The 57,671-nt window shown below is 64.8% G+C and carries 38 protein-coding genes (2 of these 38 only partly in view); 18 read left to right on the top strand and 20 right to left on the bottom strand.

What is annotated here, in order from left to right; translation table 11 throughout:
• The 5 genes from BUA05_RS07260 to gdhA form a co-directional block, all read left to right on the top strand.
• A protein-coding gene (locus tag BUA05_RS07260; protein ID WP_084662518.1) for a heavy metal translocating P-type ATPase crosses the window boundary here: on the top strand, positions 1-1,656 show its 3' portion. 474 nt of this gene lie to the left of the window's left edge; only the last 1,656 of its 2,130 coding nucleotides appear in the window; its start codon lies beyond the left edge, outside the window; the stop codon is at positions 1,654-1,656.
• Positions 1,653-1,805 carry a cbb3-type cytochrome oxidase assembly protein CcoS gene (gene ccoS / locus BUA05_RS07255; protein ID WP_072673995.1) on the top strand — a complete coding sequence of 51 codons (153 nt, stop codon included), beginning with the start codon at positions 1,653-1,655 and terminating at the stop codon, positions 1,803-1,805. Before BUA05_RS07260 ends, ccoS begins: the two co-directional genes overlap by 4 nt.
• The gene (locus BUA05_RS07250; protein ID WP_072673994.1) at positions 1,802-2,032 is read left to right on the top strand and encodes a hypothetical protein; all 231 of its coding nucleotides are present in this window, start codon (positions 1,802-1,804) and stop codon (positions 2,030-2,032) included. Before ccoS ends, BUA05_RS07250 begins: the two co-directional genes overlap by 4 nt.
• A 44-nt stretch (positions 2,033-2,076) precedes the next feature.
• Positions 2,077-3,387: an oxygen-independent coproporphyrinogen III oxidase gene (gene hemN / locus BUA05_RS07245; RefSeq protein WP_072673993.1), complete on the top strand. Its 1,311-nt coding sequence runs from the start codon at positions 2,077-2,079 to the stop codon at positions 3,385-3,387.
• Positions 3,388-3,506: 119 nt separating this feature from the next.
• A complete protein-coding gene (gdhA, locus tag BUA05_RS07240) occupies positions 3,507-4,862 on the top strand; it encodes an NADP-specific glutamate dehydrogenase (protein ID WP_072673992.1) in 1,356 nt (451 codons plus the stop codon).
• A gap of 413 nt (positions 4,863-5,275) precedes the next feature.
• Here gdhA and BUA05_RS14740 read toward each other — a convergent pair whose 3' ends face one another.
• The 4 genes from BUA05_RS14740 to BUA05_RS07225 form a co-directional block, all read right to left on the bottom strand.
• Positions 5,276-5,413, bottom strand: coding sequence for a hypothetical protein (locus BUA05_RS14740; protein ID WP_158093668.1), 138 nt, complete (start codon positions 5,411-5,413; stop codon positions 5,276-5,278).
• A gap of 68 nt (positions 5,414-5,481) precedes the next feature.
• Entirely contained in the window at positions 5,482-5,955 is a 474-nt protein-coding gene (locus BUA05_RS07235; RefSeq protein ID WP_072673991.1) for a DUF4188 domain-containing protein, read from the bottom strand.
• Positions 5,952-6,602: a TetR/AcrR family transcriptional regulator gene (locus tag BUA05_RS07230; protein ID WP_086616467.1), complete on the bottom strand. Its 651-nt coding sequence runs from the start codon at positions 6,600-6,602 to the stop codon at positions 5,952-5,954. Before BUA05_RS07230 ends, BUA05_RS07235 begins: the two co-directional genes overlap by 4 nt.
• On the bottom strand, positions 6,599-6,997 hold the full coding sequence (locus tag BUA05_RS07225; protein WP_072673990.1) for a DUF2141 domain-containing protein: 399 nt from the start codon (positions 6,995-6,997) through the stop codon (positions 6,599-6,601). Before BUA05_RS07225 ends, BUA05_RS07230 begins: the two co-directional genes overlap by 4 nt.
• Positions 6,998-7,145: 148 nt before the next feature.
• Here BUA05_RS07225 and BUA05_RS07220 point away from each other — a divergent pair, with 148 nt between their 5' ends.
• Positions 7,146-7,754: a GNAT family N-acetyltransferase gene (locus BUA05_RS07220; RefSeq protein WP_143150274.1), complete on the top strand. Its 609-nt coding sequence runs from the start codon at positions 7,146-7,148 to the stop codon at positions 7,752-7,754.
• A gap of 4 nt (positions 7,755-7,758) precedes the next feature.
• On the opposite strand, the gene BUA05_RS07215 is transcribed toward BUA05_RS07220, so the two are convergent.
• Positions 7,759-9,024 carry a GGDEF domain-containing protein gene (locus BUA05_RS07215; protein WP_072673989.1) on the bottom strand — a complete coding sequence of 422 codons (1,266 nt, stop codon included), beginning with the start codon at positions 9,022-9,024 and terminating at the stop codon, positions 7,759-7,761.
• Between the two features lie 210 nt (positions 9,025-9,234).
• Entirely contained in the window at positions 9,235-10,188 is a 954-nt protein-coding gene (locus BUA05_RS07210; protein ID WP_084662515.1) for a tetratricopeptide repeat protein, read from the bottom strand.
• 113 nt (positions 10,189-10,301) lie between these two features.
• Here BUA05_RS07210 and BUA05_RS07205 point away from each other — a divergent pair, with 113 nt between their 5' ends.
• Genes BUA05_RS07205 through BUA05_RS07190 form a run of 4 tightly spaced genes read left to right on the top strand, consistent with a single transcriptional unit; the run spans position 10,302 to position 16,393 of the window.
• Positions 10,302-12,839: a cyclic nucleotide-binding domain-containing protein gene (locus BUA05_RS07205; RefSeq protein ID WP_072673988.1), complete on the top strand. Its 2,538-nt coding sequence runs from the start codon at positions 10,302-10,304 to the stop codon at positions 12,837-12,839.
• Complete coding sequence (locus BUA05_RS07200; RefSeq protein WP_072673987.1) at positions 12,839-13,705, top strand: hypothetical protein; 867 nt, start codon at positions 12,839-12,841, stop codon at positions 13,703-13,705. The genes BUA05_RS07205 and BUA05_RS07200 overlap by 1 nt, the downstream gene beginning before the upstream one ends.
• A gap of 10 nt (positions 13,706-13,715) precedes the next feature.
• Positions 13,716-15,509: a cytochrome c3 family protein gene (locus BUA05_RS07195; RefSeq protein ID WP_072673986.1), complete on the top strand. Its 1,794-nt coding sequence runs from the start codon at positions 13,716-13,718 to the stop codon at positions 15,507-15,509.
• Between the two features lie 2 nt (positions 15,510-15,511).
• Entirely contained in the window at positions 15,512-16,393 is an 882-nt protein-coding gene (locus tag BUA05_RS07190; RefSeq protein WP_084662514.1) for a metallophosphoesterase, read from the top strand.
• A 147-nt stretch (positions 16,394-16,540) separates the two neighbouring features.
• Here the strand turns inward: BUA05_RS07190 and BUA05_RS07185 are convergent, their stop codons facing one another.
• The 10 genes from BUA05_RS07185 to BUA05_RS07140 form a co-directional block, all read right to left on the bottom strand.
• Complete coding sequence (locus BUA05_RS07185; RefSeq protein WP_072673985.1) at positions 16,541-20,668, bottom strand: hypothetical protein; 4,128 nt, start codon at positions 20,666-20,668, stop codon at positions 16,541-16,543.
• Positions 20,668-22,506 (bottom strand): hypothetical protein, encoded by a 1,839-nt coding sequence (locus tag BUA05_RS07180; protein ID WP_425429516.1) that lies wholly within the window; start codon positions 22,504-22,506, stop codon positions 20,668-20,670. Before BUA05_RS07180 ends, BUA05_RS07185 begins: the two co-directional genes overlap by 1 nt.
• A 33-nt stretch (positions 22,507-22,539) precedes the next feature.
• Entirely contained in the window at positions 22,540-24,489 is a 1,950-nt protein-coding gene (locus tag BUA05_RS07175) for a heme-binding protein (RefSeq protein ID WP_072673984.1), read from the bottom strand.
• Between the two features lie 2 nt (positions 24,490-24,491).
• A complete protein-coding gene (locus BUA05_RS07170) occupies positions 24,492-25,877 on the bottom strand; it encodes a multiheme c-type cytochrome (RefSeq protein ID WP_072673983.1) in 1,386 nt (461 codons plus the stop codon).
• A gap of 335 nt (positions 25,878-26,212) precedes the next feature.
• The gene (locus BUA05_RS07165; RefSeq protein ID WP_072673982.1) at positions 26,213-26,959 is read right to left on the bottom strand and encodes a hypothetical protein; all 747 of its coding nucleotides are present in this window, start codon (positions 26,957-26,959) and stop codon (positions 26,213-26,215) included.
• Entirely contained in the window at positions 26,946-29,003 is a 2,058-nt protein-coding gene (locus tag BUA05_RS07160) for an adenylate/guanylate cyclase domain-containing protein (protein ID WP_072673981.1), read from the bottom strand. Before BUA05_RS07160 ends, BUA05_RS07165 begins: the two co-directional genes overlap by 14 nt.
• Before the next feature lie 20 nt (positions 29,004-29,023).
• Positions 29,024-32,107, bottom strand: a complete 3,084-nt coding sequence (locus BUA05_RS07155; RefSeq protein WP_084662512.1) for a CHAT domain-containing protein — start codon at positions 32,105-32,107, stop codon at positions 29,024-29,026.
• Position 32,108: 1 nt separating this feature from the next.
• On the bottom strand, positions 32,109-38,444 hold the full coding sequence (locus BUA05_RS07150; protein ID WP_072673980.1) for a beta strand repeat-containing protein: 6,336 nt from the start codon (positions 38,442-38,444) through the stop codon (positions 32,109-32,111).
• Position 38,445: 1 nt separating this feature from the next.
• The gene (locus BUA05_RS07145) at positions 38,446-40,188 is read right to left on the bottom strand and encodes a ShlB/FhaC/HecB family hemolysin secretion/activation protein (protein ID WP_072673979.1); all 1,743 of its coding nucleotides are present in this window, start codon (positions 40,186-40,188) and stop codon (positions 38,446-38,448) included.
• A gap of 395 nt (positions 40,189-40,583) precedes the next feature.
• Positions 40,584-41,471: a hypothetical protein gene (locus tag BUA05_RS07140; RefSeq protein ID WP_072673978.1), complete on the bottom strand. Its 888-nt coding sequence runs from the start codon at positions 41,469-41,471 to the stop codon at positions 40,584-40,586.
• 193 nt (positions 41,472-41,664) lie between these two features.
• Between BUA05_RS07140 and BUA05_RS07135 the strand changes: the two genes are divergently transcribed.
• The 4 genes from BUA05_RS07135 to BUA05_RS07120 all read left to right on the top strand — a co-directional run bounded on the left by BUA05_RS07135 (position 41,665) and on the right by BUA05_RS07120 (position 48,410).
• Positions 41,665-42,297: a DUF1826 domain-containing protein gene (locus BUA05_RS07135; RefSeq protein ID WP_143150273.1), complete on the top strand. Its 633-nt coding sequence runs from the start codon at positions 41,665-41,667 to the stop codon at positions 42,295-42,297.
• 108 nt (positions 42,298-42,405) lie between these two features.
• Entirely contained in the window at positions 42,406-44,544 is a 2,139-nt protein-coding gene (locus BUA05_RS07130; RefSeq protein WP_072673976.1) for a S46 family peptidase, read from the top strand.
• Positions 44,545-44,631: 87 nt separating this feature from the next.
• Positions 44,632-45,648, top strand: a complete 1,017-nt coding sequence (locus BUA05_RS07125; protein ID WP_425429515.1) for a glucokinase — start codon at positions 44,632-44,634, stop codon at positions 45,646-45,648.
• Complete coding sequence (locus tag BUA05_RS07120; RefSeq protein ID WP_072673975.1) at positions 45,645-48,410, top strand: phosphoenolpyruvate carboxylase; 2,766 nt, start codon at positions 45,645-45,647, stop codon at positions 48,408-48,410. Before BUA05_RS07125 ends, BUA05_RS07120 begins: the two co-directional genes overlap by 4 nt.
• A 178-nt stretch (positions 48,411-48,588) precedes the next feature.
• On the opposite strand, the gene BUA05_RS07115 is transcribed toward BUA05_RS07120, so the two are convergent.
• Positions 48,589-49,611: a LacI family DNA-binding transcriptional regulator gene (locus tag BUA05_RS07115; RefSeq protein WP_084662511.1), complete on the bottom strand. Its 1,023-nt coding sequence runs from the start codon at positions 49,609-49,611 to the stop codon at positions 48,589-48,591.
• Positions 49,612-49,759: 148 nt separating this feature from the next.
• On the opposite strand from BUA05_RS07115, the gene BUA05_RS07110 reads away from it, so the two are divergent.
• From BUA05_RS07110 to eda, 4 genes are all read left to right on the top strand, one after another.
• On the top strand, positions 49,760-51,049 hold the full coding sequence (locus BUA05_RS07110; RefSeq protein ID WP_072673974.1) for a sugar MFS transporter: 1,290 nt from the start codon (positions 49,760-49,762) through the stop codon (positions 51,047-51,049).
• Positions 51,050-51,137: 88 nt separating this feature from the next.
• On the top strand, positions 51,138-52,577 hold the full coding sequence (zwf, locus tag BUA05_RS07105; RefSeq protein ID WP_072673973.1) for a glucose-6-phosphate dehydrogenase: 1,440 nt from the start codon (positions 51,138-51,140) through the stop codon (positions 52,575-52,577).
• Positions 52,570-54,384 carry a phosphogluconate dehydratase gene (edd, locus tag BUA05_RS07100; RefSeq protein ID WP_072673972.1) on the top strand — a complete coding sequence of 605 codons (1,815 nt, stop codon included), beginning with the start codon at positions 52,570-52,572 and terminating at the stop codon, positions 54,382-54,384. Before zwf ends, edd begins: the two co-directional genes overlap by 8 nt.
• Before the next feature lie 2 nt (positions 54,385-54,386).
• Positions 54,387-54,995 (top strand): bifunctional 4-hydroxy-2-oxoglutarate aldolase/2-dehydro-3-deoxy-phosphogluconate aldolase, encoded by a 609-nt coding sequence (eda, locus tag BUA05_RS07095; RefSeq protein WP_072673971.1) that lies wholly within the window; start codon positions 54,387-54,389, stop codon positions 54,993-54,995.
• 248 nt (positions 54,996-55,243) lie between these two features.
• Here the strand turns inward: eda and BUA05_RS07090 are convergent, their stop codons facing one another.
• The 3 genes in view from BUA05_RS07090 to BUA05_RS07080 are tightly spaced (each overlapping or abutting the next) and all read right to left on the bottom strand, a layout consistent with a single transcriptional unit that may run on beyond the window.
• Complete coding sequence (locus BUA05_RS07090) at positions 55,244-56,233, bottom strand: DUF2891 domain-containing protein (protein ID WP_245790123.1); 990 nt, start codon at positions 56,231-56,233, stop codon at positions 55,244-55,246.
• Positions 56,224-57,174, bottom strand: a complete 951-nt coding sequence (locus tag BUA05_RS07085) for a DUF979 domain-containing protein (protein ID WP_072673969.1) — start codon at positions 57,172-57,174, stop codon at positions 56,224-56,226. Before BUA05_RS07085 ends, BUA05_RS07090 begins: the two co-directional genes overlap by 10 nt.
• A protein-coding gene (locus tag BUA05_RS07080) for a DUF969 domain-containing protein (RefSeq protein ID WP_072673968.1) crosses the window boundary here: on the bottom strand, positions 57,171-57,671 show its 3' portion. It continues 183 nt past the right edge of the window; the window shows 501 of its 684 coding nt (coding positions 184-684); the start codon falls outside the window, past its right edge; it ends in the stop codon at positions 57,171-57,173. Before BUA05_RS07080 ends, BUA05_RS07085 begins: the two co-directional genes overlap by 4 nt.

Raw genomic sequence — 57,671 nt, 5'->3', positions numbered from 1 at the left:
CTGAGCCACAGGCGCACCAACATGGATGTGCCGATTTCGATCGGCGTGATTCTGGCCACCGCGCTCAGCCTGTATGAGACCATCACCGGCGGCGGGCACGCCTATTTCGAAAGCGCGGTGATGCTGTTGTTCTTCCTGCTGGCCGGGCGCGCGCTCGATGCCGAAATGCGCACCCGCACCCGCGCCGGGATCGGCGCGCTGCTGGGGCGGATGGGCAAGGCCGCCAGCGTGATCGGCGCCGATGGCACCACCCGCCGCGTGCCTGCTGGCAATCTGGAACCCGGCATGCTGGTGCTGGTCGCCGCCGGGGAAGCGCTTGCCGCCGATGGCGCGGTGGAGGATGGCACCAGCGCCATCGACAATGCCATGCTGACCGGGGAAAGCGCGCCGGAACCGGTCGGGCCGGGCAGCGCAGTTCACGCGGGCGCAATCAACCTCAGCGCCCCGATCCGGGTGCGCCTGACCCATGTTGCCGATGACACTGCGATTGCCGAAATTGCCCGGTTGATGGACGAAGCGGGGCAATCGCGCAGCCATTATGTCCGCATCGCCGACCGCGCCAGCCGTCTTTATGCCCCGGTGGTGCACAGCTTGGCCGCGCTGGCCTTTATCGGCTGGATGATTGCGGGCGCGGGCTGGCACCAGTCGCTGGTGATCGCGATTGCGGTGCTGATCATCACCTGCCCCTGCGCGATGGGGCTGGCTGTTCCCGCCGCGCAGGTTGTGGCGAGCGGCGCGCTGCTGCGCCGGGGCCTGCTGGTGAAGGACGGCAGCGCGCTGGAACGCCTCGCCGAATGCGACGTGGCCCTGTTCGACAAGACCGGCACCCTGACGCTGGGAGAGCCGTGCGCGGATGTTGCCGCGCTCGACCCGCAGGCGCGCAGCGTGGCGCTGGGACTGGCACAGGCGAGCCGCCATCCCTTGAGCCGCGGGCTTGCTGCGGCGTGCTTGCGCGCAGGGGTTGAACCTGCCGCGGTCGAAGACATCCGCGAAGTCAGCGGCGCGGGGCTGATCGGGCGCTGGCAGGGCATGAATGTGGCTCTCGAACGGCCGGAGGGAGAGCAACAGGCTCTCGCCACCCGGCTGCGGATCGGGGACACCGCGCAAACCATCACTTTCGCCGATCCGCTGCGCAGCGATGCTGCCGCCACGCTCGCCGCCTTGCGCGGGCAGGGGATTGCCGCCAGCATCCTTTCGGGCGACCGCGCCGCGCCGGTCGCGGCGATGGCCCGCGAATTGGGCCTTGCCGCCGAGGCCGAAGCCAGCCCGCAGGCCAAGCTCGCCGCATTGGAAGCCCTGAAAGCCGACGGTCGCCGCCCCTTGATGGTGGGCGATGGGTTGAATGATGGCCCCGCGCTTGCCGCCGCCCACGCCTCGATCGCGCCGGGCACCGCGTCGGACGCCAGCCAGCAGGCCGCTGATGCGGTGTTCATCGGCGAGAAGCTGATGCCGGTCGCGCTGGCGGTGCAGGTGGCGCGGCGCACCATGAAAATCGTGCGCGAGAATTTCGCCTTCTCGATTGCCTATAACGTGTTCGCCGTGCCGCTGGCGCTGTTCGGCCTCGTCACCCCGCTGATCGCCGCCATCGCCATGTCGGTGAGTTCGCTGGTGGTGGTCGCCAATTCGCTGCGCCTTGCCCGCAGTACCCGGCCATGACCGGCCTTGCGTTCCTTATCCCGATCGCGCTCGGCATGGGGCTGCTGGGCCTCGTCGCCTTCCTGTGGTCGATGCGCGACGGACAGTATGACGATATGGACGGCGCGGCGAGCCGCATCCTGATCGAGGATGAGGATGACGAGGAATGACTGGCGCTCTGCCTATGGCCATGGCCGCACTGGTCCCGGTGCTGATCGGCCCCCTGCCCGCCGAGACCGCCGCAATCACCGCGCAATTGTGCAATGGCGGCACCATCGCCATTCCGCTGGGCAAGGACAAGGTTCCCGCCAGTGAGGGCCAATGCCACCCCAAGGCTTGCCACGCCGGTGCCTGCCGTGCCCAGCACAACCACAAGCGCACAAAACACGGTATTTGATCTCGCGCAAAGACGGGTGACGCCGGAAACGCTCTAAGCACCTCATGTGGACCTATCACCCAGAACTCCTCGCCACGCCGGTGCCGCGTTACACCAGCTATCCCACCGCCGCCGATTTCGGGGCAATCGAAGAGGGCGTGATCGAACGCGCCATTGCCGGAGCGGACGGCGATGTGTCGCTCTATCTCCACATCCCGTTCTGCGAGAAAATCTGCTATTACTGCGGCTGCAACACAGGGGCATCGGGCAAACGCGCGCGGGTGGAAACCTATCTTGCAGCCCTGCATCAGGAACTCGCGACGGTTGCCAGCCTGCTGCCTGCCTCGGCGCGCGTTCGCCGCATCGCCTTTGGCGGAGGCAGCCCCAATGCGATCGCTCCGCACGAATTCATGGCGTTGGTCGATGCCCTGCACGCCCACTTCCCGCTGTTCGACCCCGAATGGTCAATCGAACTCGACCCGCGCAGCCTGACCGCCGAATGGGGCCACCTGATCCGCGAGGTCGGCATCACCCGCGCCAGCATGGGCGTGCAGACCTTTGCCCCCCATTGCCAGACAGCGATCGGACGCGAGCAACCGGTTGCGATGATCTGCCGCAGCATCGACTGGCTGCGTTCGGGCGGCGTGACATCGCTCAATTTCGATCTGATGTATGGCCTGCCGCACCAGACCGACATCGACCTTGCCGACAGTCTCGAACATACCCGGATGCTGGGGGCAGAGCGGGTCGCAGTGTTCGGTTATGCCCACGTGCCGCATCTGGTGCCGCGCCAGACCATGATCCCGGAAAGCACCCTGCCCGGCGGCGAGGCGCGCTTTGCCATGGCCGCGCAGGCGCATGAATTCCTCGACCGCGCTGGCTACGAGGCGATCGGCTTCGATCATTTCGCCCTGCCGCATGACCCGATGGCGCAGGCCACCCGCGCGGGCACGCTGAGACGCAATTTCCAAGGCTTTACCGACGATCCTTCCGAAGTGCTGATCGGCATGGGATCAAGCGCGATCAGCGGCTTTCCCGGCCTCATCGCCCAGAACGAAAAACACAATGGCCGCTATCGCGCGCTCTCGGCTGCGGGACGGCTCTCGGCCAGCCATGGCATTGCCCGCTCACCCGAAGACCGCCTGCGCGGCGGCGTGATCGAGGCGCTGCTGTGCCGGGGCGAAGCGCAATTGTCGCCTTGCCTGATCGCGGAGGTGCGCGAACGCCTCGCGCCCTTCACGCAGGCCGGGCTGGCCACGCTTTCCGGCAACATCCTGCGCATCCTGCCGGACGGGCTGCCCTATGCCCGGGTCATCGCCGCAATGTTCGATTCCTACCGTGCGGTAACCCAGCGGCGCTTCAGTTCAGCCATCTGAACACCTCTTCCCCCCTTTATCCGCCTTGCATGCGCGGTGCTTTGCGCGGATAGTGCGCCGCAAACAAAAGCCGGAGTCTCTATCGGGCGCACCGATCAATCCTTTGGGGGGAAAATTTCATGGCCGTTACCGATCACGTCGACCTTAACCAGTTCATGGAAGGGGTCAAAAAACGCAATCCTTATCAACCCGAATTCGTCCAGGCGGTCCAGGAAGTGGCCGAGGACATCTTTGAATTCATGGAGGATAAGGAAGAATATCACGCGCAGCAGATCCTGCGCCGCATTGCCGAGCCTGACCGCGTGGTTTCCTTCCGCGTCTGCTGGGAAGACGATAATGGCAATATCCGCGTCCAGCGCGGCTGGCGGGTGCAGAACAACAACGCCATCGGCCCCTACAAGGGCGGCATCCGCTTCCACCCTTCGGTGACCGAATCGGTGCTGAAGTTCCTCGCCTTCGAACAGACCTTCAAGAACGCGCTCACCGGCCTTCCCATGGGCGGCGGCAAGGGCGGTTCCAACTTCAATCCCAAGGGCAAGAGCGTGCGCGAGATCATGCGTTTCTGCCAGTCCTTCATGACCGAACTGTACCGCCACATCGGCGCAGATGTTGACGTGCCGGCGGGCGATATCGGCGTCGGCGGGCGCGAGATCGGCTATATGTTCGGCCAGTACAAGCGCATCACCAACCACTTTACCGGCGTGCTCACCGGCAAGGGGCTGGAATGGGGCGGCAGCCTGATCCGCACTGAGGCAACCGGATATGGTGCGGTCTATTTCCTTGAAAACATGCTGGCAACCAAGGGTGAAGATCTGGTCGGCAAGACCGCGGTCATCTCCGGTTCGGGCAATGTTGCGACCCATGCGGCGGAAAAGATCGTGCAACTGGGCGGCAAGGTGCTGACCTTGTCGGATTCGGGCGGGTTTATCCATGATCCCGACGGCATTGATCAGGAAAAGATCAACTGGGTAAAGACCCACAAGACCCATCGCCGCGGCCGGATCGAGGAATATGTCGAGGCCTTTCCCAAGGCCAGTTTCCATGCGGGCAAGACCCCGTGGGGCGTGCCCTGCGACATGGCCCTGCCCTGCGCCACCCAGAACGAACTGCTCGGCGAAGATGCGAAGATGCTGGTCGCCAATGGTTGCCGCGCGGTGTCGGAAGGTGCCAACATGCCGACCGATCTTGATGGCGTGCACACCTTCAAGCACGCCAAGCTGCTCTACGCGCCGGGCAAGGCGTCCAACGCGGGCGGGGTTGCGGTGTCGGGTCTGGAAATGAGCCAGAATTCCGAACGTCGTTCGTGGAAGGAAGAAGAGCTCCAGCAGATGCTCAAGGACATCATGGCCGGGATCCACGAACGCTGCCTGACCTATGGCGATCAGGGCGATGGCCATATTGATTACGTCAAGGGCGCGAATATCGCAGGCTTCAAGAAAGTCGCCGACGCGATGCTGGCTTTCGGGGTGGTGTGACCCCCTGACCCCGCCGACAAGGCCTCCGCCCGCGTGCGGAGGCCTTGTTGCATTTCCGATTGCCAGACCAAAGCGGGCCCAGACCAAAGCGGACCCAGAACAAAGCGGGCAAGGCGGCTTTGGAGCATTGGCGAGCCGGAAACCCAGGCCACCGGAAACCCGAAGCGGTTGATCCGGCACAACCGGATGCACACCGCCCTCGCACCGAGAAAGAATTGAACACGGTGGAAACGCAGCCTCGCCGCTGCGGGAACAGCGCCGCCCCCGGCAACGCGCCACCACGCAAATGCCGCACCGAACCCCATCCCCCAGACGGCAACATGTCGGGATATTGGGACAACAGCGAAAAATTCGGCGAGCGACCCCGAAGCGGTCAGGTCTGCTATCTTGAGCCAAAGGGCGGCTTGCGCAGATCAGCCCACGAACTGCGAAAGCTTCACCCCGTAATCGCGCCCGATCATTTCGGGGCCCTTCTCTCCGATCATGATGCAGGCCGCATTGGTGATAGATCGAGAGCGTGTGGTGAAGCGCGACGCTTTCCAGAAAGGCATCGGCTGCCCCGGCTGCCCCGCCAATCCCTGCCCCGCCAATCCCTGTATTGCCAATCCCAGTCTTGCGATCAGGAACGCCCCATCCGTCCACGCGCCGATGCGTGATCGCTTTTCGCCTCGGTCAGATTCGCGCTATTGCCCAGCAAGGTGGGAGGCATGTTGACGAACACATTCTCATACTGCCCCGGCCCGATCAGATAGGTTTCGTGATAGATGCCCACCGTTCCATCATTCCCGATCCTGCGATTGAAATCAGCCCAGGCCGGAACATGGCTGAGATCCCGCGCCTTGGCGTAGCTTTCAAGATCATCAAAGGATTTCCAGTACTGGATCAGCACGATCGTGCGCCCGAACCACGTCTTTCCGCCAAGGAAGCCCAATTCCGGCCGCGCCGACAATTCACGGATCATGCCGCCCATTGCTCTGATCAGCGGCAGCCAGCGATGCACCATCCACCACTGGTTGATCCGCATTCCGATAATGAAAACCACGAATTCCCCATCGGGTCGCGCCGTCCAGCGGCCTTGCATTATCCTGTTCATGACGATCCCCTGTGCGGTTCCTGGCCGCTTGTGTTTATGCCCAGCGCCGTGCCGACCTGCCTTAAGGCGTGGGCCACAAAATCGGCGCGGGCCGATGGCGCAAGATCCAGCGTTCCGATCGCATCGGTGCGCATCAGGCTGACAACCCCGTGCAGGCTTGACCAGGCAAACAGGGCCTCACGATCAATCGTCTCGCGGTCCGGCTGCTGCCCGCGCGCCGAATAGAGCCGGATCAGCGAATTGCGCAGCACGTCAAAGGCATCGCGGGCACCCTGCATCATGTCGGGATGATCGACCGGATCAGGCAACGTGCCGCCGAACATCAGGCGGTATTTCAACGGCTCGGCAAAGGCGAACTGGACATAGGCAAAGCCCATGGCAAGCGCATCGGCAGCCGGATCATCGGTGGGTGCCGGGCCGCGCAGCGCCTGCGCAAAATCGGCAAAGGCACGCCGGACGATCTCTGCCAGCAGGTGATTGCGGCTGGCGAAATGCCGATACGGGGCCTGATGCGAAACCCCGATCCGGCGCGCAACTTCGCGGATGCTGAGTTTTTCGACCCCCGCATTGCTGATGATGACCAGCGCCTCGGCAAGGCAGGCCTCGCGCAGATCAGGGCCTGCCTTATGTTCCGCCCGCGCCATCATTTCGCAAGGGTGATCGCAAGACGCGTGGTCTTGCCACGCTCAACCGTGAAGATCGCCTCGTCATGACGGGGCGCACGCAGGGCATGGCGGATGTTGTTCGACACCCCCCATGGCTGACGCGGGCGGCCCAGAAAATCACGGGTCACATCATCCTGTCCCTTGGGAAGAATGGCCGCCACCAGGGCATATTGGCCCGGCGCAAGATCGCGGAAGACGCAGGCGGTGCCATCGGCGCCGCGCCGGCTGCGAACCTCGCCCTCAGCGCCCTTGCCGAAGGGAAAGTTTCGGGGGCTGTCGTACAATCGGCAGGCAACCTCGCCCGGAACGTCTGCCGCACCGGCGACCACCACGATGACATCTTCCGCAAGTGCCGGAAAGGCCGCGAGCGCCGCCACGCAAGGCACGGCACACAAAGACAGAAATCGGTGCGACATCAGACCTGCTTTCGTGTTGACAGTGTCAACAAGTTACGCAATCAGTTGACACTGTCAACCACCATTGCGCATCGTCCCGATCGCAACCCTGCCGCCCTGGGAGAGCCCGATGCCAAACCCGCCCAATGCCGCGATCCCTTGCCGCGCCCCCTCCCGCGCTGACAGGGGCGCGGCGGTCGCGACGCTGGCAGAGGCCTTCCAGCACGAACCGGCTTTCTCCTATATCCTGCCCGATCCCCTGGCGCGTCGCCGTGCGCTGATCCGGGCCTTCCGGATCATTTTTGACGAGGATGTCCGCGCGGGCGCGATCATGATGACGTCGCAGGCTGAGGCCGTCACCGCCTGGCGCAGCCCGGCACAAATGCACGAAGGCCGGTGGGAGGCAATCCGGACGCGGCTGCCCTACCTTCTCGCTTTCGGCCCGGCGATTGGCCGCGCGGCCAAGGTTGCCGGGTTGATCAAGGCCCACCTGCCTAACGAAGGATGCTGGTATCTGCACTATGCCGGGTGCCATTCCGATCACCGGGGCAAGGGCTTCGGCGGTGCCGCGATCCGGGCCGGGCTGGCGCGCGCGGATGCGGAGCGGGCGAAATGCTGGCTGGAAACCGCAGACGCGGCCAATCTTCCAATCTATCGCGCACTTGGATTTGAGGTTTCCTGCACCTGGCAGGTCCCGGGCGGGCCGCAGTTCTGGGGCATGTTGCGCCCCTCCCGCTGAGTGATCAATCCTGTGCGTCGGCCCGGTTCAGCCGGCGCTGGCGATCCGGCTTATGCGGCGTCGCAGCACGATCGCCTGCCTGACAGACTTCGACCCGGTTGCGTCCAGCCTGTTTGGCGCGATACATCGCCTGATCGGCATCGCTGATACATTGGTGCAGCGCCGCCTCCGGTGCCCAGCATGCCACGCCGAACGAACCGGACACGACAAGATCCGCCGACCACGCAGGATCAGTCAACTCGCCCAGCCTGACCCGCAACCGTTCGGCAATCTGCACCGCCAGCGGCAGCGCGCAATTGGGCAGCATAAGCAGGAATTCTTCACCGCCCCAGCGCGCAACGGCCCCATCGCCGCGCCCCAGAATATCGTTCGGCCTCATGCTTTCGACAATCACACGGGCGGCGCTTTGCAGCACTGAATCGCCGGTTGCATGGCCGTATCGATCATTGATCGATTTGAAATGATCCAGATCGATCAGCACAAGGCAGATCGGCGCGCTGTCCGGCGCTGATCTGAGCGTACTGGCCACCGTTTCGAAGGCCCGCCGGTTGTACAGGCCCGTCAAGCTATCGCGATTGGCGAGAAATTCCGCCTTCTCCAACGCGCGCGACAATTCCTGCGCCAGATGGTCCTTTTCCAGCTGCACCCGGATAAGCGACCGGTCCTGCCGATAGACGGCAGCGGCAAGACCCCACAGCGCAGGGCCAAGCGCAATTGTCGCAATCAGCGGAATGGGGCCGATCAGATCAATATAGGCAATGGTCTGCGGCACCAGGCAAAGCATCACCCCGGCGAGGAAATGAACAAACCCGCGCCATCGGGTTGCAATCACCATGCTGGTGACCGCCACCGAAACGATGATGATCACACATACAAAGGTGGAGTTGATATCCTTGCCAAGCGTCGCCGCGACAGGAAACATAAGCCCCGCCCACAACCCGCCAGACAAGAATGCCAAACCATTGTAAAATTGCCATAACCTTTGCTTTGATGGCGGATTGTCAGCCCGTTGCAGATATCTGGTGATGGCGAACATTGCCGCAAGACACAGCCCGTTCAGCGCGATCAGCGCAGCGGTCAACCGCCAGTCGGGTTGGTACAGGCCCAATATGCCGATCAACATCAGAGGCACGATATTGACAGACTGCCAGTTGGCAATTCCGTCAAGAAAGTGGCGTTGAGACAGCAGCTCGATCCTGTCTTCCCACGCATCGACTTCAGCCGGACTGATGCCGGCGGCAGGCGTAAGCAGGAGGGTGGCAGGCTTCATTGATCATTTCTCGCGCAAGGGATTGCCCGAAAAGCGCTACCATCAGGAGGTTAAATTCCAGTCTAAATGCGCCTTGGTGAAGGAGCCACGGGGGATCAGGTGTTCCCGCCGCTGCAAGCACGCGTCAAGGATGGGAGGCAAGGCTAGCTTTCCAGCCGAAATCCGCCAGAACGCGCGGTGCGCGAACATCCCGAAAGCCGGTCCGGCGCGCTAACTGATCCCCAGCGCCTGCGCCTGCCGCTGCAATTCGGCCGCCTCGCCCGGATTGGCCTTGATCGCGGCATCGAGCGCGGCTTTCGCCTTGGCCGGTTCACCCAGCGTCATGCGGCTGCGCATCAGCATCACCCAGCCATCGGGATTGTCCGGCTGGTCCTGAAGCCGCGCTTCGAGCTGGGCAACCATGCCTTCGGCCATTTCGCGCTGCTGGCTCGGGGTCATTGCGCCGGCTGCGGCCACCTCTGCCGCGCTTGGCCCGCGCAGCTGGGGCGAAGCCGGATCGCCCGCAGGATCGCCCGGTCCGCCGGCCGCAAGCAGCGCCGGGGTGCGGCTTTGCTGGACCTTGGCAAGGCGCGGCGCGATGGCGATTGCGTTGATCGCCCCGACCTGTTCGATGGTGCGCACCAGATCGGCTTCCCACGGCGCGCCGGGCGGCGTATCGGCGAGCAGATCGAGCCATGCCGCAATCGCGCCTTCGTGATCCTTGTCGATGTCCTTCTTCACGGCGAGGAAATAGCGCGCGCGCGGATCGGTCGGGTCGAGCGCCAATGCCTTGTTGAACGCGTCAAGCGCCTCTGGCGGCAGCGGATCGCGCGCGCTGCCCATCACCAGCGATTCTCCCAGCGCCGACCACAACACCGCTTCATCGGGCGCGATTGCGACCGCGCGGCGATAGGCTGCGGCGGCCTCGGTGAATTCGCCCTGCCGGAAATGGGCAAAGGCCAGATCGCTCCACGGCCCGGCATCATCGGCCGATGCCTCGGCCGCTGCGCGCAGGTCTGCGATCGAAGGCGCACCCGCTTCGGCAACCGCGCTTGCATCGCCCCCGCCCGAACCTTCATAGACATTATAGCCGATCGAGCCCGCCGCCAGCAGCAGCGCTGCGCCCAGCAAGATCCAGCCAGCCTTCGATGACCCGTCCGGGCCGTGTTGTTCCGTTGCTTCCATGGATCAAGCGCTAGCACCGTGGACAAAGACGGGCAATTCGCTCTGGCATCAGAGACGCATTTGACTATGGTGCCCTGCGGGGCGCAATCTATCCGCAAAGGGGAGAAGGATAGTTGTCCGGGACGTTCAAGGTTGCCATCATCGGATCGGGCCCTGCCGGGCTCAGCGCAGCCGCGCGTGCGGCGGCGCTGGGGCTCAGCCATGTCCTGCTGGAAAAGACCGACCACCTGTCGGACACCATCTACAAATACCAGAAGGGCAAGCACGTCATGGCGACGCCCAGCAATCTGGTGCTGCGCAGCGACGTCGATTTCGAAGCGGGCAAGCGTGAGACGATCCTCGGCGTCTGGGACGAACAGATCGAAGGTCACAATGTCAATGTGAAATACCACGCCGAAGCCAAGGCGATCCGCGGCACCGGCGATGCGATTCCCGGCTCTGTCCAGCAGATCGTGATGCGCGCGCGTGATGGGACCAGGACGGTCAAGGAAATCCAGCGCCACGCCCCGCCCTATGCGATCGAACTGACCAATGGCGAGACGGTGATGGCGGAGAACGTGATCCTCGCCATTGGCACGCAGGGCAACCCCAACCGTATGCGCTGCCCCGGCGCCGATCTGCCGCACGTCCAGTATCAGCTTGATGACCCGGCCGAATATGTCGATGAACATATCATCATCGTCGGCACAGGTGACGCCGGAATCGAGAACGCGCGCGGGCTGGCCGAAGACCCGGCCCAGCGCAACACCGTGTCGATCCTCAACCGCGGCACGGAATTTCCCACGGCCAAAGACGCCAACGTCAAGGCGCTGATGGCGGATCACGAAGCGGGCAAGCTGATGATCCGCACCGAAAGCGAGACCAAGTCGATCGAGCCCGGCTTCATCACGCTGACCACCCGCGACGGCGAATTGCGCATCCCGTGCGACCGCATCATCGCCCGCATCGGATCAGCCCCGCCGCGCATGTTCGTGGAGGAGTGCGGGATCGAGTTTTCGAGCGAGGACCGCACCGCCTTTCCCAAGCTTTCACCGGTGTTCGAATCGACCGCGCCCGGCATCTTCGTGATCGGCGCGCTGGCGGGCTACCCGCTGATCAAGCACTGCATGAACCAGGGCCATGATGTCATCGAGTTCATCAATGGCAACACCGAGCTGAAGCCCGCGGACGAGCCGATCATCGTCGAGAAGTTCAAGGACCTTCCTGGATCGCGCAGCACCGATGAATGGCTGGAATTCCTGCGCACCAACGTGTCGATCCTGAACGGCATGAACCCGTTGCAGATGCGCGAATTCATGCTCGATTCGACCGCGCGCCATTTCCGTCCGGGCGAGGTGATCTTTGAACGCAATGCGCCCGGATCATCGCTGTTCGGGATCGCCAGCGGATCGGTGGCGGTTGAGGTCAATCCGGCGGATCCGTCGATCACCATCCCCATCGAGGCCGGATCGATCTTTGGCGAGGTCGGGCTGATTTCGGGCCGCCGCCGGGGCGCGACCATCCGCGCCGCCGAAGACACCATCGTGGTCGAAATCTCGCGCCTCGCCGCGCTCAAGCTGCAATCGCAGGTGCCCGCAGCAAAGAAAGCGATCGAACGGATTTCGATCGAACGGCAATTGCTGCAGATGTTTGGGTCGGGCCTGACGCGCGAAGATGTCGCCCCGCTGGTGGATTCAGCCAAGGTCGAGGAAAAGCGCGCGGGCGAGATCGTCGTCACCGAAGGCGCAGATGACAAGGACGTGTTTATCGTCCGGCGCGGTTCGATGATCGTCGAAAAGGCGATCGGGACGCGTCCGGTGTTCCTGTCCTACCTGCCAGCGGGCAGCTATTTCGGGGAAATGGCGGTGATCGACGGATCGTCGCGCACGGCCACGGTCAAGACGGCGATCAAGTCCGAGGTGATCCGCCTGCCGGGCGAAGGCTTCCTCGAATTGCTCGAACGCAATCCTGCCCTGCGCGAACGCGCGCTCAAGGACATGGCCGGGCGGCGCGCCACAACCACCTTCATCGAAAGCCGCAAGGACGAATTTTCGGGCGCGGTCGATCTCTATTCCGAAACCGCGCAGTTCCTTGTCGACAACGGCATCGGCGAAGCAACCGACGTGCTGCTGATCGACGAAAAGCTGTGCATCGGCTGCGACAATTGCGAAAAAGCCTGCGCCGATAGCCATGACGGCCTGTCGAGATTGGACCGCGAGGCGGGACGCACCTATGCCCACCTCCACGTGCCGACATCCTGCCGCCACTGCGAACACCCGCATTGCATGGCCGATTGCCCGCCCAATGCGATCAAGCGCGGGCCGGATGGCGAGGTCTTCATCGATGAAACCTGCATCGGCTGCGGCAATTGCCAGCGCAACTGCCCTTACGGCGTGATCCGCATGGATGCCAAGCCGCCCAAGAAGCCCAGCCTGCTCGAATGGATGCTGTTCGGTTCCGGCCCCGGCCCCGGCGAGGCACCCTATGGCTGGCGCAAGAAAGAGGCCGAGAAAGAGGCTACCCCCAAGGCCAAGCTGGCGATCAAGTGCGATATGTGTTCCGGCATTGATGGCGGTCCGGCCTGCGTGCGCGCCTGCCCCACCGGCGCGGCGATCCGCGTTGCGCCCGACAAGTTCCTGACCTTCACCAAGCTTGCCGAGGACGCCGAATAATGGCGACGCGCGCGGGGGGGGCAAAGCGGTTTTCGCAGGACGAGAAACGGCGCGATTCCGATCACGTCAGTTTTCTCAGACACCGCGGCTTTCGCTGGCTGTGGATTGCGCTGGCGCTGAGCGGGGTCAGTCTCCTTGGCTATGCGCTCATCGATCAGCAGCCGCGCCCCAATGGCGGATCATGGTATGGTTATACGCTGGGCACCATCGGGCTGGGCCTGATCATCTGGCTATCGCTGCTGGGGGTGAGAAAGCGGCGGATCAATCCCGGCGCGTGGAGCCTGAAGGCGTGGACATCGGCCCATGTCTATCTTGGCCTGTCGCTGGTGGTGGTCGGCACGCTCCACACCGGTTTCCAGATCGGCTGGAACGTCCATACGCTGGCCTATGTCCTGATGCTGCTGGTGATCGCGACAGGGATTTACGGCGTGATTGCCTATGCCACCCTGCCCGCCAGCCTTTCGGCCAACCGCAAGGAAATGACCCGCGCGCAGATGCTCGATGCGCTGACCGCGATTGACCGCCAGCTGGAAAGCGCCGCCCAGCCGCTGGGCCGCGATCAAGCCGATCTTGTGATTGCCGCGCTGGCGCAGGATAGCTTTGCAGGCGGTGCGATCTCGCGGATCACCGGCAGATATCCGCGCTGCGCCACCGCCCGCGCGCTCGCCGGTGTTGGCGAGGCTTCCGATGCCGCCGCCCGCGTGCATACCCTGCTGGCGAAACGGGCCGAACAACTCGCCCAGATCCGCGGGGCCTTGCGCATCCGGGCTCTGCTGGAAATCTGGCTGTTCATCCATATCCCGCTCACTATTGCTCTGATTGCGGCGCTTATCGCGCATGTCGTCAGCGTGTTTTTCTACTGGTGAGGTCGCCAGCATGACATTCCTGATCCGCACCATCGATTTCACCGCCGCCGGGCGCGAAATCATCCGCGACCGGGTGGTCGAGCAAGACGCGCTGACCATTGGCCGCGCGGCGGAAAACGACATTCACTTGCCCGATCTCGCGGTCGAACAGCGCCATGTGCGGATCGGCCGCCAATCCGACGGCACGCTCGCGGTCAATGCGCTTGGCACTCTGGGCTTCGGGCTGGACGGGCGCACCGTCACCCACGGCGTGATCGATCCGCGCACCGGGGGCGAGATCGCGCTGGGCGCGGCGCGGCTGGACATCGCACGCGAGGGTAACGGGAATATCGCGATCACGATCAGGCAGGTCGCCGCCGACGAGGGGAAAGGCGATGCGCGGCGCGGTTTCGCGCTTGCCAGCGTGCTGCCGTCAAAACGGGCGATGAGCTGGATCTTCGCAGGCGCGATCATGCTGGTGCTGCTGATGGTGCCGGTGGCAAGCCACCTGCTGCGCACCCCGGTCAAGAATGATCCCAAGAGCGACATGCCCGGGCAGGTGCTGATGGATGCCGCATGGTCGGCGGGGGAGTTGTCGCTCAAGCACCACAAGCTCGAAGACAATTGTGAAAGCTGTCACGTCACCCCGTTTGTCAGCGTGCAGGACGAAACCTGCCTCACCTGTCACGAGGAACTGGGCGATCACGCCCGCAAGCCGCGCCTTGCCGCGGGCATGCCGCCGCTTTCGACCGGCGATGCCTTGCAATGGCAGATCGCCGAAACGCTGGGCAAGGAAGGCCCGCTGGGCTGCGTGTCGTGCCATTCTGAACACGAAGGCCCGCTGCGCCAGAAACCCGCGAGCGAAGCCTTCTGTTCCGATTGCCACGATGCGCTCGATACGCGGCTGACCGACACCGCGCTCGCCGATGCACATGATTTCGGCAAGGAACACCCGCAGTTCCGCCCGGCGTTCTACGCCAGCTTCGGTGCGGCCAAACCGGTGCGCGCCTCGCTGGATAGCAAGCCGGTCGAACGCTCCGGCCTCAAGTTCCCACATGATGTGCACATGGATGCGCGCGGCGGCGCGGCGCGCATGGCGCTGTCCTTGCCCGATTACGGCCAGCCGCTCGAATGCAAGGATTGCCACACGCTCACCGCCGACAAGGTCTCCTTCAAGGAGGTCAGGATGGAGGACGCCTGCGAAAGCTGTCACTCGCTGGTATCTGATCGCACCACGGGCGGCGGCTTCAGCAAGCTGCGCCACGGCGATGTGAAAGACCTTGCCCAAGACCTTGCGCGCATCAATTCCGGCCCGCGCCCGGCCCTTGCCCCGCGACGCGCACGGCCTGGCCAGTTTGCGCAAGGCGGTGCCTATGCGGCCGAATTCGGGCGACCGGTGCGCAGCTTCATCGGGCTGTCGAATGCGTTGTCACAGGGCGGCATCTGCACCGAATGCCACTTGCCGACCGTCAAACAGGGGCGGCCCGATCTGATGCCGGTCAACCTGCCCGACCGTTTCCTCACCAGCGGCTATTTCAGCCACGAGGCGCACAAGAAGGAGGAATGCACCGATTGCCACGCCGCCGACACATCCAAGGCGGCCACCGACCTGCTGATCCCCGATCTCAAGAGCTGCCGCGATTGTCATCTGGGCGCGACGGCGGTGAAGACGAAAACAATCGTCCCCTCCTCCTGCGCCATGTGCCATTCCTATCACGTGCCTTCGGGCCAGTGGTCGTCCGAAGGCAAGGAGCCCCATTACAGCCCGGCGCCAGGGCCTGCGAAAACAAGTATTGCAGCGATCCTCGGGCTTGCTAAACCCTAAGGATGGATCGGGTCGCACCTTCCAACACCGTGCTGATTGCACAGATGACCGACATTCATGTCGGCTTCGCCCCTGATGATAGCCCTGAGGAGCTCAACCTCACCCGCTTTCGCGCCACGCTGGAACGGCTGATGACCGGCCCCAATGTCCCTGACATGCTGGTGCTGTCGGGCGACATCACCGATCACGGCGATGCGGAAAGCTTTGCCAAGACCGCGGTCTTGCTGAAGGATTGCCCCTTCCCGATCATCCCGATGGTGGGCAATCATGACAGCCGCGATGGGTTGCTGGGGGCCTTCCCCCAGGTCGTGCCTGCCGATGGCGGCTTCCTCCATTTCGTGATCGAGACGCGGCTGGGCCTGCGCGTCATCTGTCTCGATACCCTCGAAGATGGCCGCCACGGCGGTGCCTTTTGCGAGGCGCGCGCGCGCTGGCTGGCTGATCGGCTTGCCGAAGCGCCCGATCAGCCAACCCTGATTTTCATGCACCACCCGCCGATAGTGGCCGGGATCGACTGGATGGACCCGGCTCCGGACGAGCCGTGGATCATGCGGTTGCGCGACGTGCTGACGGGCCAGCATCAGGTGCAGGCGATCCATTGCGGGCACCTGCACCGCCAGATCACCACCCGCTTTGCCGGGATCCCGCTTGGGGTAACGCCTTCGGTCGCGCCGCTGGTGGCGATGGATCTGACGCCGATCGACAAGCACGTGCCCGACAATCGCGAACTCATCACCACCGAACCGCCGACCTATGCCCTGCACCGCTGGGACGGGACCCGGCTGGTCTCGCATTATGAACACGTGGGCGACTGGCAGGTGCTGGCACGCTTTCACGCAGGCCTGCAGCCGATGATCCAGGGCATGTTCGCCGAGCGGGATTAGAGGCTTTTCTGTCTGCTGCACGTCCTCCGACGTGCAGTCCTCGGCGCTGCTTCAAACCCTCCGGGTTCAAGCGCCTGCGGGCGCACGGTCGCGCTTGCGGCCCATCCGTTGGCGGACCGATTTGGTGCCTGCCGCTGATTGTGAAGTTTACTTACGCGCCGCCGCCCTGATCGGTCCGACGGGCGCAATCCCCACCCAGCCCTTCATATCGACCTCGTCCGAGACCTTCCACGGCACGCCGCTGCGGGTCATGAACAATCGCTCCATCTCGGGCCGGGTAAAGGGCCGCGAGCCAAGCCTGCCGAACACCGCCATCTGCCCGCCGGTCTCGTCCACCGCGCGGTCGCGGTCGATGCCCTTGGACAGCGCGATCGCGGGGCTTGGCGTCTTTGCCCAGGCGATCATCTCGGGCACCGGGGTGGGACTGAAGCCGTAGAAATTGCGCTGGCTTTCAGGGCTGGTGAGTTGCAGCACCTTCATCCCGTTGCGCCCATCGGCGACATAGCCGATCAGCGAGGCGTTGGTGGTTCCGACCATCACATCCTCGACATCGTTCAGCGTACCGCCAAGCGTCACCTTCTGAAAAATGCGCGGGCTTGTCGGGTTCGTGACGTCGAGGATCACCAGCCCTTCGGCCTTGGCCGCGACATAGGCATAGGTGCGCGCGATATAGATGCGCCGTGCATCGGCCAGCGGCACGGTGGCCTCAGGCACGGGAAGCGGATTGCGCAGGTCAGTGACATCGAACAGCTTGACCCCGTCGGCGTCGGATACCCAGAGATAGCGGAACTGGATCGCGCTCGCCCGGGCATCGGCCAGCTCGCGCACGGCGGCCAGTTTCGGCGTATCGGGATCGGCGAGATCAACCACCACCAGGCCTTTCGCTGCGGTGATATAGGCAACCTCGCCCGCCAGATGCACGTGCCGCGCGCCGTCCAGCACCCCGCCCGGGTTCCACGCATCCGCGCCATCGGCAAAGGTTTTGCGCTTCAGTTTGTTGTTGCGGAATTCGCCGTCGGCCAGCGTGTTGACGTTGACAAGGATCAGGCCCTCCACCGCATCGGTCACCACGGCGTAGTTGTAGACCGGCAAGAAGGCCTGCTCCTGATTCATCTCGCGCATTTCCGGCGTGTTGCGGGTCGGCGCGATCGGCTGGTTGGTCGCCAGCGCCATGCAGGTGGCGTTGGTGGTCTTGACGTTGGTGTCATGCCCAAGCGGCGAAAAGGGTCCCTTGAGGATGCGTTCCGATGTGCCCTTGTTGGCGATGGAGGCGACGTCATAGGCCGTGAACCCGCCCTTGCCTTCGGCCACGAACATGTATTCGCCGCGCAGTTGCAGACAGCCGACCTGCCCCGGCGTGCCTTCATGCACATTGACGAATTCCTCGAACGGATGGGTCTCGCCCGACAGGTTCTTGTCGAAGGTCTTGCCCCGCACCCAGTTCTTCAACTCGCGCCCGTTCTGCTCGACATGCAGGTTCCAGTAATCGGGGTAGGCGTAGCGGTGGAGGTAGGAGCCGATCACCGCCTGCGGTTCGTCATATTCGGTCACGCGGATGGCCTGGAACCCGCCTTCCAGTCCGGTCCACGCATGCATCCCGACAAAGTTGACGTAATTGGTGCCGAGCAGCAGCAGCTGCGCCATGATCGCGTTGTTATCATCCTTGGCCGACAGGTGGCAGTCGGAACAGGTCTTGGTCTCGGTCTTCCTCACCGTATGCGGGAAGTGGGGCGCGAAGGCTTGACTGGAGAATCCGATCGCCGAAATCGGCGGCTGCTGCACATAGATGCGTTCGCGGTTGATGTTGGTTGATGACAGGACCAGCGCCGAGGACGAGCGCACCGGAGCGACCTGGCTGCCCTTGGTAGTCTGGTGCTTGCCCAGCTGGAACATCTGGTCACGCGCGACCTGCGGGTTGTAGGTCGCGAAATTGCGCGTTTCGCCGCCTTCGTAGCGGTGGCTCTTGGTTTTCCAGTTCGCCTCGATCGGAAGGTGGCACCCGCCGCAGCTTGTGGTCCATGAAAGGTGGCAGGTGAAACACGCCATTTCCGGATCGCGGTGGGCACGGTCGCCTTCGGCAATCCCGGTGCCGAATTCGAAATTGCCGGTTTCCGCCCCGTAACGGCTGACCAGCTTGGCCCGCGCCGCCTTGGCGTTGAACACCGGGGTCGCAGGATCGACCGAGTCCTTGACGAGGCTCACCTCCCACTGGAGTTTCGGATCGACGATCGAACGCTGAATCAGCTTGCGGCGTCCATCTTCGCCCTCGATCCATTCGAACCGGCGCTGGCCATCGGGATTGCGCAGCAGGGCCATGTTGTGGCCTTCGGGCGGCGCGGCCGGGCCGCTGGTCTTCAGCGTCGGATAGGCATCGGGCGTGCCGTGGCAGTCCTTGCAACCGATCTCGATCGCGTTGGCCACTTCGGCATAGATGAGACCATTGCCGTGGCTGTCCTGTTCGTAATGGCAATCGGCGCATTGCATCCCGACTTCGGCGTGGATGCTCATCAGGTGCACCGCCTTGCCCGGATTGGTGCCGGGCTGCACGAACTTGCCCTCGCCTTCGCGGCGCCATTTCTCCGGATCGTCGGCATCGACGATATTGCCCTCGGCATCGAGCAGATTGCCTGCGCGGTCACGTTTGAAGATCGCGCGGAAATTCCAGCCATGGCCGTGATAATCGGCGAACTGGGTGTCTTTAAGGTCTTCGTTCAAATCATAGACATTGCGCAGGAAATCGAGATCGGCCCACTTCCCACGCGGCGCTGCGCCTTCGGGGTTGCGGTCGGTCACGGCGCGCACTTCGGCGGCGGTGGGGTATTTCTGTTCCTTCGGCCACATCGCGGGCGCATCGGATTCGTAATCCCACATGGTGTAGCCGAGGTAGGAATTGAGGAAGATATTGGGCTGGTGCATGTGGCAGTTCATGCACTGGCTGGTGGGGATGGCGCGGGTGAAGACGTGCTGGAGCGGGTGGCCCTTTTCCTTCAGCTTGCCATTGATGGTGAGGCCATCGTCTTCGCGTTTGCCCGCTTCGCCGCCCCTGTCATGATCGTCATGCCCCGGCTCCTTGACCGCGCCGTGCGAGCCGCCCTTGGCCTTTTTCTCGCCATAGCCCGCCGCATGCTCGATCTTGCCAGCGATGGTGGGGTCGGTGGTGATCGTCTGCCCGTCGCGCCCATATTGCGCATAGATCAGCGAATGGCGCGGCTCGCGGTCATTGGCGTAGATCACGTGGCAACTGGCGCAGCCCGAATGACGGTAATCACCCGGCTGATCGTTGGTGCCCATGAACCAGGTGAAGGGATCGTTGAGGCGCGTCTTGTGGATGTTGAGCGCCGGGATCGCCACGCGCAGACCCGTGCCGGGGCCACGGTTCGACTGCTTCAGGTCAGGCCGCCCCGGTTCCTCCAGCCGCTGGATCTGCCCGGTGGGATTGGGGATGCCGATTTCCGGGAACTGCGAATTGATCGTGCGCCCGCCGCGTTCGAACACGCGGAACACATCGCCCGGCGGGATCACGTGCCATGTGGGCAGCGGATACATCTCCGCAATCACGCCGCGCGCGATCTGGTCTTCCGATAGCTTGCCCCCCGGCCCCGCGCCCGGAGAGGTGATCTTGGCCGCCTCGCCCAGCCGCGTATAGGCCTCGCCCAAGAGGTAGTTCTTGTACGGCAGAATCCCGTTATTGTAACTCGCCCCGCCCCACAGCATCGCGCCGGTTGCCATGATCGAACGTTCGGACGCCTCGATCGCCTGAATGTGGCACGACCCGCAGGCCTCGCGGGCCACGCGGTAATCCGACGGGTTCACGAATTTGACGAATTCGGGCGCTTCCTTGTTGAGCAGGGCATAGGAACGCTTGGGATTGGCCGAGGACGGGAAATGCCAGCTATCCGGGTACTTGGGCAGCACATGCGCCCGGTCGCGCGCGGCGACATAATCGGGGTGGTCATGCGGAAGATCGGCATTGCCGCGCACTTCGGCATCGCCGCCGTGGCAATCGGTGCAGCCCAGCCGCACCGCGCTCGACACATGCATGGTCGGCGCATCGGTGGTGACGTGGCAGGTGTTGCAGCCTTCCGACTTGGCGTTCATTTCCGCGACCGATTGCCGCTGCGGCGCAGGGGCTGCGATGACGCGGCTGTAATCACGCTTGACCGGCTTTTCCTTGTCCGCAGCCATGGTGTCGCCCACGAACAGGACAACGCCAAGGATCAGCGCCGACAGCAGAAGCGCAAGATGACGGAACAGCGGGCGGCCAAAAATCAGCATCAGTAGGTCAGCACCAAGTTAGCCAGGATGGAATAGAATTTCTGTTCGCGTCCCAGATTGTCGAACAGGTTGCGGAAGCCATCGCCCGCCACCAGCGTCGCGGCGGACAGGCGAAACACGATATTCTGGGTTGCCTTGGGCCGCCAGATCGCCGCTGCCGACAGGTCAAAGCCGATCTCGCGCGGGATCGAGCCTTCGTTGCGGAGCACTTGCAGGGTCGCGGTGTTCTCGAACCACAGATGGTTTGCATTGGCGGACAGGCGAAACTCCGGCGTCAGGTCGAAATCCGCGCCCGCGCCCAGCAGCATCAGGCCGGGGTTGTTGAAGTTCGACTGTCCCTGTTCCTTTGACGAACGCAGGGAATTGAGGATGCCGTTGCGCCCGTTCACCGCAACCGCGCGCCCGCCGCCGGCAAAGGGGATGGTCTGGCGGATCCAGTAGGATGTGTCCGCGCCCGCAAAGATCGGGTTTTCAAAGATCGCGTCAAACCCGCCTTCGGTATCGTCATAGGGATCGGAATCCCCGCTGGCATATGCGCCCGACAGGCGGAACCGCATCCAGTCCTTGTCATAGCTGGCTTCGACCGCGGCGAATTGCGCGTTGATGTTGGCCGGACGGTCGGTGAAGAAAGAGTTCCTATCCTCCCCCAGCGCCCAGTAGAAAGACCCCGTCAGGTTGACCCGGCCCACCCGGCCATCGACGTTGTAGCCGAGATAGACCACATCATATTCGCGGCCCCTCAGCGTGCCGAGCAGCGCCGGGCGCACCGGAAAACCATTGGTGTCGATCTGGATATCGTCAGCCTCGCGGTTCATGTTGTAAACCACGGTGATCTGGCTGGTCAGCGCCGGAATCAGGAAATCCTGACGATAGGCATTGGCGACGAACACGAAATCGTCGCGGGGGGACCGCAGGATCGCGTTGAGGCCCGAATTGGTATCCTTCTCCAGCCGCCAGAACGCGCCGAGGTTGAACTGGAAACGGTTATTGTCGCGCGACCCGAACAGGCGCACGCCCAATTGCTGATCATTGAACAGGAACCCGCGGAAATCCGACTGGAACGGCTGGATGCCCGCCCGGATCGAGATGAAGTCGAACCGGTCATTGTCGAATTCGCTGAAGTGGTAATCAACGAAAGCTTCCTGCACCCCGAGGAAATGGTCGAGCCGCTCTGAATCGCGCGAAGGCTCGACAAACAGCACGCGGCGTTCGGGCACATCGACGTAATTGACGTTGTAGGCCAGCGTGACGCGGTATTCGACCGTCGGCGGCTTGAAGGTCGTCGAACCTTTCAGCAGCGCGAACCCGGCGATGAAGGTCTGGCTGAGCACCTGGCTGAAATCATTGCCGAACACGTCGAGCCGGTCAGGGTCCTCGGTGGTCTGGACGCCGACCGGGATCGGGAAGGTGCGCGGCTCGTACACGGAATCGCTGATCAGGTTGGCGACGAAGAACCAGTCATCGCCCTTGATCGGCAGCCACGGCACCTTGTCCGGATTGATCGGCCGGTCACCCTTGTAGGTGTTCTGGTTATAGGGATCGAGCAGGCTTTCGCGCACCAGCCCAAGGCTTTCGATCAGCCGCCAGCGATCAGGGATCGGCAATTGGTCGGTGGGGAAGGCCTGCGGCGGCGGCGCACGGATTGCGCCTTGGTTTTCCTGCTCGATGCGGTCAGGCAGCGGGGCGGTGTAACCGGGCCGGGTTCGCCCTTCGATCAGCTCGGGATCGACCGGGGCAATATCCTCCTGCCACGGCGGCTGCGCTTCTTCGCGCGCCTGTTCACCGGGCGGCGCGATCGGCGGCGCCATCTCCTCCGGCGGCGGCGGGGATGCCTGCATCAGCAGCATCGCGGGAAGCAGTACGGCCATCCGCTACAGCCCCTCGCACACGTTCTGCGCCGCGGTATCAAGGAACGGAGCGAAGGGGCAATTGACATAGCGCAGCCGCACCTGCCGGCTGCCGACCTGCACCACGATCCGATCGGCGCGGATATCCTTGGGCGCATTGCCGATACCGCCAGCCCGCACGCCGGCATTGTGCAGGCCGAGAAAGCTGATCATGTCGTCCTGATCGATCCCGTCGCCCGACACGCCGATGGCGCCCACCACTGCACCATTGCGATAGACCGGCACCGAGCCGGGGAAAATCTGGATGCCATTATCCAGCCGCGTCGCACCCGGAGTGATCTGCGGCAGGCCGGTGCAATTGCGCGGGGTATCCGTCCCGCTCGCCCCGGTGACAAAGCCCAGATGCTGCGCGAGATTGCCCAGCACCAGCGCGCTTTGCAACCCGGTCGAGAAGGGATTGAACTGCGCAATCGGGCGCGACAGCGGCCCGTGCGGCTGGCCCACCTCGCCATCGGGGAAATAGGGCCGCGACAGGTTTCCGCCCGCGCGGTCGGAATAGGCAAAGGCGCCCGTCAGCGCATTCGGGTCGCCAACGAAAGCCCGTACCCGCGCTACAAATTCGGGCACCTCGCCCGGCGCGGTGAGCAATTCATTCGCGGCAAAGGCGCCGGAGAAGAAATTGGCGGTGCGTGCCTTCTGCAAGGACACGTCGATGCCAAAGATCGGCGCATCGGGCGAACGCACGATCCCCAGCACCCGTCCGCGCGTATCGACAAGGCTGATCGTCACCTGCGCCCGGCTGTCCAATGGCTGACGGATCTGCGCCCGCGCACGGCTCATCACGGTGAAGGCTTCTTCAAGGATCACGCGCGCTTCGGCCGCTGTGATCGGCGCGGCCACATCGCCTGCGTCAGTCCCGCCGCGCACCGGGAAGCGGTTGCCCCCTGCGCCATTGGACAGGACAAAGGCATCGCGGATCGAAAATTCGGCTGCGGTCGAAGGTCGGATGCCCGAAGCCTCGCTGCCATAGGCGCTGCCCGCCAGCAGGCCCGCGCCGCTGTAATATCCTGCCACCGGTACCAGCGCGCCCGCCGTCCCGACAAAGCTCGCGCCTGCGACATTGCCGATCTGCGGGTATTCGATATCGGTATAGCGCAGGCTCGTGCCATCGGCGGTGATGCGGTCGGCGCGGATGCTCACCGGTGCCTCAAGGCCCACAGTGCCCGCCAGCGCAATCGCCTCGTCAAGATCATTGTCACGGTCGAGGACATTGAGATCGAGGCCATAAACCCCGTCCGCGATTACGCCCACGCCGCCGACCACCACGCCATTGCGATAAAGCGGAAAACCGCCCGGATCAGCCGCAAGGCCCAGCGGCGAACGCTTCGGCCCGATCAGCCCGTCGCTGGCGCGAGCGGAAAGGTCGCTGCACGGCAACTGGCTGAACTGCACCCCGAACAAAGGCCCGCTTTCCAGCCCTGCGGTGGTCGGTGCAGGGGGGAAATGTTCCTGCACGATCATGCTGGCCGTGCGGCTGGAAAAGGCATTGCCTCCACTCGACAGGTAAGCACCGGTGATAGCCTTGGCGATGGCCGCCCCGGCGCTGGGGATGGTCAGCCCCTGCACGTCGATATCATCGCCATTGGGTGCGCCCACAATCGTCGCGGTCGGCGCCGCGCCGGGCATGGCGAAAACCGCAAGGACATTGCCGACCCGGTCGGTCACCGCGATGGTCGCGGCAGCATTGCGGGCATTGGCCTCGGCAGCGGCCCGGGCGACCACCGTGCCGACATCGGCCGCGCTCAGGCTTTCAGCAAGAGGAACCGCATAGACACTGCCCGCTGGTGGCGGCGGCGGGGGAGGCGGCGGCCCGCCCCCGGTTGCGCCTCCATTGCTGGACGGGCTGTCATCGCCCCCGCAGGCGGCCAGCAGCAGCGCGCCCGCTGTTACCCAGGATGTTGTCCCCCGCCACATGACTATTGCAGCCTGCCGATCGCGCCAGCAGCCGATTTCAGCGCGGAGCGAAATTCCGCGGGGCGGTAGGCATTGGGCTCATCCACCGCCTTGTAGGCACGGGCGATGTCGGCGCGGATGCCCGCAGCCGCACCGCGTGTCACCCGGCCTTCGCGCACCAGTGCATTCAGCAGCGTGTCCACCGCCATCACGGCCTGCACCGAACCCGCGTAATCGGTAAAACGGGGTGTGGTCGCCGCGCCCGCGATCACACCGATGATCTTGAAGGCATCGGCGTTGGCATAGCCGCGGCCCGACAGCGCATCGGACAGCCGGCCTGCGCGGAGGCTGAGCGCCTGCGCAGCGGCGCGTGCCTCGCCTGGCGATGTGCCCATGGCGCGGTGGAAATCGCGCGAAGCGGCCTGAAACGCCCCGGCCTCGCCCGGCACCAGCGCGCCCGCCACTGCCGAAAGCATGATGATGTTCTCGTCATTGAAAGGCGGGTTGCCGAACGGGATCGGGCGCGCAGGATTGGTCTCGAAGGTCAGCTTGCGCGCCGGTCCATCACTGATGGTGCGGTGGCACGAATGACAATCGTAGAAATAGAATTGCGGAAACGCGCCTTCCATCGCAAATTTGGGCTGGGCGAACAGCCCGGTTGCGCGGCGCACCGCCTCGGCCTGCCCCACTGCCCAGAAACGCACCGAACTGGGGTTGCCCTTGCGCTGGGCATAGTCGGCATCCAGATCATGGTGCTGCTGCAGCGCGCTGAACAGGTCAAGCTCGAACGAGACGCGCGGATGGCCCGCCGCCATCATCGCGTGGGTCACAAACTGCCCCGGCTTGTCCGAGCCATAGTGGCAATCAAGGCAGACATTGGCGCGCGTCTTGGGATTATCGAGCGGGATCAGGCCCGCCGCCACGTTCGAGGCATGGGTCGCGGGCAGCGCATAATGTTCCGCCAGCCAGCTGCCACCGGACGCGCCGTGGCAGCTTTCGCAGCCGACCCCGTCGCTGAGAGTGAATTTCGCCCCGCGCAAGGCGGGCGGAGCATAGGTGGAATGGCAACCAAGGCAGGCGGGGGCCTGCGCTGCATTGCCCAGCCCGAGGCTGGCGGCAATCTGCTGACCCCGGCGGCCTGCAAGAACGGCATAGGCGCGCGAATGCGCTCCGCCGGGCGAAGAAGGTTCCTGCCATGTCGCGATTTCATCCTGCCGCACCACGGCGCCATTGCCTTCTGCGCGGCCATGGCAGGTCGATCCCGCGCAGCTGGCGACACCTTCAAAGACAGGATTTCCGATCGCGCCCGATGCCGGGTAAAGCGCCGCAAGGCCGATCACTGCGAGCAGACGTGCGAGTTGCGGCCTCCGATTAAGGCCAGCGACCAGTTTCGCCAGAACTCCCGTCATCCCATCCCCCCGAGATGCCTTCCCGCACTTGCCGCAAACTGAAAAGCCACGGCGAGGCTAGCAAGTCACCCGCGCCTGCGATTGTAGAGCCGCGTCAGGAAATGTCCCCGAGCACCGACTCCCCCCTTGATTCCGACCCGGCACCCTTGTCCCAATCTTGGGGCGGGGATGCAACAGGCAATACACCGTTTTTGGCGCTTGTGCCGCTTGTGCCACCATCATACGCAGATCAATACGGGTGAACGCTCAGACCGGATCAACCCGCGCATCGTGGATGCGAGGCAGATCGAACCAGTCTGTGACCGGCCCGATACTGCAAATTCAACCCGCCCGGATCAGCTGGCAGCCTCCGCCGAAGCCGCCAGCGTGCTGGCCAGTGCTTCAAGCTGGACCGAACAGCCCTTGGAAATCAGCGCCTCGGCCAAAGCATCGGGCTGTTCGTAATCCTCGGCCAGCAGCACGAAGTTCAGTTCCGCACTGGCGCTGCCATCCGGGCCGGTGACCATGTAATGCCCGCCTTCGGCCACCGGCATGCGTGCCGGATCAAGCGCGGCGACCGTGACCGTATCGTCAAAGGTGACTTCGGCCTTGGCCTCGGTTTCGCCATGGGCGCTGATGCGGTAGGTCGCGGTGCCCTCGGTGCCGGGACGCCACAGCCGCACGGTGGCAAGGTCGTAGAGGCAGATCGTGCCCGACCGGGTGATATCGACATACCACAGGCTGGGGTTGGTCACCGCCTCGTCCTGTTCGCCGCGCACGGCCCCGGTGCGCACCCGGGTGGCGGCGCGCTTGCGGGTGAGCGAGGCGAAGCGATCGGAGGCGACCTGTGGCCGGTCACCGACCCGGAACGTGCCCGCCCCCCTGATCACCCGCGTTCCTTCGGCGGTCAGCACCGTCACCACGTCGCCCGCCTTCAGGGTGATCGTCGCATCATCACCGACCTTGGTGCCGACCGGATACTTGGTCGACGACGGGCCGGTGGATTTGACCACGACCCCCGCCATCGCCGCCGCCGGCAGCGCCAGCGCCGCGCAGCCCAAAGCCAGCGCCGTCATCATCTGTTTCATTTTAGCCGAGAACATAAGTTCCTCCCTCGTCCATTTCCTGCATCCGCTCTACCAGATTACGTAACGCTGAATCATCCGGATGACGACCAGCAACCTGCTGCGCCAGCCGGAGCGCTGTTGCACGGTCGCTGGCGGCCAGCGCGCAAGCCTCGGCCAGAACCGTGCGATCGGCATCCGGGAATTGCGGCGCGGGCTCGAACAGGTCGACCGCCCGTGCCCGGCCGCGCAATTGCACCCGGCCCATCTGCCGCCACCATGCAAGCCCCGAAGCCTCGGCGAATTCGCGGCTTGCCATCACGCTGGATTCAAGCGCCTTGTTGGCCGCCTCAAGCCGGGCCGCGGTGTTCATCGAATCGCCCAAGGCCGTATACTGGATGCGGGTGGCGCCGCCGAAATTGCCGATCACCGCCTCGCCGTAATGCAGGCCGACGCGGGTCTTGCCGATCTTGGGCAGGCTGGCATCCATCGCCGCGACTTCGCGCCGGAAATCCTCGCCCGCCTGCCACAGCGCATAACCCGCCTTGGCGGCGCGGGTGCCATCATCCGGGCGGCTGATCGGCGCGCCCCAGAAGGCGACCACCGCATCGCCCACGAACTTGTCGATCACCCCGCCATGATCCAGCACCACCTGGCTGAGCAGATCGAGATAGCGGTTCAGCAGCCTGGCCACCATTTCCGGAGCAATCGCGTGGCTCATCTTGGTGAAGCCTTCGAGATCGCTGAACAGCACGAAGATTTCGCGCTTTTCGCCCCCAAGCGACAGCAGTTCGGGCTTGTCGATGATCGCCTGGGCAATATCGCGCGGGATATATTTGCCGAGCGCGCTGGTGGCAAAATTGCGCTGCACCGCCCCCGAGGCGCGCGCCGCAGCCGTGACCGCGGTAAAGGCAATGATCCAGCCCACCAGCCAGCCGACCGCCGGCAGGCCATAGGTATCGACATTGCGCACTTGCAGCAGCACCGGAATGCCGATGAAGGTCACAAACAGCACCACCAGAAAGGGCGCAAGCCGGCGCGCGGGCCATTCGAGCAGCGCGGTCAGCGCCGCAGTCACCACCACCAGCAACGCCAAGGCCCACAGCACCCACGAAGGAATGGGCGCGAGATAGCGGCCATCCAGCATCTGGGCGATAATCTCGGCATGCACCGCGATCCCGGCCGGAACATCGCCGTTGATCGAGGTAAAGGAGGTCTCGACCCGGTCGTAATCGACGATATCGCCGCCGATCAGCACATATTTGCCGGCAAACTGATCGGCCAGAAAGGGCAGCACCTCGGGGTCGGGATCGGCCAGCAGATCGATCTGGAGCGCCGCAAACAGCGGGGCATCGATGAACTTGGGCCGACGATAATCGATCGCGCCTTCATATCCGGCAAAGGCCGGCGAGGCCTCGCCTGCATCCTCCAGCATCGCCCGCCCCAGCAGCGGTGGCAGCTGCGCAACAATGCTCGGCCAGATGCGTGTCGCCCCGAAGGTATTGTCGAGCCGGATGCTGGCCGGATGCGCGCTGGTGCCTTCGAGCCGGGCCTGAAATTCTTCAAGATATTCCTGCTGCTCGTAGACGATGTCGTCCTTGTTGGTCTCCTGGTTGGCATAGGCGATCGCGACAGGAGTCTGCATCGCGCGCAGGGTTTCGATCAGCGCATCATCCTCGTCCTGCGGCTGGTCGAACAGGATATCGATGCCGATGGCCTTGGCGCCCATGCCATCAAGATTGGCAAGCGCACGGGCCAGCATCCCGCGGTCGAGCGGGGAGCGTTTGCGGGCATTGATCAGCGTCTGATCAGTATAGACCAACAGCACGATGCGTTCGTCCTGTTCAACCAGATCGGCCGCATAATAGGCGCGCAGGTCATAAAGCGCGCGTTCCGCCTCGCTGGTCAGCGGGGTCGGCTCCTCACCGCCGGGAAGCACCCAGCTGAAGCGGGCGATGAACAGTGCCAGAAGCAGCACGATCAGGGTCGCGGCGAGCTGCACCCCGCCCGCTTCGCGCACGTTGCGCCAACCGCGCCGCAGCCAGCCGAATGACGAAGGGGCCCGGCCCGGCGATTGCTCCATTATCCGCGCCCCGCGATCCGTCAGCGCACCAGACGGGCCGCGCCGTCACCCACCACGGCAAACGCCGACCAGTAGAACGGGTGCGAGGTATCCGCATCATCCATCAGGCCGATCTGGGATTCGCGCAGCGCTTGGGCGGTTTCGCGGCCGCTCTTGGCGGTATCGCCATTGCCCTCGGCGAACAGGCCCGAAATCAGCCGCCCGGTCGCGTCGAAATCATCCGGCACCGGCCAGTGGCTGGCCAGCACCGTGCGCCCGCCCGCCCCGACAAAGGCGCGCACCAGCCCATCAAGCGCGAATTCGCCGCCGCTGGTCACCCCTGCCTCGCGGGTCGCGCCAATGGTGGCGCTGCCGGCGGTGTCGCAGGCGGACAGGATCACGAGGTCGGCATCGATCCTGAGACCGAAGATTTCAGCGAAGCTGAGCAGACCGTCGGAATCCTCGCCTTCGCCGAAGCTCGTCAGCAAGGCCGGGCGCGGCGGACATTCCGGCTTGGGCGCAGTCACAAGGCCATGGGTGGCAAAGTGCAGGATGCGGTATTCGCCGAGATCGGCGAGCCCCCCGATAGCCGTGTCGGTAAACGCCTCTCCGGTCAGCACCCGCGAGGCGGTGCCGAAACGCGAGGCGGCTTCGAGCAGTTCGTCCGCCTTGATCGGATTGGCCCAGATATTGGGCGACCACTGGCAATCATCCCCGGCCTCCAAAGCGGCGCGGGTGCGGGCGCCGCCGGGGGTTCCCGGACCGATCGGCACATTCTCGCCCAGCCCGAGATAGGCCCGCTTGCCATCCGAAGGCGGGGCCGCGCGCACATCGCGGAAGGCCGATGCCGCCACCGAGGTGCTGATCTGGGTCTTGCGACCAAGCCACGCCGTGCCGCGGAAATCATATTCGTCGGCATTGCGACCCGCCAGCCGGGCCTTGTAGTCGGCGACGCTGGCATCATCGGTCACCAGCAGGTTGAGCGGCAGCTTGAGCAGCGCCCCGTCGGGTTCGAACACGATATGTTCAAGCGCCGGCAGGCGATCTGCAACCGGCGCGAACAGGCGCACGTAAAGTTCACGGGCGCGTTCGATATCAAAGGGATAGGTCAGCACCTGCCCGCCTTCGACGACGGCGATGCTTTCGCGGATCTTGCCGACCAGACTGTCAAGCTCGGCAGGGGTGGCATCGGCCCGCCAGACCCGTTCGTCCGCCTTGGTCGCATAGATCACGAAGGCCCCGCGATCGAGCGTGACCAGTTTCACATAGGCCTCACCCTCGCGCAGGATCGCCTGCAGATCGGGCAGGGTAATGACACTGCCTGTTACCGCCCGATAGCGCGGATAGGCAGCCAGTTGCTGAAGCACCTCGGCCTGCTGCTGCTGCAACTGGGCAAACTGCTGTTCACGCTCGGCAATCTGCGCCTGTTCGGTCCCGGTGATCTGATCGGCAGAACGCAGTTCGATGAGGGCCAGCCTGAGCTGTTCGACCCCGCGCCCGAGATTGGTCGCGGTGCGGAACAGCTGGGCTGCATCATCGCTGCCGGCCGACAATTCCCGCGCCAGCACGGCCTGGGTCTGGGCAAGGCCCGGACGCTGGAGCAGCTGGCTGGCCGCGAACAGATCGCCAGCCACATTGCCATCATCCGGCCCGCCATCCAGCAGCAGCGCGAAATAGGGCGTCAACAGGCTGCGCAACGACAGCAGCGGACGCCCCTCGGCATCGGCGACAATGTCGCGGTACAGCGTCAGGGCATCGGCGCGCCGGCCGCTGCGGGCAAAGAACCCGGCCAGCTGCGCGCGCGCGCTGTCATAGGCGGGCGAATCCGGATAGCTGGTATCCAGCAGGGCAATCGCCTGCCGGTGCAGCCGTTCGGCGTCGGCCGATTGCCCTCTGCGTTCAGACCCCTCTGCCAGTTCGCCAAGCACCTGCGCCCTTAGCCAGATGATCGACACCACCCGGCCATCGCGCACCGATGACAAGGTTTTTTCGGCCTGTTGCAGGAAAGTGGTCGACTCGTCCGCGCGGCCCAGCAGGCGCAGCGCGGCAGCCCTGAGATAGGCGTGCTGGCCATCGAGCAATTGCGCGCGTTCGAGCGGCGTCAGGCTGAGCGTATAGGCGCCGGTCACGCGGTCACTCTCGCTCGCCAGCTGGCCCGCCAGGGCCGGGCCGATCCGCAGCGCCCGGAGTTCATCGGTCTCGCCAAAATCGGATACCAATGGCGCATCGAGCACCGCCAGCGCGGCTTCGGGCTTGCTCTGGTTGAGCGCGTTCATCGCCTCGTAATTGCGCAGCAGGCGGGCCAGCACCGGGCTGGCGGCACTTGCGCTGCGGCTGTCGGCAAACAGGCGGCGGGCCTCGGCATAGTGTCCGAGGTTGGATTGCTGCAGCGCCGCGTTGAGCCGGGCTTCGGTCGCCCCCGGCCCGGCAAGCGCCGCCGAAGACACGGCGAAGAATTCTGCCGCCTCGGCGAAATTGCCGGCATTGCTGCGGCGATATGCCTCGATCAGCGCCTGATCGGCGGCGATCGCCTCGGCCTGCTGGCGCGCGAACGCAATATCGTCGGTCGCAGCGGTCATCGGGATTTCGACCGTTCCGGGAAGCACCTTGTCACTGGCCAGCGAGGCAAGCCCGAGTTCGAGCGCCTTGCCATAAGCGGCAAGACCGCTCGCCGCATAGGTGCGTGTTCCGCTGCGCCCCAACAGCAATTCGCTGCGCAGCGCGCTGCCGGCCTTGGCACAGACCAGCCGCTCGGCTTCGGGCAGGCCGGGTGCATTCACTTTATCATCACTCGGGGTGCAGGTCGCATCGCCTCCGGCAAAGCGGGCAGAGGCAATGTCCGAAGCAGCCCCGCGCACCACCCATAGCGTTCCGACTGGCGCGGCGGCATCGCGGCAGATCACCGAATAACGCCGGTCAAACAGCCCCGCCCCCGGTTCGGGCGAGAGAATCTGCGCTTCGCACAATCCGTTCGACCCGATCGGAAAGGTGTCCCGCAGGCTGAGGCTGGTCTGCTCGGCAGCGGGAACCACCTGCGCGGCGGCCGGGGCAGCCTGTGCCGCGGCAAGGCCCAGCACCAGCGCGAAAACCGGGGCGGCGAGGCGATCAGGAATGCGAATGCTCATTTCACTTGTCCTCCCCGCCGGCACCGGCGGGCGAAAGATACAGCGAGGCATCCCCGCCGCTTGCGACCGGGTCATCAAGCAGCGGATCCTCGGAGATCAGCGGCGCCTCAGGCCGTTCGGGGAAGTCCATCCCAAACTGCTCGTTCTGCTCGGCCGCCGTCGGGGCAACCGGTTCCGCCAGCGTAATCGGATCGAGAACCACCGTCGGATTGTTGAGCGGCGGCAGCTGCTGCTCCGGTGAAGACGGCGGCGGCGGCGGCGGAGGCGGCGGAGGCGGAGGCGGAGGCGGCAGCGGGCAATCACCGGTAACGATAATGCAATCGTTGAACGCGCTCAGTTCAAGATAGGTCGTCGGGTTCTGTCCGGTGCGGTTGAAGTTCACTTCCCTGAAGAAATCTTCGCCGGTCACGAAACTTCCGTCATCGCGCTGTCGGCGGCCATAGGCGAAGACATCGAGCGGAGCGCCCTGGTTGAACTGGCTGTCTGCGGCAATCGACAATCCGCTCTCACCCACCAGGATCCCGCCCTGTTCGATGTCAGTGCCGGTGTTGCGCACCAGCAGCTGGCTGCCGACGCCCAGAGAAACCAGTCCGGCACGCAGATAGCCGAGCGGATCTTCGCTGCCCTGTGCGGCGACCGCCAGCAGCGCATCGCGCCCGGCAAACACCGGATCAGCCTGCAACTGGGCGATGGTATCTGCATCTGCGGCCCAGATGCTGCCCGCATTGAGCGACAGCGTCCCGGCCGGCAAGCCATCATTGTCGGTCATCAGGAGCCCTCCGGGCGTGACCACTTCGATGCGCTCGCCCGCGCGGATGCTCAGAAGCGTATCGGAAGAGGCGTTTTCAAAACGCGCCGTGCCTTCCACCCGCACAATCCCGCTGATATCCGCGCCCACGAACATCGCGACCTCGCTGACGTTCAGACCGCTGAACGAAAGATCGCGGATCAGCAGATCGGGCTGGTTGGGATCGCTGGTGGCGAAAACTTCGGGAAAGAAGAAATCCAGCCCGATGGCATTGATCCGGGCTGCTTCAGCAGCGGTCAGGGTAAAGCCATCACCTTCGAGCGTCCCGCCGAGCACAGCGGTGAAATCGGTCTCTAGCGAGCTGATCGAGACGACATCCGCCCCGATCCGCGCACCCGACAGGATATCGAGATCGCGCGAGGTCAGCGATATTGTGCTGCCGCCCAGCCCGATCGCCCCGTCATCATCGCCGCTGATCGTGATCAGCCCTTCCGACGTCAGCGAAATCGCCGTGCTGCTGCTGGTGGTGGTGGTGGGGCTGCCGATGATCCCGCCCTGTCCGGTCTGAACCGCGATATCCCCCAGCGCGACCGCATCAAGAGTGGCATCAATGTTGATGTTCCCGCCGTCTGCAATCAGCTGCGAGGGCGAGGCTCCGGTCGCAAGCGCATCACCCAGCGCCGAAGCGGTGAGGCTGATGAGGTCGAGGCTCCCACCGGCGACATTCACTTCAAAACGTCCGGCGGTGTTGCCCGAAGCGCCCGGATCGGCCCCCGTGGCATCGGCGAACAGATTTAAATCTCCGGCGGAAATCTGCGCCGTGCTGCCGCTGAGCACCTGAAACACCGATTGCCCGGCCCGCGCAGCGCCCCCGCTGGAGGTACCGGCATTGCTGATCAGATCGATCCGTCCGGCATTTAGCACGGCATCGCCTTCGAGCGCGATCTCGGCCACGCCGGCTTCTGCAAAGCCCCCGAGCTGCCCGGCGGTGTTGGCATTGGCGAAGCCAAAGGCCTCGGCCCGGATGTCGTCGGCGCTCAACGAACCGCCGTTAAGCTGCAACTGGGCACTATCGCTGGTCGCATTACCCATCTGGTCGCCGTCACCGCCATCCGCGAGCGAACCGAGCCGCAGGGTGCCCGGGCTTGAATTTCCAGCCAAGATATTGACCTGCGAATTGGTGAAATTCACCGTAACCGCGTCACTTGCGGCATTGCCGCCAACGCCGCTGGAACCTTGCGTGCCGCCAATACCGCCGATGGCATTGGACAATATCTCGTTGTTGCCGAGCAGTTCGATGGTCGAATCTGAGGCCGTGAGGGTCGCGCTTCCAGCCGTGGCGTTGCCGCCGATGCCGCCCGGTCCGCTGGCGTTGCCGCCGCGCGCTGCCGACGTAAGCTGGATGTTCCCGGCGATCAGGCTTGATCCGCTGATCCCGATCGTGGCCGTTCCAGCAACGGCATCGCCACCACGATCCACGCCATTTCCGCCAGTCGCATCGGCTGATAGCAGAAGTGACGAATTGCCATTGGTATCAGGGATGAAATTGATCGTCGCATTTTCCGCCGCAAACCCGGCCGTTCCCCCGGTAGCAGAGCCGCCCTGCTGGCCGTTGCCCCCAATCGCCTGATCGAAGACGAGGAAATTGCCGACAATGTTGAGCGTCGCATTGGTGACTTCGAGCAAGTTGCTGCCGCTTGTCGCGTTGCCGCCATTGCCGCTGCCCACACCGTTCCCGCCTCTTGCTCCGGCTGTTCCGAAGGCGAGTGCGGCCGTCAGTTCGGCCCCGTTGGTGACGCTGATCAGGCGTTCACCGCCGAACGCATCACCCCCGGATATATTGAGACCAGTGCCTATGCCATTTCCGCCAACACCAAACACTGTGAAGTTCGTGGCGCCCATCGAAATGGTGCCGCCCTCATCGGCTTCGATGATGCCGACACCGCCGGTGCCAACGCCGCCAGTCCCACCTTCAACCTGCGAGCCACCGCCAAAACCGCGTGCGTTCAGACCAATGAAGGGCGCACTATTGGGATCGCCTGCCGGATCCGAAGGCAAGACAATGCTGCCGCTTCCAATCGCCGACAGTCGAACAGTACCGCCGGTGCCCGATCCCCCGATACCGCTTCCGCCATTGGTGCTTCGGCCCAGACCCAGAGCGGCGACAATCCCGCCTCCGTTCGTGATATCGTTGAAGGCATTAGGCGTGTTGCGTTCGACAATCAGCTGGCTGCCCGAACCACGGCTGCGCAGTTCAGCGGAACCGCCAATTCCGTCGCCGCCGACGATAGGGGGATTGTTCCCCTCGTTCTCGCCGCCGGCACCGGTGGCGGTGACCTGCAGGCTGCCAAACCGCAAGATGCCGCCCGCCTCCGCAAAGGCAAGCCCGCCGCGCCCGGTCCCGCCGGTCGCGTTTTCACCGGGCCCGCCGCCAAAACCATTGGCGGTGATCGAAGCATTGCCGATAAAGGTGCCGCTGCCGGTGGTGTTGTCGATCGCGCCGATAAAGGCCGTCCCGCCCGTCCCGTCGCCGCCGCCGTCACCATCGGAAAAACCGCCGAAACCAGTTGCATCAATGAAGGTGTCGCCGCTGACCGAAACAGTAATGTCCTGCAAATTGATGAAGGCCTGACCGCCGAGGCCGGTTCCGCCCACGCCGTTGAGCCCGAAGCCCCCTCCACCCTCGGCAGACGCGAAGAAACTCCCCAGTGTGGCGATGCCGCCCAGACCGCCGAGGATTCCGGCAACGCCACCTGTGCCGTTGCCACCAACGTTCGAATCCCCGCCAAGGCCGCCAGCCGAAAGCTCGGCCGTGTCGGCGATGACCTCGCCCGCCCTTGCGGTCAGAAAGGCATTGCCGCCAAAGCCGTTACCGGCCAGCCCGCCGAGCAATCCGGTCGAATTGTCCGACAGATCGAAACCGCCCGAGCCGCCAAAACCGTCGGCAAGCACATTCAGTTGCGTGAATGTTGCACTGCCAAGGCCGACCGAGCCATCAAAGCCCAGCAGCGCAAGACCGATCTGCGCAAGACCGCCGGTCCCGTCGCCGCCATCGCCTGCGTCTTCCGGCCCCTGGTCGGTGAAACTGGAGTTGAAGCTGCCGCCCGTCCCGCCAGTGCCTGTGGCGCTGCCAAAGGCCTGACCGCCGATCGCAATCGTCCCGTTATCGGCGCCAGCAAGGATGAAAGCGCCGCTATTGAAGTTCGGATCGGCCTGATTGGGGATGCTGAATGTCCCGCCCTGCCCATTGCCGCCGCGCCCGCCGGGAATGATGCCATTGGTCAATCCGCCCCCGCCGCCTTCGCCATCGGCGATCACCGTTGCATCCCCGCCAACCGTCAGGGTCGCCGTATCGATGAGGGTTCCGGTGGCCTGCAGGAAGGCATTTCCGCCCAGCCCATCACCACCATCGCCGCCGAACCCGAAAAAGGCGCTGCCGCCCACGCCGCTGCTGTCTGCCACCGCACTACCGCCAATGTCGACCACACCGGCATCAGCAATCGCCCCGGAGATACCGCCAAAGCCATCGCCGCCTGCGGTTCCCACACCACCTTCAGCGGTTGCGCTCGCCGAGAAATTGCCGGTGACGGTGATGGAGCCGCCCCCCGTTATGGAGCCGGCCCCCGATGACACCAGCCGCGCCGCACCGCCCAGGGCTGTGCCGCCGGTGCCGCCCTGATTGGTGCCGCCTGCGGCATCGGCGACAAGGGTCAGATCGCCGCCGATGACGATCTGGATGATCTGGCCAGGGCCATCGGCCGAAACGCGGGCGTTTCCGGCATCGGCAAGCGAGCCATCGCCCGAACCGTTCGACAAGCCGCCCCTTGCGCTGGCATCAAGAAATGCGCTTCCACCGACGGAAATGTTTCCGTCCTCGAAGATCTCGAACAGCGCATCCCCGCCAAAGGCATCCGAAGCCGTCGAATTCCCGAGTGTCGCTCCGAGGGCACCGACCGCATCGGCAAGCACCGACACATCCTGCTGCACCGAAATGATGCCGCTGTTGGTGGCAAAGAATTGCGCAATCCCGCCGCGTGCTTCCGCCCCGAAGTCATGGTTGAAACCGCTTGATCCCACGCCGCGTGATGAGAGGGTCGCAAAACCATTGACGGTAAGGCTGGCCGCATTGGCGCCCATGCGCGCTGTGCCGGCAAAGGCGCTGCCAGCCTGAAACAGGCCGTTTGTGTCCGGACCGAAATAGGTGCCGCCAAACGCATCTGCCGTCACCAAAGCGTTGCCGCCGACAGCCACGGCGCCATTGGTGTTCGCTTCCATCACGGCATCGCCGCCCTGGGCATTTGCCAGCAGCAATTCTCCAAGGCTTGATGAAACAATTCCATAATCGCGGGCGTCGACCAGCACGTCGCCCGAGATGGTGAAATCCTGCCCGTTGGTGGCTATGAGTTCAGCGTTTTCACGCCCGACCAGCAGCAGGTTGCCCTCCACCAAGCTTCCCGCGCCGGACGCGATGGCCTGCGTGCGGTGCGTACCAACCGCCAGCAGGCTGCTGGTGGCGGTGAAATCTTCAAGGAACAGGTCGGCCTGACCCGAGGAAAATGAATCGGTTTGGCTGAACTGCGCTTCGATCCCGTCGGCAATGGATCCGCCGGCGACAAATCGCCCGAACACGTCGTAGTTAGCGGAAAGAATGATCTCGCCATTGATGACCCCCGCGCTCTGGGCCGGTTCGAAGCCGAGATTGCCGCGGAAAATCATGCTGATCGGATCATTCTGGGCGGCCGCGACCCCATAGATCATGTGATTGTCACCCGTCAGCCCGGTGCTCGACGGGCCGCCGACATTGCCGTCAATCTCCATCACCGTGCCGCTGGCCGCCGTGCCGACCGGGACAATGATGTTGAACAGCCCGTTCGAGAATTGCAGCCGCACCACCTCGCCCGCGACATAGGCGTGGCTGCCGTTGACCAACGCGGTGCCGCGCATCTCCACATCGGCGGCCACCGCTGCGAAGAAGGCATTTTCGGGCGAGGCAGTGATCAGCGCGCCGGCATCGATCTGGATCCGGGCAGTCGAACCGGTTGCACCGGCAAGCTGCATGAACCCGCCATTTTCGGCAAAATCTGCAAAACTGGCAGGAGTCGGGTCAAGCGTGGTCAGCATCAGGCTGCCGACATCGACACTGGCGTTACTGCCGATGAGAATGCCGGTGGGCGAATAGAAGGCGACAAACCCGCCGGGAGTCGGCCCGGTCTGTCCGAAGACACGCGAGATTACGCTGCCATCGATCACCGCGATATTGCCGTTGGTCGCAGGCAGGATCCGGTTGAGCACGGCAAAATCGGAGAAGCTGGAGGACTCGAACCGCGCGGTCGCACCGGTCGGCAGGAAATCGAGCGCATCGCCCACGCCATTCTCGAACGGGGTCCAGTCGATCACCACCGTGGGCGACTGGATGTCGATGAAGTCCTCAAGCGAGCCCTGGATGATTTCCGCGTTCCCGACCACCACCAAGCCGTCGGCATTGATGGCCTGCGCCTCGGCGCGCTGGGGCAATGCCAGCGCCAGGGCCAGCGCCGCTGTCGCACTGCCCAGCATCAGGCGCGAACGGTTCCGGGTCGGATCGGTCATCTCAAAATCTCCACGGGAACAGACGGGCGGTCAAGGAAACCATCAGGCGCACATCGCCGCGCCGGGGCGCAAGATCGGGCCGTTCGAGCGGGACGGCCAGCAAGACATCGCTCTGCAGGCCGCGGCCCCAGGCAAACCGCAAACCGCCACCTGCCGACCACAACCGGTCGGGGTTGCCCGGCCGGCGGCTAGGGTCCCTGTTCCAGACCCAGGCGACATCGGTGAAAACAAAGGGCTGCACGGTCACATAGTCGGGGCCCTTGGGCGCAAGCGATCCGTACCGCAGTTCAAAACTGCTCATGATCCCGCTGTCGCCCAGCACCGCGCCCGGATCATAGCCGCGCCCGATGGTGAAACTGCCCGCCGCCAGTTCCTCGAAGGCGGGCAACGGATCGCTGCTTAGCTGCGCGACTGTCTCCAGCGCGAAGGTCAGCAGCGGATCGGGGCGATATTCGATCCCGGCATTGGCGCGGGCCAGCAGCGGGGTGGGATCGGCCTCGATCCGGCTTGGCGGCACGACCCCGCCGAACAGGCAGGCCAAAAGGTTGGGCCGGCAATCCGGGCTGGCGGAGAAGACATCAAGCCCCTGACGCGCCTCGAACCCGTATTCCAGCCGCAGTTTCGGTTCGAACGGGGAGTAGCCCCCGATGCGACGGATCGAATCCTCGTCGGTCCAGACACCGGACAGCCGGGCATAGACCATGCGAACCTTGTCATCGGTCAGGGCGATGTTGTTCACCTCGACATCCTGATTGACCATGTCGAAGCCGACATCGGCGAACAGGCTGTGCGCGCGGGTGCGTTTGAGCGGATAGCTCGCAAAGATGCTGGCAAATACCGTTTCGGATTCGACATCGAAACCGGGAATGCCGAGCGCGGGATCGGTCGTGCTCCAGGTAAACTGGCCGCCCAGCCGCAGGCCCTCGCTCCCGACGCGGAAATCATGGCCCAGCTGGATCGTTTGCTGCTCTGTGAATTCGAGCGTCGAGAACACCGATATCGACGTGCGGTCACCCATCCCGGTCAGATCATAGATTTCGCCGCGCAGCACCCCGCCGAACCGGCCGATCGCCTCCGAACCGAAATTCTGGATGTTGAGGTCGATCATGCCGCGGCGGCGCAGCACCGCGATCTCGCCCACCAACTCGCCCGGGGCACCGCCCGCCGCCGGTCGCAGCGACAGGCGCACGTCCAGCCCCGGAAGGTCATCAGCCAGCAGCAGATAACGTTCGGCGGTGTTGGTGTTGAACACATCCTGCGTGGTCAGCTTTTCCAGATAACCGGCCACCACCTTTTCCGATGGGCCGGCATCGCCGCGCACGCGGATCGCGGTCAGACGGCCGAACACCACGTTGAAATCGGGGATCCCGTCGGACAGGCTCTGTTCGGGGATTTCGACCGTCGCAAGATAGCCCTGCCGCCGCAGCATGGCATTGGCTTCGGCGCGGATGTCGCACAGCACCGATACGGGCAGTTCGCGGCCCTGATAGGCCAGCCAGGTCTCGTCGAGCGACAGGCCCGGCACCCGGTCCAGCCCGTTGAACTGCGCGCCCTGCACTGTGAAACGGATATCGGCAAATTCGGGCCGGTCGAGCGCGCAGGGCGGGCGTTCGAAATCGCCATCGACCGTCAGCGTGACCGAGCGGTCATCGCGCCGCTGATCAGGCGGGGCAAGATCGCTGCGGGTGGGCGGTGCAATGCGCACCTGCGCCTCGGCCGCCTGCGGTGCGAGAAATCCGCCCATTGCCAGAGCCAGCGCCGAAATGGCGGCCCGTCCTAGGCAATCAGGCGAACGCGGTGGCGCATTCCTGCGAAGCGCACCCTGCGGCGCGCACACCACGGCTTTCAGAACTTGCTGAGCGATCGACAAATTTTTCCCCGGAACGTTCATCCCGCAGCCGGAGGTTATCCCTACAACCGCGGCCGTATGCCCAATCTTCCCGGACAGGAACAGCGGTGTCCCGACACCCTTTTACCCCCATCCCGACCGCCCCCCGGACGATGGACGCGACCCTACAGCCGCAAACGGTAAAGACAAGCGCACAGGCTAATTTTTAGGCACTAATTGTCCATGAAGGTTAACTTTGTCGCATTTGCACAAATCCGGCCCCGTCGGGCCGGTGGCGCAAAGCCCGAAGCTCAGCTTGCCGTGGCCAGCATCACCCGCGATGACGCAGCGGAAAGCGCCGCGGGTTCAAGCTTCAGCCGGCCCGGACGAGTCGCGGCAGGATAGGCTTGTCTGAGCAGCGCCAGCGCATCGCTGATGCGGGCATGGGCATCGGGGTTGGCCGCCTTGATCGCGGCACCACCGCGCGCGGCGGCGGTCTCGGCCACCTTGTAGAAGCCGTAACCATCAAGATAGGGTTCGTAGCGATCATCCTTGGCGGCTATGCGATACATCGCGCCAGCCCGTTCGATCTGGTCGGCGATGATGCCGCTTGCGATGGCGGCTTCGCTGGCGCCGCTATCCGGAGCCTTGTCCGCAGCGCCGCGCAACGCCGTGATGATCGCATCATAGCGCCTGTTAACCTCTGCCGCGTCCTTTCCGTCGAGCACCGCGGTCGAGGCATCGGTCAGCAGCGGCTTGAAATCCTTGACCCCAAGCTTGGCAAAGACCGGATCCATTTCAACCAGCACCTCGGCCGCGGGATGGGCGAACATTTCGGCGGCGGCTTCTTTCCTGCCCGCCGCAAAAGCATCGCGCGCGGCGATGACATGGGCTTCGGTCACGGCAAGAGCAATGCCATAGGCGACCGGATCGCTATCGGCGCGGCTTACCGCAACGCCGCCCTCACCTTCGCCACCTTCGCCTTCGCCGCCGGCGCCTTCACCTTCGCCGCCGGCCTCACCTTCTCCGGCTTCACCTGTTCCGGCCTCGCTCGGCGCCACCGCAGCAGCGTCGGCGCCGTCGCCGCCAGCCTCACCGCCGCCTTCGCCGCCAGCCTCACCGCCGCAAGCTGCCAGCATCCCGCCGGCGAGCGCCGTGCCGAGACCGAGTTGAGTCCAGAGTTTCAGTTTGCTGTTCATGGGGTTGGTTCGATCCTGCATTCGAGCTGCATCCGGCCTGCATCGGGCCGGAAAATGACCATCCCTTCATGACGGAAATGATAATCATTCGCAAGAGCCATTTTCATCGCAACCACGCAGAGGCCTTGCCAGCGCCTTGCAGCCGACCTATCAGGTATGTTACAACATCACACCTTTTTCGACCGGATCGATCATGGCCACCCTGCTTACCCGCTCTGCCCGTATCTCCAGCCAGCCGGACATCCTCTGCGCCATCCGCGCGGAAGAATGCAATCTCGCCATCTGGCAGCGCAGGCCGATTGCCGATTTTGCGGCGCTGACCCAAGGGACGCCGCGCGACCTGCGGTTCGAAACCTGCCTTTCCGGTCTGCCCGCCGCCCTGCGCTCTGGCCTCGCGGAGAACGGCTTTGCCGGGGCCGCGCTCCACCAAACGCTGATCGATGACGCTGCCTTGCTCGCCCGGCTGTTTTGCGAGGCGCTGGATCTGGCCCGGTTCGAATTGCGGCTCGAAGTGGTGCGCAGCGATTCGTGCCGCAAGTTCCACGCCGACTATGTCCGCGCGCGGCTTATCACCACCTATGTCGGCGCCGGAACCGATTGGCTGGAAGATGAAGACGCAGCGCGCATCACAGCCGGTGCAGAGCCGCGCCGCATCCACCGCATGGACCACTTCGATATCGGCCTGTTCAAGGGCAAGCTTGCCACTGATCGGCCTGCCATCCACCGCTCTCCGCCGATTGCCGGAACCGGGGCCGCGCGCCTGCTGATGGTGCTTAACCCTGCGCAAAAGCAGTTGGTCGATAGGGCAAATTCGGCCATTTCCTGAAGCCCGATTGTCGACTAACAGGCACCCCATGCCCGGATCGGGCGCCAATCCAGCGCCGGGCTGCACAGGTGAAAGCGGCCTTCGCGCCATCATGAGGTGACGCTTCCCATGAAGAAATTCCTGCTTGCCGGGGCCAGTGCCCTGATAATCTGCGCCCCTGCCGCACTGATGGCCGAAGAGGGCATGTGGCTGCCGAGCCAGACCGGCGCAATCGCCGAGGACATGAAGGCCGCGGGCCTTGAACTCGATGCCGCGACGCTGGGCGATCTCCAGCGCCCGCCGCTGACCGCGATCGCATCGCTGGGCGGCTGTTCGGCGGCGTTCCTGTCGCCGCAGGGGCTGGTTGCCACCAACCACCACTGCGTTGCCGGTTCGCTGCAATATAATTCCTCGCCCGAGAATGATTACCTGACCAACGGCTTTCTGGCGGCAACGCTGGCGGACGAACTGCCCGCAGCGCCGGGCAGCCGGGTCTATGTGATCGAAGACCTGCGCGATGTGACGACGGCGATGATGAAGGGTGCCGACAGGCTGGAAGGCCGCGCCCGTTATGACCGGTTGCAGGCCAACCGCACCGCCTTGATCGAAGCGTGCGAACGTCAAGCCAACCGCCGCTGCGATGTGCGCGCCTATTTCGGCGGTCAGCAATACTGGCTCCAGCAACAGCTCGAAATCAAGGACGTGCGCCTGACCTATGCCCCGGCGGCGGGCGTCGGCAATTTCGGCGGCGAAAAGGACAACTGGATGTGGCCGCGCCACACCGGCGATTTCGCCTTCTACCGCGCCTATGTTGCGCCTGATGGTTCATCGGCAACCTATGCGCAGGACAACGTGCCGTTCCAGCCCAAGGCATGGCTCCCGATTGCCAGCGACGGCGTGAAGGAAGGTGATTTCATCATGGTGGCAGGCTTCCCCGGCACCACCGAACGCCTGCGCACGGCCGACGAAGCGCGGTTCTATTACGAGGAACTCTATCCCTATCAGCAGCGCATGCTGACCGAGTATGGCGACCAGATAGAGGCCCTGACCGAAGGCGATCAGGCCGCGCAGATCGCCTATGCCGCCACCTTGCAGGGTGTCGAGAACTACGAAAAGAAGATCGCCGGCCAGCTTGCCGGGGCCGATGCGATTTCGCTGATCGACCGCAAGCAGGCTGAGGAATCCGCCTTCCGCGCGTGGATCGCCGCCGATCCGGGGCGCGCGGCACAATATGGCGCGGCGCTGGCCGAGCTTGACGCGCTGGTAGCCAGCAACAATGCCGAGGCGCTGGCCGATGCCCGCCGCGCGATGATCCGGCGCGGCCAGCTCTACAGCGCCGCGCGGCTGCTTTATCGCTGGGCCAACGAACAGGCCCGGCCCGACAAGAGCCGCGAACCCGGTTATCAGGAACGCGACCGCACCTTCGCCACCCAGTCTCTCCAGCGGATCGAGCGCCGTTACATGCCCGAGATCGACCGCGGCCTGTGGGAGGCCGCGCTCGAAGATTACCGCGTGCTGGACGCCGAAGACCGCGTGAAAAGCTTCGATGCCTTCATGGAAGGGCGCGAACTGGCCGAACTTTACGCCGCAACCGAATTGGGCGACACTGCAAAACGGCTCGAATGGCTGGGCAAGCCGGTGGCCGATTTCAAGGCTTCGGATGATCCTTTCATCCAGCTCGCGGTCGCAACCCATGACGAAGCGATGGCCCGCGAGGCGGCCGACAAGGCGCGTTCGGGCGATCTTCAAAAGGCCCGTTCCACGGTGATGGAAGCCCGGCTTGCCTATGCCGCGTCGCAAGGCAAGACGATGTATCCCGATGCCAACGGATCGCTGCGCTTCACCTATGGCAAGGTCACCGGCAAGGCGGTTGACGGGCAGATCTGGACGCCCTTCACCACCGCCGAAGGGATCGTGGCCAAGCACACCGGACGCGGCGAATTCGATGCGCCCGACACCATGATCGAACTGATCAAGGCGAAGGATTACGGGCGTTACGTGGCGCCCGAACTCGGCACGCTGCCGGTCGATTTCCTTTCCACGGTCGATATCACCAACGGCAATTCGGGTTCATCGACGCTGAACGCGCGCGGCGAATTCGTGGGCCTTGCCTTTGACGGCACGATCGAGGGCGTGGTGGCAGACTGGATGTACAATCCCGCCATCAACCGCACCATCCATGTCGATAGCCGTTTCATGCTGTGGACCATGGACAAGGTCGACGGGGCGCAGCGCCTGCTGGCCGAAATGGGCGTAGCCGCCGACTGACCGGCGGCTTCATCTGAATAAGTATGCGGCGCGTGGGAATCCTGCGCGCCGCCTGCTACGCTCCCCGCTGGCGACGCGGCAGAGGGGATGAACATGATGCGCGATCTGGTGCCCGATCTGGTGGTGGTCGATATTGGCGGCACCCATGCCCGCTTTGCGATTGCCACGCTGGGCGCGGACGGGGCGATCACGCTGGACGAACCGGAAACGCTCCACACCGCCGATCACGCCAGTTTCCAGACCGCATGGGAAGCCTTCCGCAGCCGCAAGGGCGGCACCCTGCCTGCCGCTGTCAGCATGGCGATTGCAGGGCCGGTCGGCAGCCCTGGCAATCCCAATCCGGTGATCCGCTTCACCAACAACCCGTGGATCATCCGCCCCGCGCTGATCCCGGAAAAGCTGGGCGTGGAACGCTATACCATCGTCAATGATTTTGCCGCGGTCGCCCATGCGGTCGCGCGCGCGGATGATGACCAGTTCCTTGATCTGGCCGGCCCGGACAAGCCATTGGGCCGGGATGGCACGATCAGCGTGCTTGGCCCCGGCACCGGGCTGGGTGTGGCGCATCTGTGGCGATCGGGCAGGCAGTACCGGGTGCAGGCGACCGAGGGCGGGCATATCGACTTTGCCCCGCTCGACATCATCGAGGACGCGATCCTTGCGCGGCTGCGCAGCCGCCACAACCGCGTTTCGGTTGAACGGGTGGTGGCCGGGCCCGGCATTGTCGATATCTATCAGGCGCTGGCCGCGCTCGAACAGCGCAGCGTGCCCGAATGCGATGCGATCGACATCTGGACCCGCGGCACCAGCGGCGAAGACAGTCTTGCGGCGGCGGCGGTGGATCGGTTCTGCCTGTCGCTGGGATCGGTTGCGGGCGATATTGCGCTGGCGCAGGGCGGCTTTGCCGGCGTGGTGATCGCAGGCGGTCTGGGCTACCGCATCCGCGAAACGCTGCGCGCCTCGGGCTTTGCCGAAAGGTTCCGCGCCAAGGGGCGGTTTGAAAGCCTGATGGCGGGCATTCCGGTCAAGCTGATCATCCACCCGCAACCCGGCCTGTTCGGCGCGGCAGCGGCCTTCGCTGCCGAGCATGGGGAAGCCTTGTGAAGACCATCGCCGCTCTCGAAGCCCGGCTGGGCGCCCTGCACGAACGCACCCGCGAAACGCCGCTGTTCAACCCGGTGTTCCAATTGTCGCTCGACCTTTCGCGCGCGCTGGAGGGGGGTGAGATCAGCCTTGATGACATGGCCGCGCTGGTCGCCCAGCTCGAATGTGAAGGGCTGAACAATCGCGCTGGCAAGCTGCGCAAGCTGCTCGCGCCGCCAGCCGACGAGCCCGGCGCGCTGGCGGGCGACCAAACCGATTTCGAGGCGTTCCGCGAACAGTGGGAGCGCCCGCAGCTCCACGCGGTGTTCACCGCCCATCCGACCTTTCTGCTGGCACCCGGACAGACGGCCGCCGTGGCTGAAGCGGCCTCGGCAACAGCCACGATCGACAAGACGCGCTGCGCCGCCCCGCCCGCGCGAGAGCCGGTCACGCTTGCCTACGAACACAGCGAGGCGATGGCCGCGATGGCGCGGGCGCAGGATGCGCGCGATGCGATTGTCGCGCGCCTGCTTGACGAAGCCCGCAGCCGCTGGCCGGGCAACTGGCAGTCCTTCCGCCCGCTGCCGTTCCGCTTTGCCAGCTGGGTCGGCTATGACATGGACGGGCGCACCGATATTGGCTGGCACACCTCGATCGCCTTCCGCCTGTTGGAAAAGGCAGCGCGGCTGGCGCGCTACACCGCCAGCCTCGAAGGGTTCGATCCGGCCCACCCGCTGCTCGACACGCTGCGCCCGGCGACCGCTTTTGCGCAGGCGCGCGCGCAGGATTTCGCGCAAGACCTGTCCGGTGCCGAGGCGCTGGCCGCTGCTGCCAACCGCCTGACCGATCATAGCCCCGACAACCTGCTTTCGCTCAAGCCGCTGATCGCCGCGCTTGAGACCGAGGCCGAAGCTGCCGCCCCGGATCGAGCCACCCTGCTGCTCACGCTTGCCGCGGCGATGCGGGCCGATGGGCTGGGGATGGGCTGGATCCATTTCCGGGTGAACGCCAAGCAGCTCCACAACGCCATCCGCCGCCGCCTGCCCGAAGGCGAGGTGATCGATCTGGCCAGCAAGGGCGCGCTCGCCACCTTGCGCCGCATGGTCGAGGATACGCGGCCCTTGCGCACCAATTTCGCCGCGCTGGCGACCGAAAGTTCGACCGCGATCCGCCAGTTCATCGCGATGGCGCAGATCATCAGGCATATTGATGCCGACGCCCCGATCCGGATGCTGGTGGCCGAATGCGAACAGCCCGCCACGGTGCTGGCCGCGCTTTATTTCGCGCGGTTGTTCGGGGTGGAAGGCAAGGTCGATGTCTCGCCGCTGTTCGAGACCGAGACCGCGCTGGAACACGGCGGGCGGTTTCTCGATGCGCTGCTGGCTGAACCGGCCTATCGCGATTACGCGCGCAAACGCGGCCGGGTGGCGATCCAGACCGGGTTTTCCGATGCCGGGCGGTTCGTCGGCCAGATCCCGGCGAGCCTCGCGATCGAACGGCTGCAAGGCCGCCTTGCCGAAGCCATGGCTGCCAATGGCCTGTCGGATGTCGCCGCGCTGGTGTTCAACACGCACGGCGAAAGCATGGGCCGCGGCGCGCATCCGGCGTCTTTGCGCGACCGTTTGGAATGGCCGCTGTCACCCTGGGCGCGGCGGCGGTTTGCCCGGGCCGGCATCCGGCTGGAACCCGAGGTCAGCTTTCAGGGCGGCGATGGCTACCTGTTCTTCGCGCGCCCAGAACTGGCGCTGGCCACGCTGACCCGTATCGCCGATCTGCGCCCCGCCGAAACCGACCTGACGGCGCCCGCCGATCCGTTCTACCACCGCACCGATATCAGCCTCGATTTCTATCGCGCGATCAAGGAATATCAGGGCGATTTCCTGGCCAGCCGCACCTATTCACGGGCTGTGACCGCGTTCGGCCTCGGCCTGCTCAACCCCACCGGCAGCCGCGTTTCGCGCCGCCAATCGGACATCAACGCCGACCGCGAGATGAGCCTGCGCCAGATCCGGGCGATTCCGCACAATGCGATCCTCCAGCAGCTGGGCTATCCGGTCAATGTCATCGCCGGGATCGGCAGCGCCGCCGACAGCAACCGCGAGGAAATCGCCGCCTTGCTGGTCGAAAGCCCGCGCGGGCGGCAGATCCTGCGACTTGCCCTCACCGCCAATGCGGTGGCCAGCATCAAGACCGTGGCGGCCTTTGGCGAGCTGTTCAATTCAGCCTACTGGGCCAGCCGCACCTATCGCGGGACAGAAGATCACCTTGCGGCAAGCTGCGCCGCGCTGGCCGAATATCTCGTCGGCGATGATCGCACCGGCGTGTTCCGCCGCCTCGCCTCGCGGCTCAGGATCGATGCGCTCAAGTTCCACCGCTTGACCGACCTCTTGCCCGAGGATGGCCCGGCAGGCGACCGCGAGGCGGTGCGCCGCCGGATCGGCGTGCTGCAGGCGCTGCGGCTGGCGCTGCTGCAACACATGTTCCTGAAGGTGGTGTCCGCCCCGGCCTTCAGCCGCGCCAACGACATCAGCCGCCGCGACGTGATCGAGATGGTGCTGACCTTGCGGGTGGACGAGGCGCTGGCCCAGTTGCGCCGCGCCTTTCCGGTGCGGGTGCCCGGCCCGCGCGACTTCCCGCTCGACGAGGCAAGCGATTACCCCGATGGCGGCGAGGAAGGCTACGGCGCGATCGAGCGTGACTTCATGACGCCAATCGCGCGCGCGAATGATCTGTCGCTGCGGATCAGCACCGCCATCGCCAACGAATTCGGCGCGCACGGGTAATCCCGATCCTCCCCACGCGCGCCGACAAAGAACTGGTCGGTCGCGCAGCGACCGCAAGGCCGGAGTCGAAGCCGAAGGCGCAGACGTGCGAAGCACACCTGCATGGCCGCACGCAGCGACGCGGCCTTAAGGCCGCATGAGCGAGGATTTCGCACGCCGGAGGGCGTGCGGAACACGATCAACGCGCCGTACTGCCCCGCCTGATCAGCGACACCGGCACGCGCTTGCGGGGCTTGGCATCGCCGCCTTCCAGCACCGCTTCGACCAGCGCCACCCCGGCCTCGGCCGGATCGGGGGCAATCGTGGTGAGCGGCGGACGGCTGAACCGGCCGGCCACCAGATCATCGAAACCCATCACGCCGACCGCATCTGGCACGGCGATATCGGCGGCGGCAAAGGCCTCGATCGCGCCCAGCGCCATGGCGTCGCAGGCGGCGAACACCGCGTCGACATCCTCGCCGCGCTCGATCAACCGGCGGGCGGCGCGGCGGCCTTCCTCCTCACGGGTGGGGGCGTTGACCGTGGGGGCAAGGCACGGCTTCAGCCCGGCAGCGCGCATCGCTTCGGCATAGCCTTCATAACGTTCGGTGAACTGCACCTGCGGGGTGCCGAGCGCGCCGAGGAAACACGGGCGGCGATATCCGGCGGCCAGCAGATGTTCGACCGCCAGGCGGCCCGCCGCGCGGTTGTCCGACCGCACCCATTCGAGCTCGTCAAAGGGCGATCCCCAATAGGCGACCTTGCGGCTGTCGCTTTCCAGCCCGCGGAAATATTCCCACGCCTGACCATTGGTGGTGGTGCCGATCACCACCAGCCCATCGGCGCGGCCCTGTTCCTGATAGTGGCCGAAGAAATCATCCGCCCGCGCCTGAAACGACACCAGCGTTTCAAACCCGCGTTGCGATGCCGCAACGCACACGCTGCCCAGCAGGGCATAGGCGAAGGGGTTGATGCTGGAGGCGCTGTCACCTTCGCGGCAGATCACCACCACCGCCAGCGTGCCGGTCGATCCGCGCCGCAGCCGCGCGGCGCGTTCATCGACGAAATAGCCCAGCGCCTCGGCCGCCTCCACCACCTTGCGCCGGGTGGATTCGGCAATCGCGGGAGAGCCGGACAGAGCACGGCTGACGGTCGGCTGGCTGACACCGGCCCGCTCCGCCACATCGAACGATGTCGGCCGTCTGCGTGATCCCCCGTTCATGGCGTTTTCTCTAGGGCCTGTTGTTATTCCCGCGCAAGCGCGCGCATCTATTCGATGTGCATTCCTATTCGCACTGGAATCTTGCAAATCAATCGCGCATTGCTGCACAAGCGGCGTCTTGTGAACGTTCGCAATGGGGAGAGAGAGCATGGCGATAGCACCCGGTCTGGCGACCAGCACCGATCCTTATCCGGTCGAGGATGACGGCCCGCAGGTCGATGCGCCGGGTCTGAATTACTTCGTGTTCGCGCTGTTCTTCATCTTCGGCGGGATCACATCGCTGAATGATGTCATCATCCCCAAGCTGAAAGAACTGTTCACGCTGAGCTTTTTTGAGGCGAGTCTGGTGCAGTTCTGGTTCTTCATCGCCTATGCCGTGGTCGGCATCCCCGGTGCGCGGCTGGTCAAGAGGTTGGGCTACATGCGCGGCGCGGTGGCGGGGCTGCTGGCGATGATGGCAGGCTGCCTGCTGTTCATTCCGGCCAGCCAGACCGCGCTGTTCCCGATGTTCCTGCTGGCCTATTTCATCCTCGCGACCGGCGTGGTGCTGGTGCAGATCGTCGCCAACCCGCTGATCAGCCTGCTCGGGCCGCAGCGCACCACCCACAGCCGATTGACTTTCGCGCAGGCGTTCAATTCGCTCGGCACCACGATCTTCCCCTATTTTGGCGCAGTGCTGATCCTTGGCGGTCTGGCGACGGTTTCGGCTGATCAATTATCGGGCGTCCAGCTTGCGGCCTATCGCACGGCGGAAAGCCAGGCGATCGTGAACGGCTATCTGGGCCTTGCCACCGCGCTGGCCATTGTTGCGGGCGTGGTCTGGCTGTTCCGCAACCGGCTGAAAGGCGAAAAGCACGAACAGACCAGCCTTGCAGACGGGCTTGCGCTGCTGAAGCGCCCGCGGTTTGGCTACGGCGCTGCGTGCATCTTCCTGTATGTTGGTGCGGAAGTCGCAATCGGCACCTTCATCGTCAACTACCTGATGCAGGCGCAGGTGCTGAACCTGCCGGAACAGGATGCGGGCAAGCTGATCTCGCTGTACTGGGGCGGCGCGCTGGTGGGGCGCTTTATCGGCTCGGCGGTGCTGCGCATGGTCAGCCCCGGTCTGCTGCTGGCAACCGTTGCGGCAGGCGCGATCTCGCTGCTCGCCATTTCGGCCAACGCGACCGGCACGATTGCAGGCTATTCGCTGCTCGCGGTCGGCCTGATGAACGCGATCATGTTTCCGACCATCTTCAGCCTCGCCTGCGAAAAGCTCGGCCCGCGCGCGGCGGACGGATCGGGGATCATCAACGTCGCGATCTGCGGCGGCGCGATCATCCCGCCGATGTTTGGCGCGCTCGCCGATGCCACCAGCCTTGCCTTTGCGCTGGTGCTTCCGGCGGCATGTTATGCCATTATCGCCGGGTTCGGGATCTTCGCGCGCCGCCCTGCCTGAGCGCGAAGCCCTGAATAAGTATGCGCGAGGCTGGCAGGCAGGCGCTTGCCAGCCTAGTTAGGCGCCATTCGAAAGGGGCTGTTTTCGCATGAGCTTCACTGCCGATCGCCTGCTGCTGTTCGGAGCCACCGGCGACCTTGCCCAAAGGATGCTGCTGCCGAGCCTGTTCGCGCTTGATGCCGACGGGCTGCTTGGCCCCGATCTCAAGATCATCGGCACCGCCCGCAGCGACATGAGCGACAGCGAATATCGCAACTTCGCACGGGCCGCGCTGGAAAAATACCTTCCTGCCGAACGGCGCGGGCGGATGGCGGAGTTCCTCAACCGCCTCTCCTACCAATCGCTCGATGCGACCACGCTTGAAGGCTATGATGCGCTGGCCGCCAAGGTCGGCACGCCAAGCCAAGGCCTCGCGATCTTCCTGTCAACCGCGCCAAGCCTGTTCGGCCCGACCATCAAGGGCCTGCAATCGGCGGGCCTGACGGGCGAGAACGTGCGGATGTGCCTGGAAAAACCGCTCGGCACCGATCTGGCCTCAAGCTGCGAGATCAATGATGCGGTGGCAGGGGCCTTTCCCGAACACCGGATTTTCCGGATCGACCACTATCTCGGCAAGGAGACGGTGCAGAACCTGCTGGCGCTGCGCTTTGCCAACCTGATGTTCGAACCGCTGTGGAACGCGGCGCATATTGATCACGTCCAGATCACCGTGGCGGAAACCGTCGGCCTTGAAGGGCGGGTCGCGTTCTATGACGATGCGGGCGCGGTCCGCGACATGGTGCAGAACCATATGCTGCAACTGCTCGCGCTGGTCGCGATGGAGCCGCCTGCGCATTTCGATGCGACCGCGGTGCGCGATGAAAAGGTCAAGGTGCTGCGCGCGCTGCGGCCGGTCGTCGCGGGCGAAACCGTGACCGGCCAGTATCGTGCGGGCGCGATTCAGGGACAGGCCGTGCCGGGCTATGACGAGGAGTTGGGCAAGGAGAGCGACACCGAAACCTTCGTCGCGATCAAGGCCCATGTCGATAACTGGCGCTGGAAGGGCGTGCCGTTCTACCTCAGAACCGGCAAGCGACTGCCCAAGCGCGTGACCGAAATCATCATCCAGTTTGCCTGCGTGCCGCATTCCATCTTCGCCGGAAAAGGCGCGACGATGCAGCCCAACCGGCTGGTGATCGGCATCCAGCCCGAAGAAAACATCACCCTGTCGCTGATGGCCAAGGTGCCGGGGCTGGACCGCGAGGGCATCCGCTTGCGCCAGGTGCCGCTCAACATCGCGATGCAGGACGCCTTCAGCGGCGCGGTGCGGCGGATTGCCTATGAACGCCTGCTGCTCGATCTGGTAGAAGGCGACCAGACGCTGTTCGTGCGGCGTGACGAGGTCGAGGCGCAATGGGAATGGGTCGATGCGATCCGCGCCGGGTGGGCGGCAGAAGGCCTGACCCCCAAGACCTATACCGCCGGAAGCTGGGGGCCTTCTGCGGCCATCGCGCTGGCCGAACGCGACGGAGTAACGTGGCATGAGTAAGCCCCTTCACGACACCCTGCACCGCGTCACCCGGCGCGTGATCGAAAATTCCAGGGCCAGCCGCGCCGCCTATCTCGACCTGATCGCCCGCGAAGGCGACAATATGGGCGAACGCAGCGCCGTGTCGTGCTCCAACCTCGCCCACGCCTATGCCGGAGCGGTGGAGGATCAGGCCGCGCTGGTGGCAGGCAAGGGCGCGAATATCGGCATCGTCACCGCCTATAATGACATGCTCTCCGCGCATCAGCCCTATGGTCGTTACCCGGATCGGCTGAAGATCTACGCCCGCGAAATCGGCGCCACCGCGCAGGTCGCAGGCGGCACCCCGGCGATGTGCGACGGGGTGACGCAGGGCGAGACGGGGATGGAGCTGTCGCTGTTCAGCCGCGATGTCATCGCGCTGTCGGCGGCGGTCGGATTGAGCCATGCGATGTATGATGGCGCGCTGATGCTGGGCATCTGCGACAAGATCGTGCCCGGATTGCTGATGGGGGCGCTCAGGTTTGGCCATCTGCCGACGATCTTCGTGCCATCTGGCCCGATGCCGACGGGTATCCCGAACAAGGAAAAGCAGCGCGTCCGCCAGCTTTACGCCGAAGGCAAGGCGACTCGCGCCGAACTGCTCGCCAGCGAAATGGCGAGTTACCATTCGCCCGGCACCTGCACCTTTTTCGGCACGGCCAATTCCAACCAGATGATGATGGAGATGATGGGCCTGCACGTCCCCGGCAGCGCCTTCATCCAGCCGGGCACGCAGCTGCGGCAGGCGCTCGACCGTGAGGCGGTGCACCGCGTCGCCGCGCTGGGGCGCAAGGGTGACGACTATCGCCCGCTCGGCCTGTGCGTGGATGAAAAGGCGGTGATCAACGCCGCTGTCGGCCTGCTGGCGACCGGCGGATCGACCAACCACGCGATCCACCTGCCTGCCATGGCCCGCGCGGCAGGCGTGATTTTCGATTGGGATGACCTCAGCGAACTGTCCGGCGCGGTGCCGCTGATCGCGCAGGTCTATCCCAATGGTTCGGGCGATGTGAACCAGTTTCACGCGGCGGGCGGCATGGGCTATGTCATCGGCGAATTGATTGGCGCCGGTCTGGCCCATCCCGACATTCTGACCGTCGGACGCGGAGACTTCTCCGATTACGCCCGCGAGCCGGGGCTGGACGGTGAGGAACTGGTGTGGCGCGAAGTGGGTGCGAGCATGGACGACACCATGCTGCGCCCCGTCACCAACCCGTTCCGGCCCGATGGCGGCATGCGGCTGCTGACGGGCAATCTCGGGCGGGCGTGCTTCAAGACCTCGGCAGTGGACGAAAGCCGCTGGACGATCGAAGCGCCGTGCCGCGTGTTCGAAGATCAGCCCTCGGTCGCCGCCGCCTTCAAGGCGGGCGAGCTTGACCGCGATGTGGTGGTCGTCGTCCGCTTTCAGGGCCCGCGCGCCAACGGGATGCCGGAACTCCACAAGCTCACCCCGCCGCTGGGCGTGTTGCAGGATCGCGGGTTCAAGGTCGCGCTGGTCACCGACGGGCGCATGTCGGGAGCATCTGGCAAGGTGCCCAACGCGATCCATTGCACGCCCGAAGCGCTTGGCGGCGGCCCGCTCGCGCGGCTGCGCGATGGCGATATGGTCAAGGTCTGCGCGGTGACGGGCGCGCTTTCGACCACCGCCGATCTTGCCAGCCGCGAACCTGCGCCCGACCCGCGCGGCGAACCCGGCACCGGGCGCGAATTGTTCGGGATGCTGCGCCACTTCGCCGACGGGGCTGAACAAGGCGCAAGCGCGATGCTCGCCACCGGAGGAATGTGACAATGAACATCGACGCCATCATGCGCACCGCCCCGGTGATCCCGGTGATCGTGATCGAGGATGCGGCCCACGCCGTTCCGCTGGCAGAGGCGCTGGTGGCGGGGGGATTGCGCGTGCTCGAAGTCACCTTGCGCACCCCTGCCGCCCTGCCCGCGATTGCCGCGATGAAGCAGGTCGAGGGCGCTATCGTCGGCGCAGGCACTGTCACCAACCCGGCAGAGCTGGACGCGGCGCTGGCGGCGGGGAGCGAATTCATCGTCTCCCCCGGTCTGACCGAACCCTTGGGCAAGGCGGCGATTGCGGCGGGCGTGCCGTTCCTGCCGGGCATCGCCAATGCAGGCGACATCATGCGCGGGCTGGATCTGGGGCTTGACCGGTTCAAGTTCTTCCCGGCGATGGCAGCAGGCGGCCTTCCGGCGTTGAAGGCGCTGGCCGCGCCCTTCGGCAGCGTCCGCTTCTGCCCCACCGGCGGGATCAGCCTTGAAAACGCGCCCGAATGGCTCGCCTTCGATCCCGTCCTGTGCGTTGGCGGCAGCTGGGTTTCGCCCAAGGGCGCGCCCGACAAGGCGGTGATCGAACAGCTCGCGCGCGAGGCCTGCGCCCTGCGCTAGCTTTCCTACTCGCCAAGGCGCTGGCATGGTCGCCCGGATGACGTGCCGCAATCGCCCTTCTCGATCCTTCGCACGGGTCCTGAGTGACGGCGGATTTTTTCGTTCCTGGACTGTGTAACATGTGTCTCCAACACGCCGTCCGGGCGCGGCGTTCGTACCGGCTTCGAGCCCGGCGCGCGGATGCCGATGATGATGCGCGGTTTGGCCAGCCCAAATCGGACTGCCGCCAGCATTCCCGTGGCGGCGGCTCAATCCGCCGTCAAAAGCGCCAGCATGGCAAAGCTCGCCAGCCAGTGTTCGCCCATATAATCGCCCGCCACATGCGGCAGCGCGGCGGCGAGATGTTCCCCGGCCCGATCGTGCAGCAATTGCCGCGCCGCCGGATCCTTCAACGCCGAAGCACAGCCGGTGAGGCACCATGCGCGGCTGAGGTTCAGCCCGTCGAGATGGGCGATCTTGCCATCGCTGCGATCCGACACGGTAACCGGGCGGCACTCGCGTTCCAGCCAGCCGTTCTCCAGCACCAGCGCCGCGAACCAAGGGCGGAATTCCTGAGCAGGCATGATCCGGCGCATCAGCAAAGCGGCGGTGAGAACGGGGGACAGGAACTCGTCGCCCCCCGGTTCCCATCCGGCATAGTGGCGGCGCGCAGCGAAGACGCGCACCGCCCAATCATCGATGGCGGCGAACAGCGCCGGATCGTGCCTCTCGGCCCAATCACGCGCAAGGATCAGTGCGAAAGCCGTATTGAAATGGGTGCCGACAGTGATCGGATAGGTCAGCACGGCAAGGTAATCGCACAGCCTTGCGGCAAAGGCCCGCGCCAGCGGCTCGATCCGCGCGCCCCATTGGCGGTCTTGGTGCCGCCCGGCCTCAAGCTGCAGGTACAAAAGCCATGCCCAGCCATAGGGCCGTTCGAACCCGCGCGCGGTCGGCCGGTCGAGATAGGCCAGTTCGACCGCCAGCTTGGCCTCGGTAAAGGTTTCGTCCGCCAGTGCCGCAATCTGCGCAGCCTCGGGCATGGCGGGATACAGACGCAGCAATGTCAGCAGCGTCCACCAGCCATGCACGCAGCTGTGCCAGTCATAGCTGCCGAAGAACGCCGGATGCGCCGTGCGCGGGGGCCGCACATCGGCCTCGCTCTCGAACACGTGATCGTCCTTGTAAGGATAGGGCCGCGCCACATGGCCCAGCGCGATGCGCGCAAAATTGCGGGCGATATCCTCGGTCAGTTCCACAACAGGAAGGCTCCGACATAGATGATGACAATGTTGCATAGCAGCAGCGGGATCGCGGTGCCGATCTGCTGGCGGATCACCGCGTTCTGATCTTTCAGTTCCAGCAACGCAGCAGGCACGATGTTGAAATTCGCCGCCATCGGGGTCAGCAGCGTGCCGCAAAAGCCCGCCAGCATGCCGACGGCACCGATCACCGCCGGATTGCCGCCATAGGTTTCCACCAGCAGCGGAATGCCGATCGCCGCCGCCATCACCGGGAAGGCGGCAAAGGCATTGCCCATGATGATCGTGAACAGCGCCATGCCCAGCGCGAAGACCACCACCGTCAGGAATATGCTGCCTTGCGGGATCACCCCGCCCGCCAGCCCGCCGATGATATCGCCGACCCCGGCCAGCGCGAACACCGCCCCCAGCGCCGCCAGCATCTGCGGCAGGATCGCCGCCCAACCGATGGAATCGATCAGCCGCCGCCCTTCCTCGGCCGGTGCGAGCAGCGGCGGGCGCAGCCACGCCATCCCCGCCGCCAGCGCCAGCAGCACCCCGATGCCGAACAGGATCAGCGTTTCGCGCCGGGCCTCGAACAGGCCGGTCTGCTCCAGCGGGGTGTAGTTATACAGCAGCGTCCCGGCGACCGCCGTCACCGGCACGATCAGCGCAGGCGCGAACAGGCGGTTGCCGAGCCGGGCGGAATAATCGCTGCGTTCTTCGGGCGTGGTGGTGGCGGGCGCGCTGCGTTTGATCGCGCCTGTCCCCGCGATGGCCACAAGCGCCAGCACCAGCACCCCGTTGGCGAAATCGGACAGGTGGCTGCCGAGGAAAAAGCTCGCCGCCAGCACGCCCCAGAAGGCGGAATTGCCGATCCGTCCGTCGCGCAGGGACAGCACCGCCCAGCCCGCGAAGAAGGCTCCCGCAAGCCAGTAGAGCCATTCATAGGTGATCATGCCCGCGTGCTCCGCCGTCTTTGGCCCAGCCCGCGGTCCAGCGCGGTGATCCGCCAGCCATGGATGATGAAGGCACAGATCGCGGTCGGGATCGCCCAGACTGACAATTGCAGCGGCGTGAGCGGATAGCCTGCGCTTTCGAACACGCCCTGGATCAGCAGGATCGAGGCGATGGCGAAGAAGATGTCCTCGCCAAAGAACAGCCCGACATTGTCGGTCGCTGCCGCCATCGCCTTGACCTGTTCACGCTCGTCCTCGGCAAGGCTCCCATGCGATTTCTCCGCCGCAGCCTCGGCCATCGGCGCGACCAGCGGGCGCACCGCCTGCGGGTGGCCGCCGATATCCTTCATGCCGAGCGCGGCGGTGATCTGGCGAAAGCCGAGATAGATCACCAGCAGCTTGCCCATGGTCGCCCCGCGTACGCCTTCGATCACCGCGCGGGCGCGCTGTTGCAGGCCATAACGTTCGAGCAGGCCGATCACCGGCAGGATGATCCA

This window comes from Erythrobacter sanguineus, from assembly GCF_900143235.1.
In the GTDB taxonomy this organism is placed as follows: Bacteria; Pseudomonadota; Alphaproteobacteria; order Sphingomonadales; family Sphingomonadaceae; genus Erythrobacter; species Erythrobacter sanguineus.
The sequence above is the reverse complement of the archived record's forward strand: the minus strand, read 5'-3'. Positions and strand labels throughout refer to the sequence as shown.

Excerpts from the sequence above, each read along its gene's own strand:
- BUA05_RS07135 (WP_143150273.1), top strand. The coding sequence starts at position 41,665 with ATGGCCACCCTGCTTACCCGCTCTGCCCGTATCTCCAGCCAGCCGGAC.
- BUA05_RS14740 (WP_158093668.1), bottom strand. The coding sequence starts at position 5,413 with ATGCCTTTCTGGAAAGCGTCGCGCTTCACCACACGCTCTCGATCTATC.
- BUA05_RS07165 (WP_072673982.1), bottom strand. The coding sequence starts at position 26,959 with ATGTTCTCGGCTAAAATGAAACAGATGATGACGGCGCTGGCTTTGGGC.
- BUA05_RS07235 (WP_072673991.1), bottom strand. The coding sequence starts at position 5,955 with ATGAACAGGATAATGCAAGGCCGCTGGACGGCGCGACCCGATGGGGAA.
- BUA05_RS07215 (WP_072673989.1), bottom strand. The coding sequence starts at position 9,024 with ATGAAGCCTGCCACCCTCCTGCTTACGCCTGCCGCCGGCATCAGTCCG.
- edd (WP_072673972.1), top strand. The coding sequence starts at position 52,570 with ATGAGTAAGCCCCTTCACGACACCCTGCACCGCGTCACCCGGCGCGTG.
- BUA05_RS07150 (WP_072673980.1), bottom strand. The coding sequence starts at position 38,444 with ATGACCGATCCGACCCGGAACCGTTCGCGCCTGATGCTGGGCAGTGCG.
- BUA05_RS07130 (WP_072673976.1), top strand. The coding sequence starts at position 42,406 with ATGAAGAAATTCCTGCTTGCCGGGGCCAGTGCCCTGATAATCTGCGCC.
- gdhA (WP_072673992.1), top strand. The coding sequence starts at position 3,507 with ATGGCCGTTACCGATCACGTCGACCTTAACCAGTTCATGGAAGGGGTC.
- BUA05_RS07200 (WP_072673987.1), top strand. The coding sequence starts at position 12,839 with ATGGCGACGCGCGCGGGGGGGGCAAAGCGGTTTTCGCAGGACGAGAAA.
- BUA05_RS07160 (WP_072673981.1), bottom strand. The coding sequence starts at position 29,003 with ATGGAGCAATCGCCGGGCCGGGCCCCTTCGTCATTCGGCTGGCTGCGG.
- ccoS (WP_072673995.1), top strand. The coding sequence starts at position 1,653 with ATGACCGGCCTTGCGTTCCTTATCCCGATCGCGCTCGGCATGGGGCTG.
- BUA05_RS07155 (WP_084662512.1), bottom strand. The coding sequence starts at position 32,107 with ATGAGCATTCGCATTCCTGATCGCCTCGCCGCCCCGGTTTTCGCGCTG.
- BUA05_RS07190 (WP_084662514.1), top strand. The coding sequence starts at position 15,512 with ATGGATCGGGTCGCACCTTCCAACACCGTGCTGATTGCACAGATGACC.
- BUA05_RS07180 (WP_425429516.1), bottom strand. The coding sequence starts at position 22,506 with ATGCAGGCATCCCCGCCGCCGCCGGAGGAGATGGCGCCGCCGATCGCG.
- BUA05_RS07115 (WP_084662511.1), bottom strand. The coding sequence starts at position 49,611 with ATGAACGGGGGATCACGCAGACGGCCGACATCGTTCGATGTGGCGGAG.
- BUA05_RS07085 (WP_072673969.1), bottom strand. The coding sequence starts at position 57,174 with ATGATCACCTATGAATGGCTCTACTGGCTTGCGGGAGCCTTCTTCGCG.
- BUA05_RS07140 (WP_072673978.1), bottom strand. The coding sequence starts at position 41,471 with ATGAACAGCAAACTGAAACTCTGGACTCAACTCGGTCTCGGCACGGCG.
- BUA05_RS07220 (WP_143150274.1), top strand. The coding sequence starts at position 7,146 with ATGCCAAACCCGCCCAATGCCGCGATCCCTTGCCGCGCCCCCTCCCGC.
- BUA05_RS07250 (WP_072673994.1), top strand. The coding sequence starts at position 1,802 with ATGACTGGCGCTCTGCCTATGGCCATGGCCGCACTGGTCCCGGTGCTG.
- BUA05_RS07210 (WP_084662515.1), bottom strand. The coding sequence starts at position 10,188 with ATGGAAGCAACGGAACAACACGGCCCGGACGGGTCATCGAAGGCTGGC.
- BUA05_RS07125 (WP_425429515.1), top strand. The coding sequence starts at position 44,632 with ATGAACATGATGCGCGATCTGGTGCCCGATCTGGTGGTGGTCGATATT.
- zwf (WP_072673973.1), top strand. The coding sequence starts at position 51,138 with ATGAGCTTCACTGCCGATCGCCTGCTGCTGTTCGGAGCCACCGGCGAC.
- BUA05_RS07195 (WP_072673986.1), top strand. The coding sequence starts at position 13,716 with ATGACATTCCTGATCCGCACCATCGATTTCACCGCCGCCGGGCGCGAA.
- BUA05_RS07145 (WP_072673979.1), bottom strand. The coding sequence starts at position 40,188 with ATGGGCGGATTTCTCGCACCGCAGGCGGCCGAGGCGCAGGTGCGCATT.
- hemN (WP_072673993.1), top strand. The coding sequence starts at position 2,077 with ATGTGGACCTATCACCCAGAACTCCTCGCCACGCCGGTGCCGCGTTAC.
- eda (WP_072673971.1), top strand. The coding sequence starts at position 54,387 with ATGAACATCGACGCCATCATGCGCACCGCCCCGGTGATCCCGGTGATC.
- BUA05_RS07185 (WP_072673985.1), bottom strand. The coding sequence starts at position 20,668 with ATGCTGATTTTTGGCCGCCCGCTGTTCCGTCATCTTGCGCTTCTGCTG.
- BUA05_RS07175 (WP_072673984.1), bottom strand. The coding sequence starts at position 24,489 with ATGTGGCGGGGGACAACATCCTGGGTAACAGCGGGCGCGCTGCTGCTG.
- BUA05_RS07170 (WP_072673983.1), bottom strand. The coding sequence starts at position 25,877 with ATGACGGGAGTTCTGGCGAAACTGGTCGCTGGCCTTAATCGGAGGCCG.
- BUA05_RS07110 (WP_072673974.1), top strand. The coding sequence starts at position 49,760 with ATGGCGATAGCACCCGGTCTGGCGACCAGCACCGATCCTTATCCGGTC.
- BUA05_RS07230 (WP_086616467.1), bottom strand. The coding sequence starts at position 6,602 with ATGATGGCGCGGGCGGAACATAAGGCAGGCCCTGATCTGCGCGAGGCC.